The 56268-nt window shown below is 72.1% G+C and carries 50 protein-coding genes and 1 pseudogene (2 of these 51 cut by a window edge); 28 read left to right on the top strand and 23 right to left on the bottom strand.

Annotated elements, in window-relative coordinates; translation table 11 throughout:
* Window positions 1-81 carry the 3' end of a phosphodiesterase gene (locus tag ACZ9QC_RS08985; RefSeq protein ID WP_472919674.1) on the top strand. 675 nt of this gene lie to the left of the window's left edge, so only the last 81 of its 756 coding nucleotides appear in the window; the start codon falls outside the window, past its left edge; the stop codon is at window positions 79-81.
* 16 nt (window positions 82-97) lie between these two features.
* Here ACZ9QC_RS08985 and ACZ9QC_RS08990 read toward each other — a convergent pair whose 3' ends face one another.
* Entirely contained in the window at window positions 98-787 is a 690-nt protein-coding gene (locus ACZ9QC_RS08990; protein ID WP_472919675.1) for a PDZ domain-containing protein, read from the bottom strand.
* A gap of 90 nt (window positions 788-877) precedes the next feature.
* Window positions 878-1750 (bottom strand): LysR family transcriptional regulator, encoded by an 873-nt coding sequence (locus tag ACZ9QC_RS08995; protein WP_472921642.1) that lies wholly within the window; start codon window positions 1748-1750, stop codon window positions 878-880.
* 148 nt (window positions 1751-1898) lie between these two features.
* Here ACZ9QC_RS08995 and ACZ9QC_RS09000 point away from each other — a divergent pair, with 148 nt between their 5' ends.
* The gene (locus ACZ9QC_RS09000; RefSeq protein ID WP_472919676.1) at window positions 1899-2678 is read left to right on the top strand and encodes a CTP synthase C-terminal region-related (seleno)protein; all 780 of its coding nucleotides are present in this window, start codon (window positions 1899-1901) and stop codon (window positions 2676-2678) included.
* On the opposite strand, the gene cyc2 is transcribed toward ACZ9QC_RS09000, so the two are convergent.
* From cyc2 to ACZ9QC_RS09020, 4 genes are all read right to left on the bottom strand, one after another.
* Window positions 2666-4873, bottom strand: a complete 2208-nt coding sequence (gene cyc2 / locus ACZ9QC_RS09005; RefSeq protein ID WP_472919677.1) for a germacradienol/geosmin synthase Cyc2 — start codon at window positions 4871-4873, stop codon at window positions 2666-2668. The genes ACZ9QC_RS09000 and cyc2 overlap by 13 nt on opposite strands.
* 220 nt (window positions 4874-5093) lie before the next feature.
* Window positions 5094-6248, bottom strand: coding sequence for a damage-control phosphatase ARMT1 family protein (locus ACZ9QC_RS09010; protein ID WP_472919678.1), 1155 nt, complete (start codon window positions 6246-6248; stop codon window positions 5094-5096).
* Window positions 6241-6867, bottom strand: a complete 627-nt coding sequence (locus ACZ9QC_RS09015; protein WP_472919679.1) for a hypothetical protein — start codon at window positions 6865-6867, stop codon at window positions 6241-6243. The genes ACZ9QC_RS09010 and ACZ9QC_RS09015 overlap by 8 nt, the downstream gene beginning before the upstream one ends.
* Window positions 6868-7006: 139 nt before the next feature.
* The gene (locus ACZ9QC_RS09020; protein ID WP_472919680.1) at window positions 7007-8821 is read right to left on the bottom strand and encodes a S8 family peptidase; all 1815 of its coding nucleotides are present in this window, start codon (window positions 8819-8821) and stop codon (window positions 7007-7009) included.
* A gap of 407 nt (window positions 8822-9228) precedes the next feature.
* Here ACZ9QC_RS09020 and ACZ9QC_RS09025 point away from each other — a divergent pair, with 407 nt between their 5' ends.
* The gene (locus ACZ9QC_RS09025) at window positions 9229-10248 is read left to right on the top strand and encodes a lytic polysaccharide monooxygenase auxiliary activity family 9 protein (protein ID WP_472919681.1); all 1020 of its coding nucleotides are present in this window, start codon (window positions 9229-9231) and stop codon (window positions 10246-10248) included.
* Window positions 10249-10352: 104 nt separating this feature from the next.
* Here the strand turns inward: ACZ9QC_RS09025 and ACZ9QC_RS09030 are convergent, their stop codons facing one another.
* A complete protein-coding gene (locus ACZ9QC_RS09030; RefSeq protein ID WP_472919682.1) occupies window positions 10353-11006 on the bottom strand; it encodes a Tat pathway signal sequence domain protein in 654 nt (217 codons plus the stop codon).
* A gap of 733 nt (window positions 11007-11739) precedes the next feature.
* Between ACZ9QC_RS09030 and ACZ9QC_RS09035 the strand changes: the two genes are divergently transcribed.
* A complete protein-coding gene (locus ACZ9QC_RS09035) occupies window positions 11740-12399 on the top strand; it encodes a DUF6230 family protein (protein ID WP_316725141.1) in 660 nt (219 codons plus the stop codon).
* Window positions 12399-12848 carry a DUF6114 domain-containing protein gene (locus ACZ9QC_RS09040; protein WP_472919683.1) on the top strand — a complete coding sequence of 150 codons (450 nt, stop codon included), beginning with the start codon at window positions 12399-12401 and terminating at the stop codon, window positions 12846-12848. Before ACZ9QC_RS09035 ends, ACZ9QC_RS09040 begins: the two co-directional genes overlap by 1 nt.
* A gap of 107 nt (window positions 12849-12955) precedes the next feature.
* Here the strand turns inward: ACZ9QC_RS09040 and ACZ9QC_RS09045 are convergent, their stop codons facing one another.
* Window positions 12956-13339 carry a hypothetical protein gene (locus tag ACZ9QC_RS09045; RefSeq protein WP_472919684.1) on the bottom strand — a complete coding sequence of 128 codons (384 nt, stop codon included), beginning with the start codon at window positions 13337-13339 and terminating at the stop codon, window positions 12956-12958.
* A gap of 198 nt (window positions 13340-13537) precedes the next feature.
* Here ACZ9QC_RS09045 and ACZ9QC_RS09050 point away from each other — a divergent pair, with 198 nt between their 5' ends.
* Entirely contained in the window at window positions 13538-14785 is a 1248-nt protein-coding gene (locus tag ACZ9QC_RS09050) for a cytochrome P450 family protein (RefSeq protein ID WP_472919685.1), read from the top strand.
* A 67-nt stretch (window positions 14786-14852) separates the two neighbouring features.
* Here ACZ9QC_RS09050 and ACZ9QC_RS09055 read toward each other — a convergent pair whose 3' ends face one another.
* From ACZ9QC_RS09055 to ACZ9QC_RS09075, 5 genes are all read right to left on the bottom strand, one after another.
* Window positions 14853-16154 (bottom strand): cytochrome P450, encoded by a 1302-nt coding sequence (locus ACZ9QC_RS09055; protein ID WP_472919686.1) that lies wholly within the window; start codon window positions 16152-16154, stop codon window positions 14853-14855.
* Window positions 16155-16249: 95 nt separating this feature from the next.
* Window positions 16250-16852: a GTP-binding protein gene (locus ACZ9QC_RS09060; RefSeq protein WP_472919687.1), complete on the bottom strand. Its 603-nt coding sequence runs from the start codon at window positions 16850-16852 to the stop codon at window positions 16250-16252.
* Window positions 16830-17222, bottom strand: a complete 393-nt coding sequence (locus ACZ9QC_RS09065) for a DUF742 domain-containing protein (RefSeq protein WP_472919688.1) — start codon at window positions 17220-17222, stop codon at window positions 16830-16832. The genes ACZ9QC_RS09060 and ACZ9QC_RS09065 overlap by 23 nt, the downstream gene beginning before the upstream one ends.
* Complete coding sequence (locus tag ACZ9QC_RS09070) at window positions 17219-17632, bottom strand: roadblock/LC7 domain-containing protein (protein ID WP_472919689.1); 414 nt, start codon at window positions 17630-17632, stop codon at window positions 17219-17221. The genes ACZ9QC_RS09065 and ACZ9QC_RS09070 overlap by 4 nt, the downstream gene beginning before the upstream one ends.
* The gene (locus tag ACZ9QC_RS09075) at window positions 17629-19014 is read right to left on the bottom strand and encodes an ATP-binding protein (RefSeq protein WP_472919690.1); all 1386 of its coding nucleotides are present in this window, start codon (window positions 19012-19014) and stop codon (window positions 17629-17631) included. The genes ACZ9QC_RS09070 and ACZ9QC_RS09075 overlap by 4 nt, the downstream gene beginning before the upstream one ends.
* Before the next feature lie 362 nt (window positions 19015-19376).
* On the opposite strand from ACZ9QC_RS09075, the gene ACZ9QC_RS09080 reads away from it, so the two are divergent.
* From ACZ9QC_RS09080 to ACZ9QC_RS09105, 6 genes are all read left to right on the top strand, one after another.
* Window positions 19377-20333 (top strand): helix-turn-helix domain-containing protein, encoded by a 957-nt coding sequence (locus tag ACZ9QC_RS09080; RefSeq protein WP_472919691.1) that lies wholly within the window; start codon window positions 19377-19379, stop codon window positions 20331-20333.
* 561 nt (window positions 20334-20894) lie between these two features.
* Window positions 20895-22691, top strand: a complete 1797-nt coding sequence (locus ACZ9QC_RS09085; protein WP_472919692.1) for a sensor histidine kinase — start codon at window positions 20895-20897, stop codon at window positions 22689-22691.
* Entirely contained in the window at window positions 22678-23115 is a 438-nt protein-coding gene (locus ACZ9QC_RS09090) for a roadblock/LC7 domain-containing protein (protein WP_184900610.1), read from the top strand. Before ACZ9QC_RS09085 ends, ACZ9QC_RS09090 begins: the two co-directional genes overlap by 14 nt.
* Before the next feature lie 4 nt (window positions 23116-23119).
* Window positions 23120-23488 (top strand): DUF742 domain-containing protein, encoded by a 369-nt coding sequence (locus ACZ9QC_RS09095; protein WP_472919693.1) that lies wholly within the window; start codon window positions 23120-23122, stop codon window positions 23486-23488.
* A complete protein-coding gene (locus ACZ9QC_RS09100) occupies window positions 23466-24068 on the top strand; it encodes a GTP-binding protein (protein ID WP_472919694.1) in 603 nt (200 codons plus the stop codon). Before ACZ9QC_RS09095 ends, ACZ9QC_RS09100 begins: the two co-directional genes overlap by 23 nt.
* Window positions 24069-24105: 37 nt before the next feature.
* A complete protein-coding gene (locus tag ACZ9QC_RS09105) occupies window positions 24106-24690 on the top strand; it encodes a GAF domain-containing protein (protein ID WP_472919695.1) in 585 nt (194 codons plus the stop codon).
* A gap of 243 nt (window positions 24691-24933) precedes the next feature.
* Here the strand turns inward: ACZ9QC_RS09105 and ACZ9QC_RS09110 are convergent, their stop codons facing one another.
* Window positions 24934-26169 (bottom strand): acyl-CoA dehydrogenase family protein, encoded by a 1236-nt coding sequence (locus ACZ9QC_RS09110; RefSeq protein WP_391448503.1) that lies wholly within the window; start codon window positions 26167-26169, stop codon window positions 24934-24936.
* Between the two features lie 817 nt (window positions 26170-26986).
* On the opposite strand from ACZ9QC_RS09110, the gene ACZ9QC_RS09115 reads away from it, so the two are divergent.
* The 3 genes from ACZ9QC_RS09115 (at window position 26987) to ACZ9QC_RS09125 (ending at window position 28442) form a co-directional block, all read left to right on the top strand.
* Window positions 26987-27292 carry a hypothetical protein gene (locus ACZ9QC_RS09115; protein ID WP_472919696.1) on the top strand — a complete coding sequence of 102 codons (306 nt, stop codon included), beginning with the start codon at window positions 26987-26989 and terminating at the stop codon, window positions 27290-27292.
* Between the two features lie 74 nt (window positions 27293-27366).
* Window positions 27367-27795: a roadblock/LC7 domain-containing protein gene (locus ACZ9QC_RS09120; protein ID WP_033529372.1), complete on the top strand. Its 429-nt coding sequence runs from the start codon at window positions 27367-27369 to the stop codon at window positions 27793-27795.
* 44 nt (window positions 27796-27839) lie between these two features.
* Window positions 27840-28442 (top strand): GTP-binding protein, encoded by a 603-nt coding sequence (locus ACZ9QC_RS09125; protein WP_472919697.1) that lies wholly within the window; start codon window positions 27840-27842, stop codon window positions 28440-28442.
* Window positions 28443-28458: 16 nt separating this feature from the next.
* On the opposite strand, the gene ACZ9QC_RS09130 is transcribed toward ACZ9QC_RS09125, so the two are convergent.
* Complete coding sequence (locus ACZ9QC_RS09130; protein WP_472919698.1) at window positions 28459-29370, bottom strand: adenosine kinase; 912 nt, start codon at window positions 29368-29370, stop codon at window positions 28459-28461.
* A 210-nt stretch (window positions 29371-29580) separates the two neighbouring features.
* Complete coding sequence (locus ACZ9QC_RS09135) at window positions 29581-30039, bottom strand: ATP-binding protein (RefSeq protein WP_472919699.1); 459 nt, start codon at window positions 30037-30039, stop codon at window positions 29581-29583.
* Window positions 30040-30515: 476 nt separating this feature from the next.
* On the opposite strand from ACZ9QC_RS09135, the gene ACZ9QC_RS09140 reads away from it, so the two are divergent.
* The 3 genes from ACZ9QC_RS09140 (at window position 30516) to ACZ9QC_RS09150 (ending at window position 32616) form a co-directional block, all read left to right on the top strand.
* The gene (locus ACZ9QC_RS09140; RefSeq protein WP_472919700.1) at window positions 30516-31391 is read left to right on the top strand and encodes a helix-turn-helix domain-containing protein; all 876 of its coding nucleotides are present in this window, start codon (window positions 30516-30518) and stop codon (window positions 31389-31391) included.
* Window positions 31392-31452: 61 nt separating this feature from the next.
* A complete protein-coding gene (locus tag ACZ9QC_RS09145; protein ID WP_045559951.1) occupies window positions 31453-31665 on the top strand; it encodes a DUF397 domain-containing protein in 213 nt (70 codons plus the stop codon).
* 135 nt (window positions 31666-31800) lie between these two features.
* Window positions 31801-32616 carry an SAM-dependent methyltransferase gene (locus tag ACZ9QC_RS09150; protein WP_472919701.1) on the top strand — a complete coding sequence of 272 codons (816 nt, stop codon included), beginning with the start codon at window positions 31801-31803 and terminating at the stop codon, window positions 32614-32616.
* A 207-nt stretch (window positions 32617-32823) separates the two neighbouring features.
* Here ACZ9QC_RS09150 and ACZ9QC_RS09155 read toward each other — a convergent pair whose 3' ends face one another.
* The 4 genes from ACZ9QC_RS09155 to ACZ9QC_RS09170 all read right to left on the bottom strand — a co-directional run bounded on the left by ACZ9QC_RS09155 (window position 32824) and on the right by ACZ9QC_RS09170 (window position 39773).
* The gene (locus tag ACZ9QC_RS09155; RefSeq protein WP_472919702.1) at window positions 32824-33909 is read right to left on the bottom strand and encodes a LacI family DNA-binding transcriptional regulator; all 1086 of its coding nucleotides are present in this window, start codon (window positions 33907-33909) and stop codon (window positions 32824-32826) included.
* Between the two features lie 354 nt (window positions 33910-34263).
* Entirely contained in the window at window positions 34264-36678 is a 2415-nt protein-coding gene (locus ACZ9QC_RS09160) for a beta-galactosidase (RefSeq protein WP_472919703.1), read from the bottom strand.
* Window positions 36678-38456: a glycoside hydrolase family 35 protein gene (locus ACZ9QC_RS09165; protein WP_472919704.1), complete on the bottom strand. Its 1779-nt coding sequence runs from the start codon at window positions 38454-38456 to the stop codon at window positions 36678-36680. Before ACZ9QC_RS09165 ends, ACZ9QC_RS09160 begins: the two co-directional genes overlap by 1 nt.
* Window positions 38457-38510: 54 nt before the next feature.
* Window positions 38511-39773 (bottom strand): MFS transporter, encoded by a 1263-nt coding sequence (locus tag ACZ9QC_RS09170; protein ID WP_472919705.1) that lies wholly within the window; start codon window positions 39771-39773, stop codon window positions 38511-38513.
* Window positions 39774-40065: 292 nt separating this feature from the next.
* Between ACZ9QC_RS09170 and ACZ9QC_RS09175 the strand changes: the two genes are divergently transcribed.
* Window positions 40066-40308 carry a GNAT family N-acetyltransferase gene (locus ACZ9QC_RS09175; RefSeq protein ID WP_472919706.1) on the top strand — a complete coding sequence of 81 codons (243 nt, stop codon included), beginning with the start codon at window positions 40066-40068 and terminating at the stop codon, window positions 40306-40308.
* 100 nt (window positions 40309-40408) lie between these two features.
* Here the strand turns inward: ACZ9QC_RS09175 and ACZ9QC_RS09180 are convergent, their stop codons facing one another.
* On the bottom strand, window positions 40409-41713 hold the full coding sequence (locus ACZ9QC_RS09180; RefSeq protein ID WP_472919707.1) for a hypothetical protein: 1305 nt from the start codon (window positions 41711-41713) through the stop codon (window positions 40409-40411).
* 253 nt (window positions 41714-41966) lie between these two features.
* Here ACZ9QC_RS09180 and ACZ9QC_RS09185 point away from each other — a divergent pair, with 253 nt between their 5' ends.
* From ACZ9QC_RS09185 to ACZ9QC_RS09225, 9 genes and pseudogenes are all read left to right on the top strand, one after another.
* The gene (locus ACZ9QC_RS09185; protein ID WP_472921643.1) at window positions 41967-45440 is read left to right on the top strand and encodes an AfsR/SARP family transcriptional regulator; all 3474 of its coding nucleotides are present in this window, start codon (window positions 41967-41969) and stop codon (window positions 45438-45440) included.
* Window positions 45437-47560: an AfsR/SARP family transcriptional regulator gene (locus ACZ9QC_RS09190; RefSeq protein ID WP_472919708.1), complete on the top strand. Its 2124-nt coding sequence runs from the start codon at window positions 45437-45439 to the stop codon at window positions 47558-47560. Before ACZ9QC_RS09185 ends, ACZ9QC_RS09190 begins: the two co-directional genes overlap by 4 nt.
* 128 nt (window positions 47561-47688) lie before the next feature.
* Complete coding sequence (locus ACZ9QC_RS09195; RefSeq protein WP_472919709.1) at window positions 47689-48198, top strand: helix-turn-helix domain-containing protein; 510 nt, start codon at window positions 47689-47691, stop codon at window positions 48196-48198.
* Between the two features lie 217 nt (window positions 48199-48415).
* Window positions 48416-49351: a GNAT family N-acetyltransferase gene (locus ACZ9QC_RS09200; RefSeq protein ID WP_472919710.1), complete on the top strand. Its 936-nt coding sequence runs from the start codon at window positions 48416-48418 to the stop codon at window positions 49349-49351.
* Window positions 49352-49534: 183 nt separating this feature from the next.
* Window positions 49535-49630 (top strand): annotated as a pseudogene (locus tag ACZ9QC_RS09205) (IS982 family transposase); the annotation flags it as partial.
* A 139-nt stretch (window positions 49631-49769) separates the two neighbouring features.
* Window positions 49770-50756 (top strand): helix-turn-helix domain-containing protein, encoded by a 987-nt coding sequence (locus ACZ9QC_RS09210; protein WP_472919711.1) that lies wholly within the window; start codon window positions 49770-49772, stop codon window positions 50754-50756.
* Window positions 50757-51067: 311 nt separating this feature from the next.
* Window positions 51068-52039 (top strand): alpha/beta hydrolase, encoded by a 972-nt coding sequence (locus ACZ9QC_RS09215; protein ID WP_472919712.1) that lies wholly within the window; start codon window positions 51068-51070, stop codon window positions 52037-52039.
* Between the two features lie 130 nt (window positions 52040-52169).
* Window positions 52170-52886, top strand: coding sequence for an alpha/beta fold hydrolase (locus ACZ9QC_RS09220; protein WP_472919713.1), 717 nt, complete (start codon window positions 52170-52172; stop codon window positions 52884-52886).
* Window positions 52887-53074: 188 nt separating this feature from the next.
* Window positions 53075-54508: an FAD-dependent monooxygenase family protein gene (locus tag ACZ9QC_RS09225; protein WP_472919714.1), complete on the top strand. Its 1434-nt coding sequence runs from the start codon at window positions 53075-53077 to the stop codon at window positions 54506-54508.
* A gap of 96 nt (window positions 54509-54604) precedes the next feature.
* On the opposite strand, the gene ACZ9QC_RS09230 is transcribed toward ACZ9QC_RS09225, so the two are convergent.
* Window positions 54605-55864: an MAB_1171c family putative transporter gene (locus ACZ9QC_RS09230; protein WP_472919715.1), complete on the bottom strand. Its 1260-nt coding sequence runs from the start codon at window positions 55862-55864 to the stop codon at window positions 54605-54607.
* A gap of 88 nt (window positions 55865-55952) precedes the next feature.
* Window positions 55953-56268, bottom strand: partial view of a peptide-methionine (R)-S-oxide reductase MsrB gene (gene msrB / locus ACZ9QC_RS09235; RefSeq protein WP_184900575.1) — the 3' portion only. It continues 92 nt past the right edge of the window; only the last 316 of its 408 coding nucleotides appear in the window; its start codon lies beyond the right edge, outside the window; the stop codon is at window positions 55953-55955.

A 56268-nucleotide genomic window follows, 5' to 3' on the forward strand; every position in this document is an offset into this window, starting at 1 on the left:
CGGGAGGCCCCGCCCGGGTTCGCCTTCCATGTCCTGGACGACGAGGGGCGGCTGACCAGTCATTTCAGGGTGGCCGTGTAGGCGGTGGCGAGGGCGCTCAGGTCACGACGCCCGGGACGGCGACCAGGTACTGCCGGGTGCCGTTCGCGTGGCGCACGAGGAGTTTCAGGGCCACCCCCGGGCGCGCGGCGGCGACGGCCCGCGCGAGGTCGGAGGCCGAGCCGGTCCGGGTGCCGCCGAGGGCGAGGACGGTGTCCCCGCGGACCAGGCCGGCCGTGTGGCCGGGGCCGGGGACGTGGACACCGACGACGAGCGCGCCGCCACCCGCCGCACCCGCGGGCGTGGGAGCGGTGGAGGGTGCGACTGCGGGCGCGGGCGCGGATGCGGGCGCGGGCACGGGCGCGTCGACGGCTTCGACGCCGAGCGTGGGGCGGGTGGGCGCTCCGGTGCCCGGCGGCATCGAACTCCCCTGCCCCGGAGCTGACTTGGGCACGCCGCCCCGCGCCCGGTCGTCGGCGTCGGGGCGGGTGCCGGCTCCCCGCTCGTCCGCCGCCCGCTCCCGCAGCTCCGCGAGTCTGCTCATGCCGATCACCGTGGCGCCCATCGTGCCCAGCCCGACGCCCGACAGGACGAGGGCGACGCAGGTGGCCAGGGCGAGCAGCAGGGTGACGACTCGCTGCCGGGCGCGGCGGGGCGCGGCGTGCGGGCGCCGGGTCGGGCCGGACGGGCGGTCGCCGCAGGGCTCCCCGCCCGGCATGGGTTTGGGCCGCAACGCTGTCTGTTCCATGGTGGCCACCTCCGGCCGGAGACCTACCCGGGGCACCACGGCACGACGAGCCACGAAAGAGTGAGACTGACGCCCCGTCACATGAGGGCTCTAGAGCTGCTTGGCGCCGGTCAGCTCCCGCACCAGGGCCACCGCCGCCCCGCCGGGCGTTCCGCCGTGGACGATCTCCGTACGGTGCACGAGACGTGGTGCGACGAGGGGCACGGCGACCGCGTCGGGGACGTCGGCGGCGAAGCCTCGCGGCAGGACGGTCAGTCCGTGTCCGGCGGCGGCGAGTGTGGTGAGGGTGCGCAGGTCGGTCCCTTCGTAGCGGAGGGCGGTGCGGACGCCGCCGGTGCCGCTCGCGGTGCGGAGCCGGTCCAGCGGGAGGCCGGCGCCGGGGGCGTCGAGCCAGCGGGCGTCGACGAGGTCGGTGAGGCGGAGGCCGGGGCGGCGTGCGAAGGGGTGGTCGGCGGGCAGCAGGACGCAGACGGGTTCCTCGCCGACTCCCCGGGTGGTCAGGGGCGCCACGTCGGGGAGTCGGAGGGGGTCGCTGGGGGCGGCGAGCCCGTCGACCAGACCGAGGTCGGCGGCACCGGTGGCGACGGCCGCCGGGATCTCGTCGCGGGCGAGGGTCCGCAGGGTCACACCGGCGGCGGGCAGCGCGGCGAGGACACGGGGGCCGAGGGCCGTCGGGGTGACCGCGAGGGTGAGCCCGTGCTCGGGCGCGGACGCGATCCGGACGACGTCGGCGCGGGCCGCCTCCAGACGCAGCAGCAGGGGGCCGGCGTGTTCGAGGAGCCGCTCGCCCGCCGCCGTGGGCAGCACGGGGCGCCGGGTCAGCAGCGGCGCACCGAGGTCCTGCTCCAGCGCGGCGATGTGCTGGGACACCGCGGACTGGGTGTAGCCCCGCTCACGCGCGGCCTCGGAGAAGGAGGCGAGCCGGGCCACGGTGACGTACGTGCGCAGCAGATGCGGGTCCATGGCGGACAGGATCGCGCACCGGCCGACCGCCGGTTCGCCGGCGGCCCTCATCAGGACTGCTTATCTGGACTGCTTATCAGGACTGCTTATCGAGGATGCAGAAATCATCGTTGGACGTGAAGTCGGGGCCGCGCCCAGGATGACGTGCATGACGAACAACGCGGCGCAGCCCGCCCCTTCCCGGCCCGCCTCTTCCCGCACGGCCCCGACCGCCCGGCTGGCCGTCGTCGGCGACCGGTCCCCCGACGTCGTCTCGCACAGCCGGATCCCGCTCCTCCTCGACGCCCTCACCGGCCAGGACCGGCTGGTCCTCGACGCGTACTGGATCCCCTCCGAGGACGCCGCCGCCGACGCGGCGGCCGTACGGGGGTTCGACGCGGTGTGGGTGGTGCCGGGCAGCCCCTACCGCAGCGAGGCCGGGGTGCTCTCCGCCGTCCGTACCGCGCGGGAGGAGGGCATCCCGTTCCTCGGCACGTGCGGTGGCTTCCAGCACGCGCTGCTGGAGTACGCCCGGCACGTGTGCGGGCTCACCCGGGTCGCGCACGCCGAGAACGACCCGGGCGCCGAGGACTTCCTGATCGAGCCGCTCGCCTGTTCCCTGGTCGGGCACGAGGGGACGGTCGTCATCGAACCCGGCTCGCTCGCGCAGTCCGTGATGAACGCCGAGCGGTCGGTCGAGCGGTACTTCTGCGCGTACGGCCCGACCCGCCACCTGGACACACTGCGCGCCCACGGTCTGCGGTTCTCCGGGCACGACGAGGACGGGCACGTCCGGATCGCCGAACTCCCCGGCCACCCCTTCTTCCTGGCGACGCTCTTCCAGCCGGAGCTGGCCGGCGACGGCAGCCGCCCGCACCCGATCGTGCGCGCGTTCGCCCGGGCCGCGGTCGACCACGCGACCCGGGCGGCGGCGCGTCAGCCCGCGTGAGCCGGGGTGAAGGAGAGAACCGGTGGCCGGTCCGGGACGAAGCCGTGGGCCCGGCGGGCGAGGAACTCGGGCTTGTAGCGGTCCACCTGACGGTGCCAGTTGAGGATGCCGGCCAGCCAGTTCCGCAGGTCGGCCACATAGCCGTCCATGATGGCGCGCGCTTCCCGCGACAGCGCGAAGTCGTCGTAGACGACCGGAAGTTCATGGGCGACGACATGCTGGAACTGCCGCATCCGCTGGGTCATCAGGTCGTGGATCACACCGAGCGCGGTCGGGTAGTCGCAGCCGAAGAAGTTCTGCACGACGAGGATCGCGTTGTGGACCTCGCCCTCGTACTCGATCTCCTTCTGGTAGGAGAAGACGTCGTTGATGAGGCAGCCGTAGTCGATGGCCGCGTTCTCCAGGGAACGGACGGGGCCGCTGCGGTACACCTCGGGCGGGATCTGCGGGCCGTGGCCCATCCGGCACATGCTGAGGGTCAGGTCGGAGCCGAAGGTGGCGCGCCGCATCTCCAGGTAGTCGACGGGGTCGGGGACGCGGTTCTGGATCTGGTTGAACACCTCCCACACCCAGCTCTCCGTCATCTTGTCGACGGACTCCTTCAGGCCGCGCCGCTCGTCGGGGGTCATCGCCGCCGTCGTACGGGCCCAGAGGTCGATGAGGCCCCGTTCCATGCCGTTGACCGGGACGGGGACCGGCTCCCCGTCGACGGGCATGCAGTCGGAGAGCCGGGCCGTGGTCAGACGGGCGGCGGCGAGGTCGCGGCGGTGGCCGAAGACGAGGGGGTAGTAGTCGTCGCCGTAGGTGCCCCAGGCCAGCCAGGCGGAGCTGAGGTCGAGTTGCTCGGGGGTGGCGTCCGGGTCGAGGCCGGCCGAGCAGAGCGGCAGGTCGGCCGCGGCGAGCCGCTCCTCGTCCCAGACGCCCTCGCTCAGCATGCCCATCGCGTGCGTCCACGCGATGAGGCGGGGGCGGGCGCCGTCCAGGTGCGGGCAGAGCTCGACCTGGAACGGCATCTGGAAGTCGGGCAGTAGTGAGGGCCCGACCTTCTGGTACGGCACATGGGTGTGGGCGCGCAGCCGTTCCGCAGCTGCGGTCGCCAGCAGGGCGCCGACGTCGGCGGCGGACGTACCGAAGCCCGACTGGGCGAGGAGGGCGGGGCCGGAGAGGACCGCGCCGCCGAGGTCCAGCGGACCGCGCGCGGATTCGGCGCCCTGGTTCATGTACCGGCTGGACCGCATGTGCCATTCGTGGCCGCCGGACTGCCAGTCCTGGAGCCCCTTCGTGTACGCCGCGACGGCGGCGACCTCGGCCGGGGTGAGGCCCTTCTCCAGGGCCAGGGCGGGGACTTCGGTGAGCGCGGTGTTCTCGAACTGGTGGAGCCGGGAGGTCAGGATGTCGTTGACGGTCTCGGCGGCCTGCTGGGTGTCGCAGCCGAAGAAGGTCTCCAGGACGAGGACACCGTTGCTGTTCTCGCCCTCGTCCTCGACCTCGCGCTGGTACGAGAACAGGTCGTTGCGCAGGTGGACGGCGTCGGAGAACGTCTCCATCAGGACCCTGAGCGGCCTCGATCCCGCGACCGACGCCGGGACCTCGGCGGTCGCGTACTCGACGAGACCGGCCGACCAGGGCGCGCCGCCGACCTTGCGGCGCATCTCGATGTACTCGACCGGGTTCGCGATCCGGCCCTCGTTGATGTTGGACAGCTCCCACAGCGACTCGTTGAGCAGATGCTCGGTGGCGACGGCGAAACGGCGGCGCCAGTCCATCGACATCGACGGCACCGTCCGCGCCCAGAGGTCGGCGAGGCCGGCCTCCACCGGGTTCCGCGGCTCCGGTACGGGAGTCGCGAGGTCCAGCGGCATGAAGAGCGGGAGGCGGTCGAGATGGGCCTTGCCGCCGGGGCGGTCCTGGGTCCGTTTGAACAGCTCCAGGAAGTGGTCGTCGAAGAAGAAGACCCACACGTACCAGTCGGTGATGAGCGAGAGTGCCGGACCGTCGCAGTCGGGGTGGGTGTACGCGCACAGCAGACCGTAGTCGTGCGCGTCGAGGTCCGCCTGGCACCAGACGCCGGAGCCCTCCAGCATGCCCATCTGCCGGGCCCACGCGGAGGAATGTGTGCGGGCCTCTTCGAGGTGGGGGTTGAGTCGCGCGGGATACGGCAGGTAGAAGTGCGGGAGTTCGAACGGCTGCGTCATGGCCGGGCCCTACCCGTGGCCTCCGGTCGGCATCCGGATGGGGGCACATGATCACACCATCGCGTGAACCTGGGGGTTTCTCGCCCCCGCCGCCCCTACCCGTCCCATCCTCGCAAGGGGCTGCGCCCCTTCGGCCCCCAGACGTCCGTCCGGTGGGGGCTGGTCGCGCAGTTTCCCGCGCTCCTTGAGGAGCTGGGGCTGCGCCCCAGCTCCTCCTGGTTCAGGTGCTCAGCTGGATCACAGCCCTCGTGCCGCTCGTGCGCCAGCGTCGGCCCTCGGCTGTCGTGAGGGTGGTTTCCGTTTCTGGGGTCAGGCCTGTGATGACGTCCGACTTGAGGGTGCGCAGGGCCGCCACGGGGGCCGGGAAGTAGGACGTGACCTCCGCGAAGGGGGTGGTGGGGGGCCAGAGGCGGTCGCCCACCAGGCGGCGGTAGTTGAGGTCGCCCTTCATCAGGGTCAGGTCGGCGGAGGCGAAGTCCGCGTGCAGGTCGGCGGGCATGTCCGCGTAGGGCAGCGGTGCGCAGGAGAAGGGGTGGGTGCGCAGGATCAGGCGGCCTTCGCGGAGCGCGGCGTGCAGTCGCTGCCCGGCGTCGGTCTTCGCCGCGACCAGGTGGCGCACCGCGTCCAGGGTGTCGGCGGTGGTGGCGTCCGAGACGAAGTACGGGTACGGCTTCAGGTGCAGCAGGGCGCGGTCGAAGTGGCCGTGGGTGAGGAGGTGGTCGACGAGCAGCAGGTCGGGGATGAGTTCGCGGCCCGCGTTGTCGGCGACCAGGCAGAGTGTGCGGCCGGCGGAGCCGGTCAGCAGGGAGAGGAGCGCGTCGCTGTCGTCCGCGACCAACGGGGAGTCGGTCGCCTTCTCCTCGGTGCTCTGGAGACGGAAGCCGAGGTCCGCCCGGTTGCCCCAGAGGGAGCCGTGGAGGAGGGCTTCGAGCTGGTCGGGCAGGGGGCGTTCCGCCAGGGGGCCGAGGGCGGTGAGTTCGGCGGCGGCCTCGGGGGTCTCCAGTTCGGCCAGTTTGAAGGGGCGGAACGGGTCGACCCCCTGCCAGGGACCGGGGTCGAAGTAGCCGACGGCGCGCAGGAGTTGGCGGTAGAAGCAGCTCTCGGCGACCAGGAACGGGAGGGAGAACCAGGAGCGGCCGGCGTAGTGGCGGGCCCCCCAGGTGTCCCACCAGTCGTCGTCGGCCGGTGGCGCGACGGTGCCGTGGAGCGTGTCGTGCAGCAACTCGTCCAGCGCGCGGCGCTGTTCGGGACCGTAGGGCGTGGCGTCCTGGACCTTGCGGATGAGGGCGGGGTGCCGTTCGGCGAGGACGCTGTGCGGGAAGGAGGCCGGGTCGTCGCCGCGGACGACCGGCGCGGGGGCGGGCGTGTCAGGCATGGCCGTGGGCTCCTCCGGGGGCGGTGGGGCCGGCGGGTGTGCGGGGCGGGAGTTCCACCTGCTTCAGCTTCTCGTCGAGTTGCCTGGTGAAGCCGGCCTCGGTCCAGACGTACTTGCGGAACTGGTCCGTGGTCAGAGGGCCCGGCCACGGGCTGCCGGTGGGGTAGAAGACGGACTCGCAGGACGCGCAGTGGCAGGCGGTGGTCCAGAGCTCCTCGGCGCGCGGCCTGCCCGCGGCGACGGTGGCGCGTTCGCGGGCCTCGCCGCGGACCACCCAGAGGGTGCCGACGAAGAGGAGGACGGCGAGGGTGGCGCCGCCGATCGTGAAGAGGGGTTTGTCGTTCTGGACTCCGTGCCGGGCGAGGCCCGCGCAGACGAAGGCCAGGACCATGCCTTCCAGGAAGTGCGTGAAGCTGTCGAACCTCGACTCCACGCCCGGGGCCTTCGCCAGCCGGTCGGAGAGGCCGGAGCCCGGGGAGTCGGGGGCGGCGCAGGCATCGGGAACCGTGCGCACCGACGGCCCCGAGGCGCCGCAGCGGGGGCACGCCGTCATGACCGGGGCCGCACCGAACCCCCCGGCCGCCGTCTGCTTCGCTTCCTCGAACTTCTCTGTCGCCATGCGCATACGCTAACGCCCGGCGTACATGCGCCGACGGCCGACCGATGCCCGCTCGCATCGGTCGGCCGCCGGCAGTGGGGGGTGGCGGTCCATCGGGTCCGGCCGTTCGGCCGGGGTCATGGGCCTGACGGCCCGGGACTCAGAAGGTCAGCTGCCAGCTGTTCAGCCGGCCGGTGTCCGCGGCGGCGACGTCCTGGACGCGGAGCTTCCAGGTGCCGTTGGCGACCTCGCTGGAGGCGTTCACCGAGTAGGTGGTGACCAGGTTGTCCGCGGAGTCCGAGCTGGAGCTCTTCAGGCGGTAGGTCGAGCCGTCGGGGGCCACCAGGTCCAGGACCAGGTCACCGCGGTAGGTGTGGGTGATGTCCACGCCGACCTGGAGGGCCGAGGGGGCGTTGCCCGTGCGGCCGGTGACGGAGATCGAGGACTCGACCGCCGCGCCGTTGTCCGGGATGGACAGGGCCGTGGTGTTGGTGAAGGTGGTGCCCCCCGTGGAACCTCCACCGGTCACCGCCTGCACCGTCTTGGCCGCGTCGGCGAGGCCGGCGCCGCAACCGCCCGAGCAGGTGCCCGGCAGAGCACGCGAGTTGGTCTTGATCGCGGACTCGATCTGGGCCGGGGTCAGCGCCGAGTTCGCCGACTTCACCAGCGCGGCGAGGCCCGCGATGTGCGGGGCGGCCATGCTGGTGCCCTGGTAGTAGTCGTACGACTCGCTGCCGGGGGTCGAGGCGCCCGCGTTCAGCGTGGACAGGATGCCGCCGGTCTCGACGGTGCGGGTCTCGCCGCCGGGGGCCGCTATGTCGACGACCGAGCCGAAGTTCGAGTAGTACGAGCGGGAGCCGGCGCGGTTGGTGGCCGCCACCGAGATCACGTTGTTGCAGCTGGCCGGCGAGTAGTTGGCCGCGTTGGCGTTGCTGTTGCCGGCCGCGACGACGACCGTGGTGCCGCGGTTGACGGCGGCGTTGATCGCGGTCTGGGTCGCGGAGGTGCAGGCGCCGCCCCCGCCGAGGCTCATGTTGATGACCTTGGCGACGTTGGTGTTGGCGGGCACGCCGGAGACGGTGCCGCCGGACGCCCAGGTGATGGCGTCGATGATGTCGGAGTCGTAGCCGCCGCACTTGCCGAGGACCCGCAGCGGGGAGACCTTGGCGCCGTAGGCGATACCGGCGACACCCTTGCTGTTGTTGGTGACGGCGGCGATGGTGCCGGCGACGTGGGTGCCGTGCCAGGAGGAGGTGCTGGCCGGGTCGCCCGAGGCGCACTCGTTGGCCGCCGTCCAGTCGCCGGGGTCGGCCGGGTTGCTGTCACGGCCGTTGCCGTCGTTGGCGACGGTGGTGTCGGCGATGAAGTCGTAGCCGCCGACGATGTTCGCGGCGAGGTCCGAGTGGGCGACGTAACCGGTGTCGATGACGGCGACCGTCACACCGGAACCGGTGGTCTTGTCCCAGGCTTCTGGCAGGTTCATGCCAGCCGTGGACTCGTAGAGGTCCCACTGCTTGGTGTACTCGGTGTCGTTCGGGGTGGCCAGCGCCTTGTTCAGGCGGTCCGGGACGACATAGGCGACCTGCGGGTCGGCCTGGTACTCGGAGATGACGTCGGCGACGTCCGTCTTGGTGAGGTCGTCGCCCAGGTCGACCAGGGCGGCACCGCTGCCGAGCCGGCGCTGGAAGTCGAGGCTCTCGCCGGCCTCCTTGCCCTTGGCGGCGGCGTCGGCGTCGGCGGCCTTGTTCGAGGTGGCCTCGGCGGCACCGGACTTGTAGCCGACGATCAGGCGCTCGGCGACGGTGCCGGGCGCGGCCTCGGTGGCGCCGGCCACGGCGGGGGCGGCGGCGTCTGCCTTCGCGGACGGGGCCTGGGCGACGGCGACCGAGGAGGTCATGCCCGCCACCAGGGCGACGGAGACCGCGGCGACGGAGATGAGCTTCCGTCCTGCGGTACGAGAGGGAGAAGTACGCAAGGGCTTCGCCTTTCGTGGCCTGCTCATGTCAGGGGAGGAGCGGCGGTGAAGCGCTTCTTCATCGAAGCGGCGGGGGGTCCGGAAAGGGTTGGCGCAGAAACCGGCCAAGCGCGGGCCGTCCCACCAGGGGTTACCTATGGTTCGGCTGTGCGATGACATTAGGCAAAGCCCAGGTCATGGGGATACGGGGAAAACCCTCGACCGCCGGGGAACTCCCCTACGCCGCCCGGGAGTCGTGGCTCGATGTGCCGCTTCGCCGGTTTTGCCGACGCGTCGTGGCCGCACGGCCCGGTGGCCGGATCCGACCGGTCGAACAGGCTCGGGGCGTTGAACGCGGCGCTCATGGGTCCCGTACGACACGGTGCACCGACCGTCAGCCCTCGACCTCCATGGATCGGACGTACCGGATGTACCGCTTGTCCGCCCACCGCGCGACCGCTCGTCGTGGCACCGGCCGCCGCGCCGTCGTCATGGCCGCCGCGGCCACCGCGGTGGCCCCCCTGCTTCTCACCGTGGGCGCCGCCGGACCGGCCCGGGCGCACGGTGCGCCGACGGATCCGGTGAGCCGGGTCTCGGCGTGCTCGCCGGAGGGGGACAGTCAGGGCACGGCGGCGTGCGAGGCCGCCGTCGCCGCGAACGGGGCGCCCTTCACCGCGTGGGACAACATGCGGATCGCCGGGGTGAACGGGCGGGACCGGGAGGTCGTCCCCGACGGGCGGCTGTGCAGCGGAGGGCTCGCGGCCTACCAGGGGCTCGACCTGGCCCGCGCCGACTGGCCCTCGACCCGTCTCTCCCCCGGGGCCACGCTGGATCTGACGTACCGGTCGACGATCCCGCACACCGGGACCTTCAAGCTGTTCCTGACGAAACCGGGGTACGACCCCACGAAGCCGCTGAAGTGGTCCGATCTGCCCGAGGAGCCGTTCGCCTCGGTCACCGACCCCCCGCTGCGGAACGGCTCGTACCGATTCTCGGCGAAGCTGCCGGCCGATCGGGCCGGGCACCATGTGCTCTACACGATCTGGCAGAACACGAGCACGGTCGACACCTACTACTCCTGCTCGGACGTGGTGTTCCCGAAGGCGAAATCGGCCGACTCCGGTGCGGGCGGCGGGAGTTCGGACGGGACGCCGACCGGGGGCGAGGCAACCGCGGCCGGGAAGCCGGCCACCGGGAAGGCGGGCGAGGAGAAGCCCCGGCCCGCGACGACGGCGCCGACGACGTCCATCGAGGCGCCGGCCGCAGGCCCCGCCGACGCCGGGGGCGAGGCGCGGGCGGCCGACGCCGGCAGCCCCGTCGCCTCCACGACCGACGAGAGCGGCACCTCCGTACCGCTGCTGGCGGGCGGCGCCACGGTCCTGGTGCTCACCGTGGGCGCCGCCCTCCATCTCCGCGGACGAGGGCGCCGCTCTCGCGTCGACGGCTGATCGGGCAAGCGACCGGGCCGCCGATCGAGGCGCCGGCCGGACGACCGGTCAGCGCCTCGGGTCGGTCACCGACCGCCGGACCGGTGACCGACCTGCTGGTGCGGTCAGTTGGTGAAGACCGTCGCGCCGCCCTGGGTGGTGTCCGTGACGGGCGCGTACTTCGCCGTGAAGTAGCCGTTGGCGAAGCACAGCGAGGAGCCCGAGGTCTTGGTGAAGGCCTGGGCGGTGAAGTTGATGCTGTTGTCGGTGTTGTTGGAGGTGCCGGTGATGCTGGGCGCCTGGTAGACGCAGTTGATGGTGCCCAGCAGCGTGCGCAGGACGACGGTGGTCTGGAGGGCCGAGCCCGCGGCCGGGCTGACCGTGACGACGCCGTCGGAGGTCACGGAGGTGGTGTAGGGCAGGTTGTTGACGGTGACGCTGTTGACGCCGGTCACACCGAAGACGTTGCTGGTGCAGCTGCCGAAGGTGTGGGCGTTCACGGTCTCGGTGGCCGTGCCGGGCGCCGCCGGGTTGTCGGTGACCGTGGCGGTGAAGGTCGACGCGGCACAGGAGACGCCGCTCGTCCCGGTCGCGCTGGAGTAGAACGTGGCGGCCGTGCCGGAGGCCAGCGAGGCGCTGAGAACGTCGCCGACCGCGACCGCGTCACCGGCGGGGCCGCCGGTGGTGAGCACGGTGTCCGCGGCGGAGGCGGGGCTGACGGCGGACACCAGCAGGGCGGCGGTGCCGGCGGCGAGGGCAAGGAGGGATCGCGTACGCATGGGGGTGCCTCTTCTCGGGAAGCGAGGGCCGTCAGGCCCCCGGCAAGTGCGGGTGACAGCCCTCGACGGTGCGTGGACTGCGGTGATCGCGCGCGAGTGGTCACCGTTCGCGCGGGGGAACGCGGCGATGCCGCACGGCGCCGTACGGTCGCCGCCGATCCGTGGCACGCCTTCTCCGTACGTGACGGACCGGCAGCGACAGCCGGGGACCGGGACACGGCCCAGTGGAGGGGAAGGCGACCGTGCCCGGCACCGCGGCGAGGGGTGGTGCTGCGTGGGCCGCGCAGCGCGTTCAGGTGGGTCACCCACGCCCCGTCGGCAACGGGGAGTTCGGGACGGTGACAGGCGCTGCGCGTCGGATCCGGCGCCACGGATCCGTGGGGGAAACCCGGGAGAGTTGTAGACCTGAAGAAGAGTCAACGTCAAGGCATCGCAAGCAAGTTGATGGCCAAGCAGCGGTTCGGAGTTGGCCGAGATCAGTGGCTTCCGGAGACAAAACCAAAGGTGAGAGATGCTCAGCTTTCACAGGGACGGCACAACCAACATCCTTTTGCCACAAGCACCTTGACCCTTGAAAGTAACCACCGGTAACTTCCCGAATGGCTACTGCGGCGTAGCAAGTAAGCCCTTGCACCACGGGAGGTGCTCTCAGGCGTGCGCCGCAACCGCTGTCCGCGCCAGGACAACGTGCCGTTGCCCCAACTGCAATGACTTGGAAGTCCAGGGAGCACACATGGCCTCGTCCTCGGACGTCACGGCGTCCACCAACGAAAGACCCGAGGGTCCCGAAGCGTCCGGAAGACGCGGGCGGGTCCGTCTGAAGCGCGCCGCGGTGATGGCGGTGCCGGCCACGGCGGTCGCCGCCGGCCTGATGATCATGACCGCGCAGGGTGCTCTGGGTGTCCAGTTCGCCATCTCGGGCATGCCGTTCGTCGTCACCGCCGACAAGCTCGACGGCGAGGGCTTCGCCCAGTTCGGCGCGTTGGACCACATGATCGAGAACAGCCCGAACGAGGGTGACACCGGCGGTCAGGTGCTGGTCGTGACCTCGGTCGTGAAGAACGGCAAGCTGACGAACCTCTGCCAGAGCGTGGACCTCGGCGGCATCCAGCTGGTCCTCACCGCCGGCAACAAGGGCACGCCGGTGAGCGTGAAGAACCTGGCGATCGACTCCGACGACATCTCGGGCGACGCCTCGTTCAACAACATCGAGATCGGCCGTGACTCCAGCACGTTCGACAAGGTGGACCAGAAGGGTCAGCCCGGTGTCTACGGCCAGCAGGCCGACACGGTCACGATCACCGACCTGTACCAGCACAACTACGCCGCCACGGCGGCCGTCTTCAAGCTCCCCGACCTGCACATGAACTTCCGGAGCGAGGGCTGCGACTAGTGAGCGACTTCCGGGAATGGAGAGGTCACCGGCCGTTCGCCGGTGGTCTGCTGCTGGCGCTGGGCGGCGCCGAGATCCTGCTGACGATGAAGGCGCCGCTCCCGGTCATCCTGAAGATCGGAATGCAGGGGCTGGCGGGCTATCTTCTGCCCTCGCTGATGATCGTGTGCGGGTTGCTGATCATCTTCAACCCCGCTCAGCGCCTGTTCTACTCCATCCTCGGGATCATGCTCTCGCTGGGCACATGGCTCACGTCCAACATCGGCGGGTTCGTCGTCGGACTGCTGTTGGGCGCGGTGGGCAGCACGCTGGCCTTCGGCTGGCTGCCCGACCAGGAACCCCGGCAGAAGCGGTCGGCGAAGCGGGCGGAGAAGGCGGCGCGGGCTTCGGCGCAGGCGCAGGCGCCGGCTTCGGCTTCGGCTTCGGCTTCGGCTTCGGAGAAGTCGTAGAAGCACGCCGCGCGGAGCTCGGATGGTCGCGGTTGTTCGGCGGCTACCGGTTCGTCGTGGTTGTTCGCGCGGTTCCCCGCGCCCCTGGGGGGTGCGGGGTTCGGCGTTTACAGGGGAGCCGACGCTGTCGTCAGCGCCGAGTGCAGCCGGGCCGTGTTCGTCCAGTACGTGTCGTGGGTGAGCGGGACGCGCCAGTAGAGGCCGGGGCCCGCGGTACGGCGCAGGGGCGGGACGGCCACGTGACTGCCCCGGCCGAGGACCTGGACGTCGGGCAGGTGCCAGGCGGACGCGTCACCCGGCAGGACCAGCCAGTACATGATGCCGCCGTAGCCGTCCTTGATGACGGCGCCGCTCTCGTCCCCGAGGGACGCGAGGGCCGGTGCGCCGAGGGCCACCGGCACCCGTACGGCGTTCCACCACCGCCCGGCGGGCACGGTGCGTACTTCGGGACTGTAGGAACACATCCAGCGCGGGGCCCTGCTGACCATCATGGAACTCACCGGCTCTTCGAGGGGGGGTGGGCCCGATCCTAGGAGCGGTCTCCACAGCCGACTTGCGAGTACGCGCAGGGAAGTTGCCGTCGTACGCAGCGCGCGGGACACGATCTCGCCCGGCCGTGCCGTCGAGCCGTAGCGTGACCGGGCTTGCACGTTGCGCTGTTGGACCGTCTTCGACCCAGGAGGACCCCCATGGGCCACCCCAGCCCCTTAGTGATCGACCCGACCGGCCGTGACATCCACGGCGAGGCCGCCCGTATCCGCGAGACGGGTCCGGCGACCCGGGTCGTGCTGCCGGGGCCGCCGGCCGTCGAGGCCTGGGCCGTCAGCAGCCCCGAGCTGCTCAAGCGGCTGCTCACCGACCCCCGGGTGTCGAAGGACGCGCGGCAGCACTGGCCGAGGTTCGCCGCCGGTGAGATCACGCCGGAGTGGCCGCTGTTCACCTGGGTGGCCGTGCAGAACATGTTCACCGCGTACGGCGGGGACCACAAGCGGCTGCGCACACTGGTCGCCAAGGCGTTCACCGCGCGCCGCACCAACGCCCTCCAGCCGCGTATCGAGGAGATCACCAAGGGGCTGCTGGACCGGATCGAGGAGGGCTTCCGGCGCACCGGGACCGTCGATCTGCGGGAGGAGTTCTGCTATCCGCTGCCGATCCAGGTGATCACCGAACTCTTCGGGCTGCCCGAGGAACGGGGCCTGGAACTGCGGGAGTTGGTGGACAGGATCTTCGACACCTCCGCCGATCCCGGTGAGATGACCGCCGCGTTCGGGCGGTTGCAGGCCGTACTGGCCGAACTCGTCGCCGCCAAGCGGGAGTCACCCGGCGACGACCTCACCTCCGGGCTGATCTCCGCCCGCGACGAGGACGAGACCCGGCTCAGCGAACAGGAACTCATCGACACGCTGGTGCTGATGATCAGCGCCGGGCACGAGACCACCGTCAACCTCCTCGACCAGGCCGTCCACGCCCTGCTCGCCCACCCCGAGCAGCTCGCCCATGTCCGGGAGGGCCGGGCGACCTGGGACGACGTGATCGAGGAGACGCTGCGGGCGCAGGCGCCGGTGGCGAGCCTGCCGCTGCGCTACGCCGTGGAGGACCTCGCCCTCGCCGAGCTCGGCGGGCCCGAGGGGGTGGTGATCGCCAAGGGTGAGCCGATCCTGGCCGCGTACGCGGCCGCCGGGCGCGACCCCGAGCGGCACGGGAAGGAGGCCGACGCCTTCGACGTCACCCGGGCCGACAAGGAACACCTCGCCTTCGGCCACGGGGTCCACCACTGCCTGGGCGCGCCCCTCGGTCGCCTGGAGGCCCGCATCGCACTCCCGGCACTGTTCGCCCGCTTCCCGGCACTCGAACTGGCGGCCACGGAAGAGCAGTTGGGTCACGTGGAGTCCTTCATCTCCAACGGCCACCGCCACCTCCCGGTCCGCCGCACCTGACGAAGCCCGGCGCCGGCACTGCCGCCTCTTCCCGGCTCGGGTCGCCACCGCCGGGGGCGCGGTCCCCCTACTCCCCGCGCCACCAGGCCAGTAGGCGGGACCAGCCGTTTCTCGGGTGGGTGGGGGCCGGGGGCCGGGGGGTGTCGTTCGGGTCCTGGGGGCGGTCGGGGGTGGCCGGCCCTGGGCGCGGGGGCTGCGTGACCACCGTCGTCGTCGGCGGGAAGGTCACCGGCAGTGCCGCCAGCGCCCGGTGGAAGGGGCCCGGTCGCCATTCCAACGCCCCCACGGGCACGGCGAGATCGACGTCGGGCAGCCGGTCCAGGAGTTTCTCCACCGCCACCGACGCGATCAGCCGGGCCTCGCTCTGCGCGGGGCAGTTGTGCGGGCCCGCGCTCCACGCCAAGTGGGCGCGGTTGCCCGTCCGCTGATCACTCGTCAGGGCCGGGTCGGTGTTGGCCGCCGCCAACGAGACGACCAGCGGATCGCCGGCCCTCAGCATCGCGCCCTCGTACACCACGTCCCGCTTCGGGTAGTGCACGGCGTAGTTGGCCATCGGCGGATCGGTCCACAGCACCTCGTCGAGCGCGTCCTCCACGGGGAGGCTGCCCCCGGACAGATCACCGGCGAACCGGTCGTCGGAGAGCAGCAGCCGCAGCGCGTTGGCGATGAGGTTCTGCTGCGGCTCGGTGCCCGCGCCCATGAGCACGACGAGGGTGTGGATCATCTCCTCGTCGGTGAGTTCCGCCGGGTGCAGGGTGAGCCAGGACGTCACGTCGGCCCCGGGCTGCTTCCGCTTGAGCGTGACCAGTTCGAGGAGAGTGGTGGTGAGCAGCTCGTTCGCGCGCTCGGCGTCCACTCCGTCGAAGATGCCGGACATGCCCTCGACCAGCTTCAGCCCCAGCTCGGCCGGACAGCCGAAGAGGTGGTTGAAGACCAGCAGGGGCAGCACCTGGGCGTACTCGCCGAGGAGGTCCGCCTTGCCCGTGGGCGCGAACCGGTCGATGAGGGTGTCGGCGCTGCGTTCGACATAGCCGCGCAGGGTGTTGGGCTCGACGCGGGCGAGGCTGTCGGTGATGGCACCGCGCAGCCGCCGGTGGTCCTCCCCGTCGGAGAACAGGGCGTTGGGCCGGTACATCATCATCGGGACGACGGGGCTGTCCGGGGGGACGGTGCCGTCCGCGAGGTCGTTCCAGCGGCGTGGGTCCTTGGAGAAGGTCTCCGTGCTGCGCAGCACGTGCAGGGCGGCGTCGTAGGAGGTGACGAGCGTGGCCCGTACGCCGGGGGCCAGCTCGACGGGTGCGGTCGGGCCGGTCGCGCGCACCCGTCGGTAGAACGCGGCCGGGTCGGCGGCGAACTCAGGCCCGTACATGGGCTGGTGGGCCGGACAGCCCGGCGGCGGGCCGGACGGGACGGATGACTCGGATGGACCGAGGGGGCCGGAGGGACCGGACTGCGGTGCGGGGGTCACGCGGGCTCCAGTTCGGTCTTGTGGTCCAGGAGGTATTCGACGAGGGCGATCAGCGCCCGGGTGGAGGAGTCCGGGTCACGGGCGTCGCAGCGCACCAGCGGCGTCTCGTCCAGCAGGTCGAGCGCTTCGCGCACCTCGTCCAGATCGTGCACGGGCGCGCCGTCGAAGTCGTTGACGGCGACGGCGTACGGCAGGTCGAGCTCCTCCAGGAGGCCCATCACCTCGAAGGAGTGGGACAGCCGGCGGGTGTCGGCGAGGACCAGCGCGCCGAGGGCGCCGCGGGTCATGTCCTGCCAGAGCCTGGTGAAGCGCTGTTGTCCGGGGGCGCCGAACAGGTAGAGCACCAGGGAGTCGTCGAGGGTGAGCCGGCCGAAGTCCATGGCGACCGTGGTGGTGGTCTTGTCACGGGTGCCGGCGAGGTCGTCGACGAGCGCGCCGGCCTCGGTCATGACCTCCTCGGTGCGCAGCGGCCGGATCTCGGAGAGCGTGCCGACGAACGTGGTCTTGCCGACCGCGAAGTGACCGACGACCAGCAGCTTGGCCGCCGTTCGCACCGTGGGCCGCAGGTAGACGTCGTCAGAGGCGGGCGCGGAGCCCATCGAGGACCTCCTGGAGGATTTTCGCGTCGGACGGCCGGGCGGCCGGGAGGGAGGCCCCCGCGCGAGCCTGTTCGAGCGCGGGGGACGATGCGCGGGTGACGATGTGGCCGCTGTCCATGAGGTCGGCGACCAGCACCTTGGTCACGCTGACCGGCAGTTCCAGATGGCTCGCCACCTCGGCCAGGGAGAGCGAGCCGGGCCGGCACAGGTCCATCACCCGGCGCTTCTCCGGACTGAGCCCGGTCAGCGGCAGATCGGTCGCGGCGACCAGCAGCGTGACCAGGTCCAGGGTGTTGCGGGTCGGGTGGGCGCGGCCGTCGGTGACGACGTACGACCGCACCAGCCGCCCCCGTGGCCGGCGGGGGGTCATGCCCTGCTGCCCGTGTCCAGCCGTGCCGGGCTGGTCAGTTCCTTGCCGAGGCGGTCGACGAGCTTGTGCATGCGGTAGGTCACCGCCTCCATGTCGACCTCGTCGCCGGTGGAGACCGCGAGATAGGCGCCCTCGCCGGCCGCGACGAGGAAGACGAAGCCGTGTCCGAACTCGATCAGGGTCTGTCGCCACGCGCGGTCGGCGGGGCCGCAGAACTCCGAGGTGCTGCGGCTGATGGACTGCAGCCCCGAGAGCCCGGCGGCGAGGCGCTCGGCGTCGTCACGGTCGATGTCGGCGGAGTGGGCGCGGAGCATGCCGTCGGCGGAGAGCAGGATGGCGTGCCGCGCCTCGGGAACCTTCAGCACGTCGTCGAGCATCCAGCCCAGCTCGTTCTTCGTGGGCTCGATCATGCGTGGGTGGTCCCTTCGTTCTGGTGGGGGGTGGGCGCCGCGCGGTCACCGTCACGGTCGTGGTCACCGTCACGGTCGCGGTCGCGGTCCGGGATGTACTCCTCCTCGTCGAGGATGCGTCCCGCCGCGCGGCCGAACCGGGTGCCGCGGGCGAAGGCGCCCATGAGGCGGGCGTTCTCCTCGGGCGAGCGGCCGGGGGGCTCCTCGGCCCGTGCCACGGGCTCCGGCTCCGGGGCGGCGGTCCGCCTGGGGGTGCGTCGGCGGCGCTTGGGCAGTCCGCCCTCGGTGGTGTCGGCGGGAGCGGTCCCGACGGTCGCCGGGCGGGGGCCGGGGGCGGCCTCGGCCACGGGCGTACGGTCGAGCCGCGGCTCCGGGGCGGCGGGCTCCACGTGGGTGAGCAGCGCGGTGGGCAGGAAGGCGACGGCGCGGACACCGCCGTACGGGGAGCGTGTGTCCACGGAGACGGTGAATCCGTAGCGCCGGGCGAGCATCCCGATGACGGCGAAGCCGAACTGGGGCGGGTCGTCGAGGCGGGTGACGTCCACCTCGGCGTCGCCGGAGAGCAGCAGGGTGGCGCGCCGCACGCCGTGGGCGTCCATACCGACACCGGCGTCGTCGACGATCACGCAGGCGCCGTTGTGCACGGTCTGGACGTTGACCTCGACGGTGGTGTTGGGCTGGGAGTGCCGGGCGGCGTTGTCGAGGAGCTCGGCGATCGCGAGGACGACCGGTTCCACGGCGCGGCTCTCCACCGCGAGGTCGACCTGGCCGTGGACGCGGACGCGCCGGTAGTCGCGGATGCGCGAGGTGGCGCCCCGGACGACCTCGACGAGCGGGGAGGTGGCCCGCTGCCGACCCGGCCAGGAGCCGCAGAGGACGGCGATGGCCTGGGCGCGCCGCCCGAACTGGGCGTTGGTGTGGTCGACTTCGAGGAGGTCGCGCAGCACGTCGGGGTCGTCGTGCCGCTCCTGCATCTCGGAGATGGACATCTGCTGCTCGTTGGCGAGGGCCTGGATGGAGCGCATGGACGCCTTGAGCGCGGCCTTCGCGGACTGGTCGGCCCGGTGCTGCGCGTGTTCGACGGCGCCGGAGAAGCGGGCGAGCACCTCGTCGAGGCCCTTGCCGAAGTCCGTGGCGGCGAGACGGCCGTCGAGCGGTCCGACGCCGGGCACGGTCTGGCCGGGGTGGTCGGCGAGGGCCGGCAGGCGGACCGTGACCAGATGGCGCAGCTCCTCGTCCCGGGCCCGCACGTCATCGGCCAGAACGGCGTTTCTTCCGCGCTGTCGCCTGGTGATCCCGTGCTGGCGCAGCAGGAGTACGGCGGTGGCGAACAGGGCCGCCGCGAGGGCCCAGATCACCGCCTGCGATATCGGTTCGGTCATGAAGTACGCGTCCTAACGTCCTCAAGTCCCCAGGCGTCGGGGGGTCCCGGGACGCCGGCGGGAGTTGACGGAGCGCACGACGCTAGCGGCGCGACCGCGCGGGTACTTTCCGTGACGCGCAGGGAAGTTGTCACAGGGCGCAGGAGTGGCGCAAGGGGCGGGAAGCGAGGGGAGAGGTTTCCCAAGGCATATTCAGCCAATCGGCCGGGCGGCACGGCAACCGCTTGCCACGCTAGGGTGCCCTCCGTGTCCGACCGGACGGTAACTGTCTTTGATCAAGCAGAAGTTGAAGATTTCCGTACGGGGGACCGTAAGAGACAACGAGGACGTCTTCGGGGGCCCGGCACCAGGGAGGGAGAGCGTTGCCCGCGGGAAGTTACAGCGTCGAGGCGCTGACCACCGAGGAGCTGGCCCCACGCGAGCGTGCCGACTTCTGGACCGAGCAGATCGGCTCGTACCAGTCCCGGATGGGCTTCAGATACGCGCGGGCGGAGAACTTCCGCGGCGAGACGCTCCGGCAGCGCACCGACACGTACCAGTTGGTGAAGTACCGGTCCGACGAGATCGAGTACACCCGCACGCTGCGTCAGGTACGCCAGGACCCCGACGAGGACTACCGGCTGCTGCTGCCGGTGAGCGGCGAGATCGTGCTGCGGCAGGAGGGCGAGGAGGCCCGGCTGACCCCGGGCACGGCGGCGCTGGTCACCTTCGGCTCACCGTTCCAGTGCCTGCAGAGCGACGCCGTCGACGCGTTCATCTTCACCATCCCGGCCCGCGAGGTGGACGGCCGGCTCAACACCCGGTCACCGGTGGCCACCGGACTGAACCTCGCCACAGGTCTGGGCCGTATCGTCGGCTCGATGCTGACGGGGATGCACGAGGAGCGCGAGCAGCTCACCGACCCGGAGTTCAACGCCGTCTCCGACCGGGTGGTGGAGCTGGTGTGCATGCTGGCCGCCGGCGACGACCGCCCCGATGCCCCCGGGCAGCTGGGCGAGGTGGAGGCGATGGTCCGCCGCTATGTGCGCGACCACGCGGCGGATCCGAATCTCACGGGTACGGCGGTGGCGCGCGCCCTCGGCTGGTCGCTGCGCCAGATCCAACTGGCCCTGCAGCAGGCGGGCACCACGCCCCGCGAGCTGATCCGGGAGGAGCGGCTGCGCCTGGTCCGGGACCGCCTGCTGTGCGCGGAGTGCGAGCACCTGACGATCACCGACCTCGCCTACGCCGCGGGATTCTCGTCCGCGAGCGCCTTGAGCACGGCCTTCCGGCGACGCTACGGCGTCAGCCCCCGGGAGATGCGGCAGAGCATACGCTGACTCAACTCCTCGTGATGACAAGGCAGTTCGGACGAGATCGGGACAACTGGAGCCACCTGTGTGTAGGTTCTCACATCGGACTGCCGTATCGTTCCGTTGAAGTCCAAAGCTTGGTCAAAGCGTGGCCGACGGTCGATCCTGGCCGCTTTCCGGCCCTCGTGGTGTGAATGTTCCGGGAGCGCGTCGTACCCAACGTGTGCGACCTCGCCCCGTTCGCACCCGAGTCCTTTCGTCCGGCCGGGCGTTGACACGAGGCAACGCACCGCGCCATGGCGTGAATCATGCGTTCGCCACGGCCGGGGACGCCTCCCGGAACGGCCGAATCCGCAGGTGACCCCCCTCCTGGCAGCCCCTCTTTCACAGCTGGCTCGGCGCCGTGACGGAGGTGTGAAGAACTGCACCGGCGCCGCCTTGCACGGAGACGGTAGAAAGGCGTCGCAGACCCTTGCCGCGCTGACGGCACCTCAGGTGACAGACCTCCCCTGAGCGTCTAGGACCGCTGGTCAGATAGTTGACGTTCTTCGCTACTCTGTCGCGTACTGGCTGATCGAGAGGACTCCGATGCCTGAACCCCCACCCTTCGCAACGACCCCGGATCACGGTCGGCGGGACACCACCACTCCCCCGCCCCGTCACCGGCACGGAAAGCCCGGGGTGTCGGATTCCGCGAACTCCTCCGCAGCACAGTCCCGGCTGACACGGCTCGCCGTTCTCCCGGCCGCTTTCATGGCCGGAATATCCACCGCCGTCACGGGCACGGTCCTGCGGCTCCAGGAGGGCACGGCCGACCCCGCCACCTGGGGAGTGCTGGCGGGCGGCGCGGTCCTGGGCTGCGGCTGTCTGGCCGGAGCCGTGCTGTCGGCCAGGAAGCGGGCGAGGTCGGACGCGCGGCGTGCCGAGTCGCTGCGCCAGGCCATCACCAACGGCAACTGGGCGCTCGACGAGGACCTGACCCGCCTCAAGCGCGGCGAACAGCTGCTCTCGCGCGGCTTCGCCTACCAGGCCCCGCACGGCGAGGACCCGTACCAGAAGCTGGAGTACGACGTCACCGAGGCCCAGCACCGGGCCCGGGAGGCCCTCGTCTGGGCGGCGAGCTACTTCCAGGCGGCCTCCGACGACAACAGCGACAAGGTCGAGGTCTTCGTCAACCTGGCCCGCCGGCTCCAGTCGCTGGTGCACCGCACCATCCGTGAACTGGACGACCTGGAGAACCAGGTCGAGGACCCGGACCTGCTCCGCCGGATCTTCGGCATCGACCACCTGGCCACCCGAATACGCCGGCACGCCGAGAACCTCGCGGTGCTCGGCGGGGCGGTCTCCCGGCGCCAGTGGACGAACCCGGTGACCCTGACCGAGGTGTTGCGTTCCTCCATCGCCGAGGTCGAGCAGTACTCCCGCGTCAAACTCGTGCCGCCCATCGAGGGCACGCTGCGCGGCCACGCGGTCGCCGACGTGATCCACCTGCTGGCCGAGCTGGTCGAGAACGCCACGATGTTCTCCCACCCCGACACCCAGATCCTCCTGCGCTCCCGCCGGGTGACCGCCGGCATCGCCATCGAGGTGGAGGACCGCGGCCTGGGCATACCCCAGGAGGACCAGGACCGGATCAACACCCTGCTCGCCGACCCGGCCCGCATCGACGTCGCCAAGCTGCTCGCCGACGGCCGGATCGGTCTGTTCGTGGTCTCCTCGCTGGCCCGCCGGCACGGCATCGCGGTCCAGCTGCAGGGCAACATCTACGGCGGTGTGCAGGCGATCCTGGTGCTCCCGCAGGGTCTGCTGGGCGACGAGGAGGGGCAGGCACCCGTCCAGGTCCCGGTCCAGGCACGGCCGCCCGCCGCCCCCCGGCCGGCGCAGTCGCCCCCGCCCGCCTGGCAGCCCTCGCCGCACGCGGTTCCCCCGGCCGCCGCACCGTCGCACGCGCACGCGGCTCCCCCGGCCCACACCGCCTCCCAGGCCGGTCCCCCGCCGGGCATGCCGCAGCGCTCCGCCGCGCCCGCACCGCCCCCGGCGGCCGCCCGGCACGAGCGGGCTCAGCCCGTCTCCGACATACGGTCGGAGTACCGCCCCTCCGGGTACGACCGCCCGGCGGCCGCACCGCGCGGATCCGGCGGGTCCGGCAGGCCGAACCTGCCCAAGCGGCGTGCGATGGAGCATCTGGCGCCCGAACTCCGCCAGGGCCCCGTGCCCCGTCCCGACACCACCGAGCAGGAACTGAACTTCAGCCCCGGCCTCCTGGCCGGAATCAATCGAGGCTTCGGCCTCGCCGGCGCGACCTCCGACGCGATCCCCGTCGACGACGCGCGCTGGGCCCCGCCCCAACCGCAAGGAGAAGAACCCCACCATGGTGAGCGATAGCCACCCCACCGGGCAGAACATCGACTGGCTGCTGGACAACCTCAAGAAGACCGTTCCCGGTACCCGGCAGGTCCTGTTGCTGTCGTCCGACGGCTTGAGCAAGGCACATGTGGATCTGAGCACCGACGACGCCGACCGGCTGGCCGCGATAGCCTCCGGGCTCAACTCCCTGGGCCGTTCCTTCGGTCACGACAGGGTGCTGGGCAACGGCGGCACCGTGCGCCAGGTCATCGTGGAGCTGCACAACGGCATCCTCATCGTGGCCTCCGCGGGCCACGGCGCGGTGCTGGCGGTCACCGCGGACGCGTCCACACACACCGAGACGCTCGGCTACGAGATGGGCATGCTCATCCGGGCCGTGCAGCCGTTCCTCGCCACGCCTGCCCGCCGCTCGACCATCGCGCCGTCCGGCGCGGGGATGTGACGCGATGACGGACGAGCTGTTCCTGGACGAGGAAGCCGGACGCTTAGTCCGGCCGTTCACCGTCAGCAACGGGCGCACTCGACCCTCGACATCCTTCGACCTGCTCACTCTGGTGATGGCCACCGGTGTACGGCCGCTCGCGGACCTCGGCCCCGATCACGACATGGTGCTCGGGCTGTGCGTCCGGCCGGTGCCGGTGGTCGAGGTGGCCGCGCGGGTGAACCTGCCGATCGCGGTCACCAAAGTCCTGTTGTCCGACCTGGTGCAGCACGAGGCGCTCACCGCACGGGCGCCCCGTGCCGTAGAGGCGGCCTCCGCCGCCAACCGAGAAGTTCTGGAGGCGGTGCTTGATGGCCTACGCGCACGACTCTGACCCGTTCCCGACCGCCCTGAAGATCCTCGTGGCGGGCGGATTCGGGGTGGGCAAGACCACCTTCGTGGGGGCGGTCAGCGAGATCGCGCCGCTGAGCACCGAGGAGGTCATCACCACGGCCAGCGCCGGCACGGACAGCCTCGCCGGGGTCGAGGAGAAGTCCACCACCACGGTGGCCCTCGACTTCGGCCGGATCACCCTCGGCTCGGACCATGTTCTGTACCTGTTCGGCACGCCGGGGCAGGAACGATTCTGGTTCATGTGGGACGAACTCTCCGACGGGGCGCTGGGCGCGGTGGTGCTCGCCGACACCCGTCGGCTCGACGCGTGCTTCCCCGCGGTGGACTTCTTCGAGGTGCGCGGCATCCCGTTCGTCGTAGGGGTGAACGAGTTCGACGGCGCCTACCAGTACTCCGTCGAGGAGGTCCGGGACGCCATCGGCCTGAAGTCCGACGCACCGATCGTGTTCTGCGACGCCCGGCACTGCAGTTCCGGTACGGGCGTGCTCGTCGAACTCGTGCAGCATCTGCTCGGCATGACCCCACCCGTGGCTTCGCACCAGCCGCCCGCGCTGCGTTGACACTGAGTCAACTCAGCCGACCTCGAACGGAGTTCTGATGAACAGCCCCTATTCCGCCTATGAGCCACCGCTCGACCGTCTGCTCCTCACCCCGGAGGATCCGGCGGCGCCGCAGCGTGCCGCGAGGCTCGCCCAGCTGGGGCTCGCCGACACCCCCCGGGCCGAGTTCGACGCGTTCGCGCGCCGGCTGGCCCTGGAGCTGGACGCGCCGTACGCGATGGTCAACTTCGTCGACGACAGGCGTCAGTTCTTCGCCGGGCTCTACACGCCGGACGCCGGCCCCGTGAACATCGCGCAGGGGCAGGCGGCCGAGACCTCGATGAGCCGGGAGATGCGCCTGGACCACGGTTTCTGCCCGCACACCGTCAAGCGGACGGCGGCCCTGGTGCTCGACGACGTCTGCGACTACCCGCGGTTCGCGGGCAACCCGGTCGTCGACGAGATCGGCATCCGCTCCTACATGGGGGCGCCGCTGGTCGACACCCTGGGCGGCATGAACCTCGGCACGATCTGCGTCGTCGACACCGACTCCCGTACGTGGGGGCGGCAGCGGCTGGAGATCATCAAGCACATGGCCCAGGAGATGTCCGACCGGATCCAGGCCATCGCCGGCGGCCACTGAGGCCGATCCGGCGCCGCCGGTCCGTCACGGTCGAGGGGAGACGGGCCGGGGGTGTTCCGGCCCCCGGGAGACGAAAGCCGCGGACACATCGTCGTGTCCGCGGTTCTCTGCGTTTCCCGGGCCGTGTGATCCGCGGGCCGGCGGGGCGCGTGATCCGCGGGCCGGCGGGGGCTGGTCGCGCCCACGCGGCGGAGCCGCGCGTCGAGACGGACCCGCGCCCCTCGCGGGGCGCGGTGCCTGGCCTCAGACCAGTTCTCCGACCGGGACCGGTTCCGGTTGCCGCTGCTCGACCTGCGGCGTGCGGACCAGCTCGGCGAGCCGTTCGGACCACTCGCCCTTGTTCTCGCCGAGCGCGAACTCACCCAGCCTCAGGCCCTGGATCTCGGAGGTGCCGGCGGGCGCGTAGATGTGGAAGGCGTCGCGCAGATAGCGCTCCACCGGGCGGTCGGTGAACAGGCCGCACGCGGCGTGCATCTTGACGGACTCCTGGGCCGACTCGATGGACGCCTCGACGTTGTAGAGCTTCGCGGACATCAACTCGACGTCGCAGGGCCGCCCGTTGTCCAGCAGGTGCGCGGCGAGATAGGCGCTCTGCCGGGCGAGGGTGAGGCGTTGCAGCATCCGCCCCAGCTCGATCTTGATGTTGGGCAGGTGGCCGAGCGGCTTGCCGTAGCGCTGGGTCTCCCCGCAGTACCGGGCGGTCTCCTCGAACACGGCCTGGTGGATGCCCAGGGACACCGCGGTCAGGTTGAGGCGGCCGTAGAGCACCGACGAGGAGTAGGCGACGGCCAGCCCCTCGCCCTCCTCGCCGAGCCGGTTGGCGGCCGGCACCCGGCAGTTGTCGAAGATGAGCTCCCCGAAGCTGAACCCGTGCAGGCCCATGGAGGGCACCTGGGGGGCCAGGGAGAAGCCGGGACGGTCGGACTCCACGAGGAAGGCCGTCATGCCCTTCGAGCCCGGCCCGGTGCGCACCACGACCCCGTGCACGTCGCCCACATGACTGTTGCCGACGAAGACCTTGCGGCCGTTCAGGATGTAGTCGTCGCCGTCCCGTACCGCGCTGCTCTCCATACCGGCCACATGGCCCCCCGACCCCGGCTCGGTGACGGCGATGGTGGGCAGCACCTCTCCCGCGGCGATCTTCGGCAGCCAGTGCCGTTTCTGGCTGTCGTCGCCGAAGTGGATGATCTTGGCGACGCCCAGCTGGGAGGCCTGGACCATGGCCCCCATCGCGCCGCTCACCCGGGACAGTTCCTCGATGATGATGGTCTTGGCGAGGTGGCCCGCGCCCATGCCGCCGTGGACCGGGTCGATCGTGGCACCGATCCAGCCCTGTTGGGCGATCAGACGGGAGAGCCCCACCAGTGCGGTGCGGGAGGCCTCCATCTCGGGTATCAGGGGGCGTACCACCCGCTCGGCGAACTCGCGTACGCGCTGCCGCAGATCTTCGTGATCCTGGGTTGTGAAGACGTGTTCCACGCCAAGCCCTTCTAGGCGTTTGCCCGCGCCCGGGGGAGACGCGGTGGCTGTGCGCCGATCATGGTTCCGGTTGGGAGTCTGACCGACTGGAACATGGTCTACAAATCAACCTCTTACGCCAAGATCGTTTAGAGGGTTTGGCCGAAACATTGACAGTTGAATTATGAGCCCAAATGTGAGATACGAGTACGGCGATGTCCACATTTTGATACTTTCCGAGTCGAACTTGCACGACTGCCTCAACTCGGGACCAGGCGACGGCGGACGTGACGACCAGCCAAGCGCCGTACGGCACAAGGCGTGTTCGCGCTGCGCACCGCCAAATATCAAACCGTGGCGCCCCGCGTGGGGGTTTGAGCAGGTCGCCATAGATTTCAAGCCACGCCTCGAGAGGGCGGTTGTGGCCACGAAGTGCCGATCCTGCGGAGCCACTGTGTCGACAAGTCTGTTTTCCACGAACCCCCGGAATCTACCGCTCCGTCAGTCCCCTCCCGGCACCCCCCGCCGCATCGCGACCGGCCACAAGTGCGCACACGCGGCGACGAGTTACGGTCGCGCCGTCGAGCGGGCCGGGACCGGACAAGTGCTGACGACGGGCCCCGGGTCCTGATACCGTTCCGTCGCCCGCCGACTTCCGCCGACGGCGTGTCAAGCCGGGCACAGGGGATGCCGGGCGGCTCGCGGGCACACCCCCACCGCCGTCGGACGTTCACTGTCGTACGAGGAATCAGATGCCAGGCACCCTCCCCCGCGCTCGCACCGAGTCGCGCGGTGGGACCCCCACCGGCACCACACGCGCTGCGAGCCGGCGGCCCCGATGAGCGGTGACACGCCCCGCGGCGGTACCGGCGCCGCGCCGCTCCCGCAGGGCCTGCCCCGGCGGGCCCGGAACGCCCCGTCCGCGCCACGGCCCCGCGAGAACGCGCCCGAGGCCCCCTCCGCGGCCGACGGCGACGACGCCGAGGACACGCTCAGCCCCGAGGACCTGGCCCGCGTCATGGTGGCGATCCAGCGGGGCTCGGCGCGGGCCCGGCTCACCGAACCGCGCGACGACCACGGCGCCGACGGCAGCCACAGCACCGACGGCCGACCGGCACCCCGACCAGGTCCCGACGCCGCCTGACGGGCGCTGCCCCCGGCGCCCCGACGACCCGGCGCCGCCCCTGGCGCCGACCGACCGTGAGGAACAGGCACGACATGACTGAGCAGGAACGACCCGGTCCCCAACTGGACTGGCTGCTGGACGGACTCGTGGAACGCATACCCGAGATCCACTGTGCCATCGTGCTCTCCGGGGACGGCCTTCTCATCGGCAAGTCGAAGGACATCCGGTTCGACGACGCGGAGCACCTGTCGGCCGTCGGCTCGGGCATGCACAGTCTGGCCAGGGGCGTGGCCCGTCACTTCCAGGGCGGCGAGGTCCAGCAGACCGTCATCCAGATGGAGCGGGCGTTCCTCTTCGTCACCGCCGCCGGGCGGGGTGCGCGGCTCGCCGCGATCGCCTCGGAGGAGGTGGACGTCGGCATGATGGCCTTCGAGATGGGCACCTTGGTCAAGCAGGTCGGCAAGTACCTGAGCGCGGCGCCCCGTTCGGAGACCCCCTCCGGTTACGTGCAGGACGCGTGAGCCGCGCGAGCGGCCGGGCCTGGAACTCGTCGAAAGGGTGATGGATGGTGTCCGTCAGCTCCGGGCCGGTCGTACCCACCGCCCTGAAGATCCTCATCGCGGGCGGTTTCGGCGTCGGCAAGACCACGATGGTCGGCTCGGTGAGCGAGGTGACCCCGCTGGCGACCGAGGAGCACATCACCGCGGCGGGCAGACGCGTGGACGACATGAGGGGGGTCGAGAAGAAGGTCTCGACCACCGTCGCACTGGACTTCGGCCGGATCACGTTCTCCCCCGAGCTGGTGCTGTATCTCTTCGGCACGCCGGGACAGGACCGTTTCTGGTTCATGTGGGACGACCTGTGCAGCGGTGCCCTCGGGGCCGTCGTCCTCGCCGACACCCGTAAGCTCGACGCCTGTTTCCCCGCGGTCGACTTCTTCGAGTCCCGCGACATCCCCTTCGCGGTCGGCGTCAACTGCTTCGACGGGAAGCGTGAGGTGGACGTCGAACAGGTCCGCCAGGCGCTCGACCTGTCGCCCGACGTCCCGGTCCTCCTCTGCGACGTACGGCAGCGCCACTCCAGCAAGGAACTCCTGCTCGCGGTGCTCGGCGCGGCCCGCCGCAGGATGGAGGCCCGCCTGGTGGCGGCGGGGCTCCGCCCGGGCTGATCCCCCGCACGGCGGGTCAGGCGGTCGACTCGGCCGCCCTGGCCAGGAGTTCGGACCGCCGGATCGCGTCGGTGCGGGTCGAGGGGACGGTGCAGGCGTACGCGCCCGCGATCGCGCCGAAGAGGGCGCACCGACTCGGTGGTTCGCCGGTGAGCCGGCCGAAGAGGTAGCCCGCCGCGAAGGCGTCGCCCGCCCCGTTGGAGTCCACGACCGGGGTCGGCGGGGCCACCGGCGGAACATGGCTCAGCTCGCCGTCGACGAGGTGGTACGCGCCCCGCGCCCCGTCCGTGGCGACGACGGTCCGGGCCCGGCCCCGCTCGCTGACGCGGCGCATGGTCTTCTCCGGGTCGGGGAGCGCGGCCGCCGACAGGAAGACGAGGTCGGCGGCGAGGGCGAACGGCTCGTGGTACGGATTGACGCCGTCCCAGTCGTGCAGATCGGTCGAGACGGGGACCCCCAGCTCGCGCAGGACCGGCAGCGAGGCCGCGCACGGCCGGCTGATGGAGACGTGGACGTGGTGGCTGGCCCCGGCCAGTGCGCGGACCGTGTCCGGGGGCAGCTCGTCCACCTCCTGGCTGCGGCTGCCGTCGTAGAGCGAGCAGCGGCGTCCGTCCGGGCCGACCAGGTTCACCGCGCGCCGGGTGCCGCCGGGCAGGGGCGCCTCGGTGAACGGAATGCCCCGGTCGCGGTGGAGCGCTCGCACCAGGTCGCCTTCGGGGTCGTCGCCGAGCAGGTCGAAGTGGTGCGTGCGCAGCCCGAGCGCGTGCGTGGCCACCGCCATGAAGTCGCCGGTCTGTCCGGCCCGGGTCTCGATGGCCGGCACCAGATGGCTGTCGGCGAACGGGAGCGGCAGCTCGGGCACGTAGACGATGGTGTCCACGCCCGCCCCGCCCAGCACGAGGACATCGATCTCGGACTCACTGCGCACGGCGCCTCCAGCGGTGACGGCCTGACTCGAAGGCAGCGTACGTCCGGCGGACCCCCGCGCCCCGGAAGAGGGCGCGGGGAACTGCCCGACCAGCCACGGCACCGCCGCAGCCGAACGCCGACACAGCACACCTCGGTTGGACGCCGGGCAGCGAGCCCGGGCGGCACGGCGGGGCTCCGGGCGCCGTATCCGGCTCTCCCAGCGGAGCGTCTACGTCCAGGACGGGTCGGCCAACGGAAACCCTCCGCTCTCGTGCGAGGCCGTCGGAGGGGCGGGCTCGGCGGTTTCCCGGCCCTCCGACGGCAGTTCCGCCCAGACGACACGACCGGTCCGTTGTGGGGTGTCACGCACCCCCCAGTCGCTGCTGAGCGTGCAGACCAGCATGAGTCCACGCCCATTCTGGTCGTCGGGGCCCGGACGACACCGGGCAGGCTGTGCGTGACCGCTGTTCTGGTCCTCCACCTCGATCCGCAGCCGGCGACCGGTGAAGTGCAGCCGGCACACGATCCACTCGCTGTCCGTGTGTGTCAACGCGTTGGTGACCAGCTCGGAGGTGATCAGGAGCGCGTCCTCACGGGTCTCCGGACGCACCTCCCACTCGTCGAGCAGCTCACGCACGGTTCTGCGCGCCTCGCCCGCCGAGGCGGGCACCGCGGGCAGTCCGAACACACCCGCGCGGTGGGGTTCGTACACGTCTGTGCCAAGGGGTGGGTACATGGTCGGGGCTAACCGGTCCGGGGACTGGGGGAGGGTGGGCGGAGCCATCGCCGTATGCCTTTCGTTGGCCCTTCACACCGGTGGGGCGCCGGTGCCACGGCCGTCCCGCCACTCGGCACGAGCTGTGGCAACTCGCGTCGAACAGCGCTGAGTTGCGGCCACATCTCCCCCAACCTGGCCGCGCGGCCCGAGTGTTCACCAAGGCCGTGACGGTACGTCCACTGTGGCATCCGCGAACAACACCCCGCAACCAGCAAGTTGAAATTTGCAACTTGTGGGCCACGTCCTGCCACCGATCGAGCCAAGATCGTGTCAGACTGCGCTCTCGAAGCGACTCGCACAACAACGCGCATTCTTTGAACGAAAGCGCGCAGGACGCGTAATCGAGTTCGACATGACCTCTGTGACACGGTGTGAGGGGTGGTGGCGTGACCGCGGAAACGGACTGGGGCGGCGCCCCCTCCGTCCTGCGCATGATCCTCGGCAGACAGCTGGAGGAGCTGCGCACGCGCGCCGGCTTGACCTTCGAGCAGGCGGGTGAGGCGATCGGTGTCAGCCATTCCACGATCCGCCGGCTGGAGTCCGCGAAGGTCGCCCGGTTACGCCTGCCGGATGTCGAAAAGCTGCTCCAGGTCTACGGGGTACGGGACCAGCAGGAGATCGAGACCTTCCTGAAGTCGGTCCGCGAGGCCAACAAACGCGGCTGGTGGCACACCTACCGCGACGTCCTGCCCGACTGGTTCGCCGCCTACCTCAGCCTGGAGCAGGCCGCGCTCCAGATCCGCGCGTACGAGGCACAGTTCGTGCACGGCCTGCTCCAGACCGAGGAGTACGCCCGTGCCCTGCTCGGCGCCGGCAATCCGCACGCCGCGGCGGAGGACACCGAACGGCGGGTGGCGCTGCGGATGCGCCGACAGGAGCTGCTCACCCGAGCACAACCGCCGCGGCTGTGGGTGGTGATGGACGAGACGGTGCTCAGATGGCCGGTCGGCGGACCGGACGTGATGCGCGCCCAGATCGACCATCTGATCGAACTGAACCGGCTGCCGCATGTCACGGTCCAGCTCATGCCGTTCCACCACGGCCCGCACCCGGCGATGCGGGCCGGTGCGTTCCATCTCTTCCGGTTCAGGGCTCCCGAGCTGCCCGACATCGTCTACCTCAGCGGTCTGGTGGGCGCGGTGTATCTCGACAAGGGGGACGACGTCGTCGTCTACCGCGAGGCCATGGACCGGCTGGGCGCCCAGTCGGCGCCCGCCCGCAAGACCGAGGCCCTCCTCGGCGCGCTACGCAAGGAGCTCTGACGTGCACCACCGCATATCCCAGGCAACGACCCCCGGAGTACACAACGACGTCCGCAACGGCATGCCCGCCCGCGACCTCGGCGCCCAGGACTGGCACCGGCCGTGGAGCGACGACGCGGGCGGCGCCTGCGTCGAGGTGAAGAAGCTCGCCGACGGCCGGGTCGCCGTACGCCAGTCGACCGACCCGGACGGCCCCGCGCTGCTCTTCACCCCCCGCGAGATGACCACCTTCCTGGCCGGCGTGAAGGCGGGCGAGGCCGACTTCCTGCTCTGAACCGCTCAACCTGCTTGCTTTCAGGACTCGTTGACGCACCACCTGTTTATGGATCCGGGAGTTCCGGCACTTGCCGAACCCCCGGGCCTGCCCGATCGTGCACCTGGACAGAACGACTTGATGGGAGGGACGGCGTTGCCCGACAACGGATGGCCGGCCGACCGGATCGACACCCAGCACGCGCACTCCGCGCGTATCTACGACTACATCCTCGGCGGCAAGGACTACTACCCGGCCGACAAGGAGGCCGGTGACGCGATGGCGCACGAGTGGCCGGCGCTGCCGGTCCACATGCGCGCCAACCGCGACTGGATGAACCGCGCGGTGCGCTGGCTCGCCGAGAAGGCGGGCATGCGCCAGTTCCTCGACATCGGAACCGGCATCCCCACCTCCCCCAACCTCCACGAGATAGCCCAGTCGGTGGCCCCGGAGTCCCGGGTCGTCTACGTGGACAACGACCCGATCGTCCTCACCCTGTCCCAGGGGTTACTGGCCAGCACCCCCGAGGGCAGGACCGCGTACATCGAGGCGGACTTCCAGGACCCGGAGACCGTCCTCGGTTCGCCCGAGTTCCTGGAGACCCTCGACCTGAACGAGCCGGTCGCGCTCACCGTGATCGCGATCGTCCACTTCGTGCTGGACGAGGACGACGCGGTCGGCATCGTCCGCCGGCTCCTCGAACCCCTCCCCTCGGGCAGCTACCTGGCGATGACCATCGGCACCGCCGAGTTCGCCCCCGAGGAGGTGGGCCGGGTCGCCCGCGAGTACGCGGCCCGCGACATGCCGATGCGGCTGCGCACCATCGACGAGGCCCACGAGTTCTTCGAGGGCCTGGAACTCGTCGAGCCGGGCATCGTCCAGGTCCACAAGTGGCACCCGGACGGCACGGGCGAGCAGAACATCCGCGACGAGGACATCGCGATGTACGGCGCGATCGCGAGAAAGCCGTGAGGTAAGGGCGGCGTGCCCCTGGCCCTGCTCCCGACGCCGGGCCGGGGGCGCGACCCGTCCGGCGCGGCCCGTCCAGCGCGCGACCCGTCCGGCGCGGCCCGTCACGGTCGCGGCCCGTCAGGGGCGAGGGGAACTGCGCGACCATCCCCCACCGGACTCGCGGCCGCCCGAGATACCCACCAGGGCAACCCGGTAGGCGCCCGGAACCTACCCCGCCTTCCCCGTGCTCTCACGAACGATCAGCTCGACCGGGATGACCGGCTCCCTCTCCAGCCCCTCCCCCACGTCCTCCGGATCGTCCAACTGCGCCAGCAGCAACCGCAGCGCCCGCCTGCCGATCTCGGAGAAGTCCGTACGGATCGTCGTCAGCGGTGGCAGCAGGTGCGCCGCCTCCGGGATGTCGTCGTAGCCGACCACGCTCACGTCGTCCGGCACCCGGCGTCCCGCCTCGTGCAGGGCGCGCAGCAGACCCAGCGCCATCTGGTCGTTGGAGACGAACACGGCCGTGACGTCCGGGCGGGCCGCGAGGCTCCGGCCCAGCGCGTAGCCGGAGTCGGCGCTCCAGTCCCCGACCAGGGGCTCGTGGACGGGTGCGCCGGCGTTCCGCAGGGTCTCGCGCCAGCTCGCGGCGCGCCGGTCGGCGGACGTCCAGCCGGTGGGGCCCGCGATGTGCCAGACGGTGCGGTGGCCGAGGTCCAGCAGATGCCTGGTCGCCAGCCGGGCGCCCGCTGTGAAGTCCGAGGAGACCACGGGGGTGCCGTCGCCGAGGCCGTTGTCCAGCATCACCAGCGGGGTGTCCGGGCGGGCCCGCGCGAGCGCGGTGGCGACGGGCCGCTGGGGGGCGATGACGATGATCCCGTCCGCGCCCTCGGCCGACAGCCGGTCCACCGCCTGCACGACGGTGTCCCGGTCGGCCGTGTCGAGGGCGATGGAACTGACGAGGTACCCCGCCGTCTGGGCCGCCGTGTTGATCGCGGTCAGGGTGGAGGCGGGGCCGAAGCGGGCCGCGTCGAAGGAGATCACGCCGAGCATCCGGGTGCGGCCGCTGGCCAGGGAGCGGGCACTGCGGCTGGGGCGGTAGCCGAGCGTCCGCATGGCCTCCAGCACGGCCTCGCGGGTCTCCGCCCGCACCGCCGGGTTGTCGTTGAGGACGCGGGAGACGGTCTGTTTGGAGACACCGGCGAGACGGGCGACGTCGTCCATCACCGGGCGGGTGCCGGCGAAGTTGCGCCGGCTGCGGCGGGCTCCGCCGGGGGTTTCGGCCGCGTCGCCGTCCGTGGTGCCTCGTGGCATGCGGCTGCTTCCTTTTCGACGGGGGGGTGGTGTGGTGTGTGGTGGTGGTCCGTCCCGGGGCCACAGGATAGGTCCGAGGATTCCCGCCCCCGCCGCCCCTACCCGTCCCATCCCCAGGGGCTGCGCCCCTTCGACCCCCAGACGTCCGCCCGGTGGGGCTTCTCGCGCAGTTCCCCGCGCCCCTAAGAACTCCAGGCCCTGCGGGCCTGGAGAAGCCGGGGCGCAGCCCCGCTTTTCCAGGGGCGCGGGGAACTGCGCGACCAGCCCCCACCGGACCCGCAGATGGGGGTCATAGGGGCGCAGCCCCTGGGGATGGGACGGGTAGGGGCGGCGGGGGCGAGGGAATCCCGGGGGTCAGCCCGGGCCGAGGGGCCAGGTTCGCGGCGTGGCGCATTCCGCCCCCACCACCTCCGCCGGAACCAGCGAACCACCCACCCGGCCCGGCACATACACCGGCGCCCCCTCCCCCAGCGGCAACACCCGCACCCGCAGCACCTCCGCACCCACCCGACCGAGCCCGATCTCCCAGACCCGCCCGGAGAAGAACTGGTCGGCGACAAGACGCTCCCCCACGTACGCCCGCGCCACATCACCGGTCCAGTGCAGACGAAGGAGGGCGCCGGGCGGCGGATCGTCCGGCAGGACGATCTCGTACTCGGCGGCCACCGTGTCGAAGTACGCGTCGGCCGGCACACTCGCCCGCCCCAGCACCCCCGTCGTGACCGGAGGTGCCTCACCGGGAGCGCGGACCAGCGTGACCGGCAGCGTGCCATCCGTCCCGCCGGTTCCGCGTCGCCCGTCCTCCTCCTCCGCCGCCACCGCCACCAGCGTGTAGCGGACGAACACCCCGTCCGCCGCCTCCTTCACCGTCGCCCCGGTCACCACCGGAGCCCGCTCCGGTGCGGGCAGGACGGCGAACGACGGCTCCCGGGCCGCGGAGTGGAGGCGTACCTCGTCCGCGTGGGCGTCGAAGACCACACCGCCGTCGGCCGACAGGACCAGCCGCTCGGCACCCCAGGCGGGCCCCCGGTAGGCGGTGCGGGCCGTCGCCGCGTCCAGGACCAGCAGGCCGACCCGGCGGCCGTCGGCCGTGTCGATCTCCACCAGGGCGTCCGTGCCGGGGCGCAGCGCCGTCACCAGGGCCCGGTCGCCCGCGGTCGTGACCTCGGCGCCCGACGGCGCGGACACGGTCGTCACGGTGCGCAGGTCCAGGGCGAGTTCGGGGGCGATGCCGTCGGTCGCGGCCAGGACCAGGATCGTACGGCCGCGGCCGTCGTCGACGGTGCAGACGGGTTGCGCGGTGGCCCAGTCGAGCCGCAGCCCGGCCACGTCCAGCCGCAACGGCCAGCAGAAATAGGCCCCTTGGGGAACGGTGACGGGTGCGCTCGGCAGCGACAGCATCCCGCCGCCCCCGGGGAACTCCACCTCGAAGGACGTGTCCGGGCGGTCCGGCAGCGGCTCGTGCGGCTGGTGGTTGTTGACGAAGAGGAAGCCGGAGCGGTCGTCGGCGCGGACCGCCCAGCGCAGTGTCTCCCGGTCGTCCTGGCCCACGGGGAGCGACTCGGGCAGGACGGACTCCATCGGGGCGATCAGTTCGCCGAAGTCGGCCAGCATCAGGTGCTGGAGGCGGAGTTCGTCGTAGGAGGGGCGGTACTGGCCGTACTCGCCGAGGGGGGCCTGGAAGTCGTAGCTGAGGCGGGGGAGGTCGTTGGGATAGCCGGTGGCGTGGGATTCCTGGAGGGGGGTGAGGTCGCCCGGCGGGTTGGTGCCGCCGTGGAACATGTAGTAGCCCTGCCAGACCGAGCCGCAGCCGATCTTGGTGAGGCCGAGGGCGCCGACGTCGGCGGCCTCGACACGCGGACGACGGTGGTACGCCACCGCCATGCCGCCGCCCAACTCGCAGGTGGCCCAGGGGAATCGGTCCGCCGACGCCTCCGGGTCGCCGCCCCGCACCGCCGTCGGGCGCAGGTCCGCGCCGATGCCCTCGTCGTCCCGCTGGTGGGTGAAGAAGAAGTGCTTGCGGCAGGAGTCGGGCCAGCCGCCGTCCGCCTCGGTCCAGAAGGCCTCGGGGTAGCCGCCGTAGAGGGGGACGAGTTCGTCCGGCGGCAGCCGCACCCCGCCCCAGGCGGTCGACGTCCACAGGGGTGCCGCCAGACCGGCCTCCTGGGCCATACGTTTCAGGGTGAGCAGATGGTCCGGCTGGTCGTACAGCTCGTTCTCGATCTGGATGGCGACGATCGGGCCGCCGTCGGCCCGGCCCAGGCCCCGGAGCTGCTCGGCGACGGCCGTGTACCAGGTGCGGACGGGGGCGAGGTAGGCCGGGTCGTCGGTGCGCGGGGCGTCCGTGCGGGCCAGCACCCAGTCGGGCAGGCCTCCGTTGCGTACCTCGGCGTGCACCCAGGGGCCGATGCGGGGCACGAAGTCCAGGCCGTGGCGGGCGCAGAGTTCGGCGAAGCGGCGCAGGTCGCGGTCGCCGTCGAACCGGACGCGGCCCTCGCGCTCCTCGTGGTGGATCCAGATGACGTACGCGGCGACGACCGTCACCCCGCCCGCCTTCATCTTCAGCAGTTCCTCCTCCCACTCCCCCGCCGGGTAGCGGGAGTAGTGGAACTCGCCGGAGACGGGGAACCAGGGGCGGCCGCCCCGCGTGAGCAGCCGGCTGCCGACCTCGATGGGGTCGGGCACGCCGGGCGCGTCGGCGAAGGGCAGGTGGCCCCGCCTCGACGGGGCGCCGGTCCCTCGGAGGCGCACGCGGTGCGGCCGCGTCATCAGGGCTTCACCGGCCCCAGGTCGGGCGTGTCCGTGAACTCCGCGCGCGTACTGGTCGTGGCGTTGAGCTCCAGCAGGACCAGGTCGTTGGCGCCGGGGCGCAGGACGGGGCCGGGGACGTACAGGGTGCGCTGGGGGCCCCGGTTCCAGTAGCGGCCGAGGTGGAAGCCGTTGATCCAGGCCTGGCCCTTGGTCCAGCCGGGCAGCGACAGGAAGGTGTCGGCGGGGGTGCCGACGTCGAAGGTGCCGTGGTGGAAGGCGGGGACGGTGACCGGGGTCGCGTCGGCGGCCGCGAAGGGGACCGTGGACAGGTCGGCCAGCGGGAGGCGGTGGGTGTCCCAGCCGAGCAGGGCGGTGCCGTTGAAGGTGACCGGGCCGAGGAGTCCCTTGGCGGCGCCGATGCGGGGGCCGTAGTTGACGCCGCCCATGTTCTCGACCAGCACGTCGAGCGTGGCACCGGGGCGCGGCACGCGCAGCGGCAGCGTCTCGTCGTGGCGTTCGCGTTCCAGTACGCCGACGGGGGCGCCGTCCACGAAGACCTGGGCACGGTCGCCGACCCCGCCGCTGAAGTGCAGCAGGCCGTCGCCCGCCTCGGGAAGGGTGGTGCGGTACAGGGCGTAACCGGAGCGCTGGCCGAACTCCTCCATGGTGAGCGGGTGTTCGCTGCGTCCCACGGCGGCGCCCGCGAGCGTGGTCGCGTACGGCAGCAGGGGTGCCCGGCGGTCCAGCTCCACGGTGATGCCGGAGAGTCTGGGCGCGGGTGCCGGGACCGGCTCGTCCGGGACCGGGGCGTGGCGGGCGATCACCTCGCGGAAGGCGTGGTACTTGGGGCCCGGGTCGCCGGACTCGGTGAGGGCGGCGTCGTAGTCGTAGGAGGTGACGATCGGGGCGTAGCACTGGTCGTGGTTGGCGCCGTTGGTGAAGCCGAAGTTGGTGCCGCCGTGGAACATGTAGATGTTGACGGAGGCCCCGGCGGCCAGCAGTTTGTCGAGGTCGGCGGCGGCGCTCTCCGCGTCCCGCACGTGGTGCTCCTCGCCCCAGTGGTCGAACCAGCCGATCCAGAACTCCGAGCACATCAGCGGCCCTTCGGGCATGTGGGCCCGCAGCGCCGTCAGGTTCTCGTCGATCCTGCCGCCGAAGGTGGCGGTGGACAGGACGCCGGGCAGGCTCCCGGCGGCCAGGTGGTGGGCGGAGCCCGCCTGGTCACACGTGAACAGCAGTTCCTCGACCCCGCGCGACCGCAGCGCCTGGTGCACGTGCTTGAGGTAGGCGGTGTCGTCGCCGTACGCCCCGTACTCGTTCTCGACCTGGACGGCGATGACCGGGCCGCCGTTCGCGGCCATGTACGGCAGCAGCGGGGGCAGCAGGATGTCGAGGTAGCGGTCGAGGGCGTCGGTGAAGCGGGGGTCGCTGGAGCGCAGCCGGATGTCGGTGTCCGAGGTGAGCCACGAGGGCAGACCGCCGCCGTCCCACTCGGCGCAGATGTACGGGCCGGGGCGCAGCAGGACGTGCAGGCCCTCCTCGCGGGCGAGCCGCAGATAGCGGGGCAGGTCCAGCAGGCCGTCCAGGACGAGGTCGCTGTCGGGGTCGGGCTGGTGGAGGTTCCAGGGGACGTACGTCTCCACGGTGTTGAGGCCCATCAGCCGGGCCTTGCGCAGCCGGTCGGCCCACAGGTCGGGGTGGATGCGGAAGTAGTGCATCGCGCCGGAGATGATCCGGAACGGTTCACCGTCGAGGAGGAAACCGTCGGACGACGTGGTCAGAGCGGGCGAGCGCAAGGCTGTTTCCCTTCGGCTGGGACGTGCGGGGAGGGTGGTGGGAAGCGACTGGGGCTACGGCGAACCGGAGCCGGAGCGGGTGGCCCGGATGAGCCAGAGGGTGGCCGCCAGGCACACGGCCGAGACCGCGCCGAGCAGCAGGGGGACCGCGCGGACGCCGGACCACTCGATGGCCTTGCCGAGTGCCGGGCCCGCCGCCACTCCGCCGACCATGGAGGCGGCGATGACGAGTGCTCCGGCCCGGCGGGCGCGCGGTGCGGCCGCGTTCAGCCAGGGCAGGCCGGTGGGGAAGATCGGCGCGATGAACAGGCCGACGCCGGCGTAGGCGTAGGGGGCGAGTGAGGGCACCGAGGCCAGCAGCAGGCAGATCGTCATACCGGCGCAGGAGACGGTGATGATCGTCTGGGGGGAGTGGCGCAGGGCGATGGGGGCGACCAGGAAACGGCCGACCGTCATCATCAGCCAGTACACGGCGGTGGCGGTCGCGGCGGCCCCGGCGCCGTATCCGACCGTCTCCAGGTGGGTGGGTTCCCAGCCGCCGACGCCCGCCTCGATGCCGACGTGCAGGACGTAGAGGGTGACGAACACCGCGAGCACCGAGCCCAGGCTGCGGCCGAGCACCGAGCCGCCCGCCGTCGCGTCCGCCCCCGCGCCGGGAGCGCGGGCCGCGTCCGGTGCGATGGTCGTGGCGGGTGCGGCGGAGACCGGCGGGGGCACCTGGTCGCGTACGCCCCGCAGGCAGAGCAGGAGGGGCAGGTTGGCGGCGGCGAAGGCGAGGAAGAGCGCCGGGTAGTGCTCGGCGCCGACGGCGGCGATCAGGGCGGGGCCGAGGATCGCGCCGACGCCGAAGTGGGCGTTGAGGATGTTCAGCATCGCGGTCGAGCGGTGGCCGAAGCCGACGGCGAAGAGCTGGTTGAGGCCGTAGTCGATGCCGCCGAACCCGAGACCGGCGAGCAGGGCGGCCACCAGTCCGGCGGGCCAGTTCGGGGCGAGCGCGAAGCCCGCCGCGCCGAGGGCCATCAGCAGGTAGGAGGCACCCAGGATCCGCCGGTTGCCCATGCGGCCGAAGAGCCGGTCGAAGAGCAGCACGCCGACGACACCGCCGATGAAGTGGGCGCTCAGCCCCAGCCCGGCGGCCGACGGCGACAGGTCATGGGCGTCACGGAAGGCGGGGATGGCGGGGCCGTACAGCGCCTGCAGCGCGCCGATGAGGACGAAGCCGACACAGGAAGCGACCACGGCGGCAGGGCTGAACACCCTCGTCTCCAGGGCCGGTCGGATGTGCTTCACCTCTTGCGCGGTCGGTGTGTCGGGCACGCGGGACTCCGCCTCTCCGTGTGGGCCCTCGCAGTGTTACCGGTAACATCACCGACGTCAAGATTGCCCGCGAGCCTGGATGACCGAGCGGTGCGGGCGCGTCGGGCGGGGCCTGTGGGGCGCTGGTGGGGGGCGAGGCGGGCGGAGCCCAGGGGACGCCGGTGGGGGCGCGCGCGTTCCGCCGGGGCCCGAGGGAAAGCGGGTGGTCGCCGGAGTCGGCCACGTGCTTCCATGCCGCGGTGAAGAGCGAGAAGGCAGTCGGGGAGAAGGGACGGCAACCGACCGGATCGCCGTGATCAGCCGCCTCTTCGTCGCCCCGTCGGCCCGTGGCCGGGGAATCGGGGCGACGCTCCTCACCCGGGCGGCTTCCGAGGCACGGGAGCGCGGACTGCACCCGGTGCTCGACGTGGTGGCGTCCGACACCGCGGCGGCGGCCCTGTACGAACGGCTCGGCCGGCGCCTGCCGGCCACGGTCGAGCAACGGTGTGGCCCGGACCGGACGGTGGCCGTTCGCTGTTACGCGGCGGCACCCTGATCGCGCCCTCGTCCCGCCCGCTCCCGTCGACCCGGAGCGGAGGGGCGGGGCGGGCGCGCCCGGGGGCGGGTGCCGGGCGCGCCCTGCGGGAGGGAGCCGGTCAGCAGATGGTCTGGGCGCTGTTGACCAGGCGGTTGTTGCGGAAGGTGGTGTTCTCGCCGCAGGGGCTCTCCCTGATGGACGAGTTGGTGACCGTCAGGTTCTGCACGGTGATGTCACGGTTGTTGGCGAACTCCGACCGTGCAGCGAGCCGGATCTCGCCCCCGCCGGAGACCGTGCCGCTCTGGGCTGCCAAATTCACGTTGTAGCAGTTCTCGATCAGGATCGCGTTGTTGCCGGTGTTGGTGAGGTTGATCCGGTCGATGACCGCGCCACCGCTCTCGGAGACACAGAAGACACCGCGTCCGCCGCCGCGCGCGATCACCTCGCCGACCCGGATGTTGGTCGGATACGCGCTGCCCACCCGGCCGTTGCGGTTGGCCATACGGAACGCCGCGTACCCGGTGCCGGCGCCCGCGCCGTCCGCGTCGACCTTGGTGACCGTGGCGTTGATCGTCTGGTTGAGGAGCAGCCCCGACTCGCCCACGTTCCGGGCGGTCACCGTCCCGACGGTGAGCCCGTCGACGCCGTACGTCTCGACCGCGTGGCTGCTCGCGCCCGACACGTACACGTTGTCGATCCTGACGTTGCGCGTCCACTGGCTGGTGTCGCCACGGTTGTCGATCCGTACGCCGAGGCCGCGCGAGAGGCGCATGTCGAGCTGGCCGAGGACGACGTTCTGGACGTTGCGCAGGAAGATCCCGTACAGCGGCGTGCCGGTGAGGTTGAGGTGCTGGACCTCGATGTCACGGGTGCCCCGGGAGTGGACCGGCGCCTGGTCGCCCGAGCCCGTGCCGGTGACGTTGATCGTGCCGCACACGTCGAGCACGGTGTAGCTCGGCAGCGAGACCCGGGAGCCCGCCCCGATGGACCCGGAGCCGCGCACGACGACCCGTTCCTTCGAAGTGCGCCCGGAGGTGAGGCTGTTGACGGCGGCCTGCATCGCCGCGCGCATGTCGGTTCCGGTGTACGTGACCGTGCTGCCGCGCCGGGCGGTCCAGGTACTGCCGCTGAGCACGGCCTCGGCCTGGTACGAGCCCTCGCCGCACGCCGCCGCCACGCGCGCCTCGGCGACCGGGGCCGCGTCCAGTTCCGGAGCCGGACTCGTGGGCCCGGTCAGCGCGGCGGCACCGGTGAGCAGGGCGGTCGCACAGGCGGCGGTGAGGAGGGCGCGGGATCGGGTGTGGGTGCGGGATCGGGTGCGGGTGTGGCGGGGGGTCGGACGTACGGCGTCGCCGAGGGCGTCGGCGGGTGTGGGGGCTGTGGGCGTGGTCATGGTCGTGGGGGCTGCGGCTCTGCGTCCCATCTCGGCTTCTCCTGTGGGGGGTTCGGCCCGCCTGCCGCGCGGTCACCGTCCGTCGCGTCCTTCTCGTCGAACTCGTCGAACTCGTTTCGGCAGGCGATTCCCAGGGCGGGCCGCGAGTGTGGCAAGCGCTTTCCACGGGAGTCAAGGGGTCGAGCCGAAGCCGGAGCTCCCGTGTGACTCTAGGTAACTCGCGGCCTCACGTATGGTCATGAGCACGAGAAAGATACGAGATACGAGATATCAGGAGGGGCAGTTGGCGCTGGAGCCGGTCCGGTTCGCGGTGCTGGGGTCGGTCCGCGTGGAGCGGGCGGGGGTGGAACCGGCACCGGGTCCTCCTCAAGAGCGGGCGTTGCTGGGGCTGTTGCTCGTGCGGGCAGGACAGCCTGTGACGGTGAGTGAGATCGTCGAGGTGCTGTGGGGCGGGCGACCGCCGGCCAGCGCGGTGAACGTGGTCCGCCGTCATGTGGGGTCGCTGCGGCGGCTGCTGGAGCCGGGGCTGCCCAACCGTGCCGCCGGACAGTGGCTGATACGGGACGCCGGCGGATACCGGCTCCTGGTCGACGCCGACTCCCTCGATCTGCTGCGGTTCCGCGAGCTGCGGGACGAGGCGCGTCGGATCGCCGCCGACCCGCGCGGGTCGGCGGCACGGGTCGTGGAACTGCTCACCGAGGCCCTGGCACTCTGGCGGGGACCGGCCGGAGCCGGGCTGCCCGCCGAGGTGCGGGAGCGCGCCGGTTTCGCGGCGGTCGACCGTGAACGGGCGGCGGCCGTGCGGGAGGCGGCCGACGCGGCGCTGCGGGCCGGCACCCCGGCCGTCGTACTGCCCCTGCTCCAGGAGGCCGTGAGCGACGACCCGCTGGACGAACCCCTGCTGGCCCGGCTCGTCCGCACGCTGGCCGCCACCGGGTACGAGGAGCGGGCGCTGAGCACCTACCGGTCCGCCCGCGCGAGGCTCGCCGAGGAGTTGGGCATCGACCCGGGGCCCGAACTCCGCGACGCGCACCGGGCGGTCCTGCACGGCGCCGGGCTGGTCGAGGGCACGTCGTACGGGGGGCCTCGGCGGGAGGAGGCGTCGTACGGCGGCCGTCGGCGCGGCGGGGGCGGTGGCGGAGGCACGGACGGTCCGCACGCCGGCGCGTGGCCGGAGGGCGAGCCCGCCGAGGAGGTGCCACGCGAAGGCGGCGGTCCGGACGACTCCGGTGCGTACGACGGTGGTTCGCCGAAGCCCGCTCCCTCCGGTGCGGAGGACGCCGCCGCCCGCATCGACCCACGGCCGTCGGCTTCCGCCGCACCCATGACCAAGGCCCCCGCCCCGGCCCCAGCCGCGCCCCCGCCCTCGACCCCGACCCCGACCCCGGCCCCGGCCCCGGCCCCGGCCCCGGCCCCACAGACTGCCCCGACCACCGTCCCCGCCCAACTCCCGCACGACCTGCCGACGTTCACCGGCCGTCGCGCCGAGCTGGACCAGGTCCTGGCGCTCCTCACCGGGGACGGCGACAGCGGTGCCGACAGTGACAGCGGTGGCGACGGCGGCACCGGTGGCACCGGTGGCACCGGCGGTGATCACGCCCACCCCGCCGGCACCGTCGTGATCAGCGCCATCGGCGGGATGGCCGGCATCGGGAAGACCACGCTCGCCGTGCACTGGGCCCATCGGGTCGCGGACCGTTTCCCGGACGGCCAGCTCTACGTCAACCTCAGGGGGTTCGCTCCCTCGGGCGGGGTGATGAGCGCCGGAGAAGCCGTACGGATCTTCCTCGACGCGCTGGGCGTACCCCCGGAACGCGTGCCGCACGGTGTCGACGCCCAGTCGGCGCTGTACCGCGGCCTGTTGGCGGGCCGGCGGTTCCTGGTACTGCTGGACAACGCCCGGGACACCGAGCAGGTGCGGCCGTTGCTGCCCGGGACGCCCGGCTGCCTGACCATCGTGACCAGCCGCAACCAGCTCACGGGCCTGGTCTCCGCGCACGGCGCGCACACGCTGGCGTTGCGTCCGCTGGACGCCACGCAGGCCCGGTCGTTCCTCGAACGCAGACTGGGGGCCGGGCGGCTCGCGGGCCAGGAACGGGCGGCGGCGGAGATCGCGGCACTGTGCGGGGGACTGCCGCTGGCGCTGGCCTGTGTCGCGGCACGGGCCGCCACGCACCCGGACTTCCCGCTGTCGGCGATCGCGGCGGAGCTGCGCGCGGCGCACGGCAGTCTGGACGCGTTCAGCCGGACGGACGCGGCCGCGAACGTCGGGGCGGTGTTCTCGTGGTCGCTGGGGGCCGTGTCGGCCGAGGCGGCGCTCCTCTTCCCGCTGCTCGCGCTGCATCCCGGCCCGGACTTCTCGGCGGCGGCGACGGCGTCGCTCGCCCGGCTGTCCGTGCGCCGCGCACGGTCACTCCTGGCCGAGCTGGCCGACGTCCACCTCGTGGGCGAGCCCGCGCCCGGCCGTTACGCCCTGCACGACCTGCTGCGCGCCCACGCGACCGAACTCCTGGAGGAGCAGCACCCGACCGAACTCTCGGAGGTACCTCACCCGGCCGAACGCCCCAAGGAACAGCCCCCGACCGAACGCCCGGAGGATCAACACCCGACCGAACGCCCGGAGGATCAACACCCGACCGAACGCCCGGAGGATCAGCACCCGGCCGGACACCCGGAGGATCAGCACCCGGCCGAACGCCCCAAGGAGCAGCACCCGGCCGTACAGCCGGAGGGAAACGCGCAGGCAGGACACCCGGAGGTCGCGCGGGAGGCGGCCACCGAGCGGCTGTACGCGTACTACCTGCACACCGCGCACTCCGCCGAGCCACTGCTCGCCCCGCACGCGGATCCCATGCCGCCGGGGCCGCCGCCGCCCGGCGTCCACGCCGAACCGCTGGCCGACCATCCGCGGGCGCTGGCCTGGCTGACGGCCGAGTACCCGACGCTGCTGGCCGTCGTCGGGGCGGCGGCCAGGTCCGGCCGCGACCGGGTGGCGTGCCTGCTCGCCTGGTCGCTGGAGCCGTACTTCGACCGGCGAGGGCACTGGCACGACTGGACGACCGTCCAACGGATCGCGCTCGACGCGGCGCTGCGGACGGCGGACCCCGTGTGGGAGGCCAGGGGTCTGCGCGCGCTGGCCCGGGCGGAGAGCCGGCTCGGTCTGCACGGGTCGGCCCGGCTCCGTCTGGACCGCGCGCTGGCGCTCTTCACCGACGCTGGCGACACCGTCGGGCGGGCCGACACCCATCGCAGCCTCGGCTGGACCCACGACCAGGAGGGGGACCTGCCCGGCGCCCTCCGTCACAACCGGCTGGCCATGGAGCTCTTCCGGGACAGCGGCCGCCGCGCCGCGTACGCGAGTGTCCTCAACTCCGTCGGCTGGTACCACGCGCTGCTCGGCGAGCACCAGGAGGCGCTGAGCCACTGCCATCGAGCCCTGACCCTGCTCCAGGAACTCGGCGACCGCTACGGCGAGGCCGCGACCTGGCACACCATCGCGTACGTCCACCACCACCTGGGGCGCCACCCGAACGCCCTCCTCGGCTACGGCCACGCGCTCGCCCTCTACCGGGAGTTGGGCGTTCCCTACCTGGAGGCCTGCACGCTCGTCCACATCGGGGACACCCATGCCGCGATGAGCGACCACGCCGGCGCCGACGAGGCACGGCAGCAGGCCCTCACCCTCCTCATCACCCTCGGCCACCCGGACGCCGACCAGGTGCGGGCCCTGCTCACCACGAGCGAGCGCACCACGTGACCGACGCCGTACGGCACCGCCCCCTCGGCCCACAGGCGGAGTCGCTGAGGTTCGACGTGCTGGGGCCGCTCCGGGTGCGTCGGGGTGAGGAGGAACTCGACCTCGGGTTCCCCCAACAGCGCGCGTTGCTGGGCCTGTTGGTCGTACGCGTGGGCCAGGTGGTGCCTTTGCATGACGCCGTCGACGTACTGTGGCCGCGACGGGCGCCCGCGAGTGCGCGGAACGTGGTGCGCCGGTACGCCGGTTCGCTGCGGCGCCTGCTCGAACCCGGGCTACCGCCCCGGGCACCCGGACGACGGCTGCTGCGCCGCCCCGGGGGCTATCTGCTGGAGGCCGACGAGGACGACGTCGACCTGCTGCGCTTCCGCGCGCTCACCAAGCGGGGCAAACGAGCCGCGGCCACCGGGCGGTCGGAGGCGGCGGCGGGGTACTTCCTGGACGCGCTGCGCGAGTGGCGGGGGCCGGTGGCGAGGGGGATCCCCGCCGTCGTCCGGGAGCACGCCGTGTTCGGCGAAGTGGAACGCGAGTTGCTCCGCACGACCAGGATGGCCGCCGACGCGGCGCTCCTGTGCGGGAGGAGCGAGCAGGTGCTGCCCCGGCTGCGCCAGGCCCTCGAACTGGACCCGCTGGACGAGTCGTTGCACGCCGCGCTCGTCATGGCCCTGGCGGCGTCGGGTCTCCAGGCAGAGGCGCTGACCGCGTACGAGCGCGTACGACGCCTGCTGGCCGACGAGTTGGGCGTGACGCCGGGCACGCACCTGACCTCGGCCCACACGAGGGTGCTCCGCCAGGAGTGGACCACGCCCGACGTGACTCCACCTCACACCCCCGCACCGCCACCACCTACGACGCAGCCTCGACCGGCCACGCCGCCACGGTCGGCAGACGGATCGCCGCGAGCCGTTCCGGACGTACCACTCACGCGGCTGCCGCCCCCTCCCCCCGTCTTCGTCGGCAGACGGGCCGAACTCCGTCGTCTGGCGGAACTCACGGACGGCGAGAGGACCGACGAGGAGACCGAAAAGGAGACCAAGGAGGAGACCAAGGAGGAAATCACACGACCGGCCGGCCTTTCCGGAAGGGCGCCGACCACCGTGCTGATCAGCGGGATGCCCGGGATCGGCAAGACGGCACTCGCGGTGCGCTGGGCGCACACGGTGGCCGAGCGCTTCCCCGACGGCCGACTCCACCTCGGGCTGCGGGGGTTCCACCCGGTGGAGCCCCCGCTGGAGCCGGCCGCGGCGCTGCGCGCGCTCCTCACCGCGCTCGGGGTGCCGCCCGCGCGCCTGCCGAGCGGCACGGACTCGCTCGCCGGGCTGTACCGGAGCCTGCTGGCCGGCCGGCGCCTGCTGGTGGTGCTGGACGACGCGGCCGACACCGAGCAGGTACGGCCGCTACTGCCCGCGTCGCCCGGCTCGCTGACCCTGGTCACCAGCCGCAACGGCCTCTCCGGCCTCATCGCCTCGGGCGCCCACCCCCTCCGCCTGGACCTGCCGTCGACGGCGGACGCCCGAACCACACTGACGGCCCACCTCGGCCACGCCGGCCCACCGCCCGGGCCGGAACCGGAGACGAAGACGGAGGCGGAGAGGGGGACGGAGGCCGAGGCGGAGGCGGTCGACGAGATCGTGAGCCGGAGCGGCCGACTGCCACTCGCCCTGGCAATCATCGCGGCCCGCGCCACCCACCGGCCGTTCCCTTCCCCCGAACCCGAACCCGAACCCGAACCCGTCCTCCCCCTCGCGAACCTCGCGCCCCTCGGACCCCTCGCGAACCTCGTCGCCGAACTACAACAAACCCCGCGCGTACTCGACGCGTTCATCGCGCCCGGCGGCGCACCCGACCTCCGCGCCGTCCTCACCCGCTCCTACCGTCGCCTTCCGCCGGAGCAGGCCCGGCTGTTCCGTCTGCTGTCCCTGCACCCGGGCCCCGACCTGGACGCCGAGACGGCGGCGGCCCTGGCCGGACTCCCGATCCGGCGGGCCCGGCAGGTCCTTGACGGCCTGGCCGACGCGCACCTCGTCGTAGAACGCTCGCCCGGCCGCTACACCCAGCACGAGCTGCTGCGCATCCTCGCCGCCGATCTGACCGACGCGTACGACAGCCCTTTGGACGAGTAAGTCCGAACCCACGCCTGCGCGCCGTGCGGGTGCATCACCGCGATCGTTCCGTTTACAGAACGTTCCGTTTGTGGAACGCTAGTCGCGTCACGGGCAACGCATCACCGGCGCGGTAGGGGCGGAAAGCCATGGAACTGGCCCAGGAGGTGGGCGAGCGGCTGCGCCGTCTGCGCCAGGACAGCGGCCTGTCGCTGTCGGAACTGGCCCGCCGCTCCGGCGTCGGCAAGGGCACGCTCTCGGAACTGGAGACGGGCCGACGCAATCCGACCCTGGAGACGCTGTACGCGCTGACCACGGCCCTCGATGCGCCGCTGAGCACGGTCGTCGGCCCCGCCCCGGTGCAGGGCGCGGCGGTGCATGCGGTGCTGACGGACCGCGTGCAGGACACGGCTGCGGTGTCGGAGGTGTATCGCATCCGCATTCAGAGCGGCGCGGTGCAGCGCTCGGCCGCTCATGTGCCGGGCACGGAGGAGCACTTGCTGGTCCTCAGCGGCACGGCCCGGGTTGGCCCCGCCTCCGCCCCGCTCGAGGTCGGCCCGGGCGGCCACGCCCGGTGGGCGGCGGATGTACCGCATCTGTACGAGGCGGTGGGGAGGGATGTGGAGGGGGTGTTGGTGGTGCGCCACCCGGCGGAATGAGACGCCCGCACCGTACCGTCCTGCGCGGCATCGACCACCGCTGATCGGTTGCGGGATCCACCGCTGCCGCAGGAGGCCGACATTGTCCAGTCCCATGAGCCCGGGTCTGATGGTCGGTCCGACAAGGGCAGGAACAGTCAGACCTGCCGGCCGCCACTGGGTGGCGGCCGCATGCAAAGTCCAGCTACATCATCGCGAGACAGGATGATCCCGGTACATGCCTATACGAGTCGCACGCCCAGACGAACTACCTGCCCTCGTCCACCACTCCGACCAGCCCGAGCGCAATGCCGGGACGGCCGCCTACCTCACCGACCTGCTTGCCAAGAAGTGCACCCGGCCGGAGTGGTGCCTGGTCGCGGAGGACGAGGCCGGTCGGCTCACCGCGGCCACCGCGCTGTGGACCCTCCCCGGGAACGACGTCCCGATGGCCCTCGTGCTCCTTGAAACACCGTGGGACGAACCCGGCCTGGCCACCGGCCGGGCACTGCTGGCCGAGGCCGTCGCCCTGGCCGACTCGCTCGGCGCCACGGAGTTGGAGCACGTCATCGACTCGCCGACGCAGCCGCCGCAGTACCAGGCGGAGCCGGAACGGCGCGCCGAGCTTCTCCGTGTGGCGGGCTTCGAGCGGGCCCGTGACGGTCGCCGCTTCCGCCTCCGCTCCGGGGCAGAACTCACTTCGCATGATGACCGATTGACCTGGCGTTCCCTGCCCAGTCTGGGCCGTGAGCCGTTCATCGCTCTCCTCGCCGAGGCGCTGCCGACCAGCGCCGACGCCCAACTCGCTGCCGAGGTCGCCCGGCATGGCGCCCGGCGTGCGGCGGAGGGCCTCCTCGCGGACATGGAGGAGTTCTCGTACGAGCCCTCGTGGTGGGAACTCGGCTACGCTCCGGACGGCACGCCGGCTGCCGTCAGCCTCCCCGCCCGAAACGCCTCGACCGCGGTGATCGGCCTGGTGGCCGTGTCTCCCGCCTGCCGCGGCAACGGCTACGCGACGGCGGTGGTGGCCCGCGGCACGCGGCTGCTGGTCGAAGCGGGCGCCGAGGAGATCCGCGGCGACTGCGACGCGGCCAACACCGCCATGATCATGGCTTTCGAGCGGGCAGGCTACGAGAACTTCGCCGACCGCCAGGAGTTCACCCGCCGGTTGTGAGCGGGGGCCGCGACCGCGCCGTAACGAATGCTGAGCGGCCCCTTCCCACATCGAGACCCTTCCGACCGCCCTGCACGTGAAGATCGACGACGAGACGAGCTGACGGGACCACGACGGCTGGACAGGCCCTGACGTCCGAGACGCACCGGCTGCGCTACGCCGGCAAGCACCTCACCGAGATGCGTCGCTCAGCGCATCCTCGCGATGGCCGCCGCGATGTGGCACGACAACGCAACCAAAGCCCCGATCACCCGGTCACCGATCGCCTATGACCACTGACCGGAGATCGGACTTACGCGTCCGGAAACCGGTGCCGGCCACCGTCACTTCACGGTCACTCTTTTTTCACATCTCCCTTCCTAGGCTCCGGGTGAATCCACTGCACGGTGTGCCCGAACGGCCTGGGAGGTAGGCACAGATGACGAGGTCCGACATCGGCACCATCGCCCCGACGGGTCTCCGCACCATCACCCCGGCGGGTCTCCGCATCACCGTCCTCGGCGGGGACGCCGCCGTGCTGCCCGGGGAGGGACGGCCGGGAGTCGGGGCGTACCGGCTGACCGCGCGGGCCGGGGGCGCGTACCTGTTCGTGGGGCTGCGTGGGACCCGGGTGCCGTCGGCCGCACGGATCCCGGATCTCTCGCTCCACCCGGGCGACATCTGCTTCTACGACGCGAACCACCCGCCGCTACTGGACTTCCCCGAGCACTGCCGCCTCAAGGTCTTCCTGGTCGCGCGCGAGGAACTCGGGCTGGAGGACGGCGGCGACGACCTGCGGCGCGTCGTCGCGCACCCGGTGGCCCGGTCCTCCCGGCTGGGAACCCTGCTGTCGCCGTTCCTGTCCGAGCTGGCCGACACGGCGATCCCGGCGATCCCGGCGGTCTCGGCGGTCTCGGCGGTCTCGGCGGAGCCACCGGTCGGCGAGATGCTCGCCCGGAACGCCGTGAACCTGCTGGCCACGCTGGCCGCGGAGCAGTTGGGCCGAGCCCGCACCGGTGCGCAAGGCGCCGACCGGGGGGACACGCCGGTCGGCCGTTCGCCGCTGATGGCGCGGGTCCTGCGGTACATCGACGCGCATCTGGCCGACGCGGACCTGTCGCCCGAGGTGATCGCGGGGGCCCATCACATCTCGGTGCGCTATCTGCACCGGCTCTTCCAGGACGAGGGGACGTCCGTGGGCCGCTGGGTGCAGCGCCGCCGCCTGGAGGAGTGCCGGCGCGACCTCGTGCTCGGCGTCCGCAACCGCCGGACCATCGCCTCGGTCGCCGGCCGCTGGGGCTTCCTCAGCGCGACCCACTTCAGCCGGGTCTTCCGGGCGGCTTACGGCATGTCGCCGAGCGAGTGGCGGGACTCGGCGGGGCAGGCCCCGCCGAACGGCCGGGTCACACGGCTCCACAACCGTTAGCCCCGCCCGCGCCGACGGGACCGGCCCTCGCTCAGCGCGTCGGACGTCCCCCCTGGTCCGGCGGCGCGCCTCGTTCGTCCGCACAGCGCACGGGGCCCCGAGGCCGCCCATGTCGTGCGCTCCCGGACCGGCTTCGGTGCGCTGGTGGGCCATTCGGCGGCCGCTACCCGGCCTAGCGTGCTGGCCGTGGCGCCGCCCGTGCGACCCACGACCGCGCGCCGCCCGCGTGCGCCACCGAACCGAGCGCGGCCCGTTACGACACCTCGAAGCGAGCGCGCCCGCACGTCATCACGACCCATCGGGAGAACCACATGTCCGACACCCCCGAACCGACCCGCCCGGTCCTGGAACCGGCGGCCGCCGCCTTCGCCGAGGCCACCGCCAACCCGCCCTTCCTCTTCGAACTGCCGCCCGCCGAAGGCCGGAAGGCGGTCGACGAGGTGCAGTCGGGCGCGATCGCGAAGCCGGAGATCGACGAGGAGTGGATCACCGTCTCCGGCGGCCCCACGGGCAGTGTCCGGGCCCGGATCGTCCGGCCCGCCGGGGCCGAGGGCGTGCTGCCCGTGATCCTCTACATCCACGGCGCGGGCTGGGTGTTCGGCAACGCCCACACCCACGACCGGCTGGTGCGCGAGCTGGCCGTGGGCGCGGGGGCCGCGGTCGTCTTCCCCGAGTACGACCTCTCCCCCGAGGCCCGCTACCCGGTCGCCATCGAGCAGAACTACGCGGTCGCGAAGTGGGTCGTCGAGCAGGGCTCCTCCAAGGACCTGGACGGGGCCCGGCTGGCGGTGGCCGGTGACTCGGTCGGCGGCAACATGACCGCCGCGCTGACCCTGATGGCCAAGCAGCGCGGTGACGTCCCGCTGGTCCAGCAGGTGCTGTTCTACCCGGTGACGGACGCGGCCTTCGACACCGGCTCCTACCACCAGTTCGCCACGGGCTACTTCCTGCGCCGCGACGGCATGCAGTGGTTCTGGGACCAGTACACGACCGACGAGGCCGAGCGCGCCCAGATCACCGCGTCCCCGCTGCGGGCGAGCGTCGACCAGCTCACGGACCTGCCCCCGGCCCTCGTGATCACCGGTGAGGCCGACGTCCTGCGCGACGAGGGCGAGGCGTACGCGAACAAGCTGCGCGAGGCCGGTGTGGCGGTGACCGCCGTGCGCTTCCAGGGGATCATCCACGACTTCGTCATGCTGAACGCCCTGCGCGAGACCCACGCGGCCGAGGCCGCGATCACCCTGGCCACGACGACCCTGCGCACCGCCCTGCACGCCAAGTAGCCACGCGGACAGCACAGACCACGGACACCGCAGACCAACCGCCCCACAGCCCCACAGCCCCCGGTCGCCCGACACACAGCCGACGTCACGCGGTCGACCGGCGGGCCCACAGAACGGAAGGACCCGCACCATGTCTCCCACCCCCACCGTCCTCCTCGTGCACGGCGCCTTCGCCGACGCGTCCAGCTGGGCCGGCGTCGTCGAGGAGCTGCGCGGCCAGGACATCCCGGTCCGCGCGCTGGCGAACCCGCTGCGCGGTCTGGCCTCGGACGCCGCGTACGTCGCGTCGGCGGCGGCCCAGGTCGACGGCCCCGTGATCCTCGTCGGCCACTCCTACGGCGGTGCGATCATCACCGTGGCGGGCGCGGCCGAGAACGTCGTCGGCCTGGTCTACGTCGCCGCGTACGTCCCCGAACAGGGCGAGAGCCTGGGCGAGTTGCAGGACCGCTTCCCGCTGTCCCCGCTGGTCGCCAACCTCGACGAACGGACCTACCCCGTCGAGGGCGCGGACCCCGCCGTGGAGGTCACCATCAAGCCCGAGGCCTTCCCCGGCATCTTCGCCGCCGACGTCCCGGCCGAGGTCACCGAGATCCTCGCCGTCTCCCAACGCCCCCTCTCGACCTCGGTGTTCACGGAGAAGGCCGCCACCGCCGCCTGGCGGACCAAGCCGTCCTGGGCCGTCGTCGCCGACGCGGACGAGGCCATCAACCCCGACGTGCAGCGCTTCGGCGCCAAGCGCGCCGGCGCCACCGTCACCGAGCTGGAGGGCGCCTCGCACGCCGTGGCGGTCTCCCGCCCCAAGGAGGTCGCGGCGGTGATCCGCGAGGCGGTACGCGCCACCGCCTGACGGGCAGGAGAGCCAGGCCGGGAGGCGCAGGGCCCGCCCACGGACACCCGTGGGCGGGCCCCGACACACATCAACTCCCCTTGTGCGGAGCATGGTTGGGCTGATCTTCTAGGGTCCGCAGCGACACGGACGCCCGGTGCGGGCTTCCGTCGAGCGCGGGCAGGCACAGTCGAGCACAGGGGGACCCCATGCCGCGTACCGCGGTCGTCATCGGGGCGAGCATGGGCGGCATGCTCGCCGCCGCGGCTCTGGCCCGGTCCGTCGACGAGGTGATCGTGCTGGAGCGCGACGAGCTTCCGGACGAACCCCGACCGCGCCGAGGGCTTCCGCAGGGCCGCCACGCCCACATCCTCCTGCCCAGCGGCCGTGACGCCATCGACGAACTCGTGCCCGGCGGCAAGGTCCGCGAACGGCTGCTGGCAGCCGGCGCCCGGGAGCGCGGTCTCACCTCCGGCCTGGTCACCCTGGGCCCGCAGGGCTGGTACCGCCGCTCCCGCCACCACGACACCCACCCCCTGCTCATCGCCGGCCGCGACCTGATCGACCGGACCGTACGGGAGGCCGTTCTCGCGAGCACCACCCGCGTCACCGTGCGGCGCGCCTCGGCCACCGGGCTCCTCGGCACCGCCGAGCGCGTCACCGGCGTCCGGTTCACAGCCGGGGGAGAGCGGGGCGGGGGCACGGGGGCAGGCGCGCCCGAGGAGCATCTGCCCGCGGACCTGGTCGTCGACGCGAGCGGACGCGGCACCCGTGTCGAGCACTGGCTCGCGGACCTCGGCATCACGGGCATCCGCAAGGATGTGGTCGACTCCGGACTCGTCTACGCGACCCGCCTCTACCGCACCCCCGTCGGCGCGGCGGACTTCCCCCCGGCGCAGGTGACGGCGGACCCGACGGGCGGCCGGCCCGGCCGGTCGGGCCTCCTCCTCCCGATCGAGGGCGACCGCTGGCTGGTCAGTCTCGCCGGCACGCGGGGCGGCGAACCCACCGCCTCACCGGAGGACTTCGTCCCCTTCGCGCTCGGCCTGCGCCACCCCCTCGTGGGCCGGCTGATCGCCGGCGCCGAACCCCTGACCGACGTGACCCTCAGCCGCAGCACCCGCAACGAACGCCGCTACTTCGAGAAGTCCGAGCGGTGGCCCGAGGGGCTGGTGGCACTCGGGGACGCCGTCGCCACCTACAACCCGGTCTACGGGCAGGGCATGTCGGTGGCCGCGTCAGGCGCGCGCGAGCTGCGCCGGGAACTGGACCGGACCGGCATCGGCGCGCCCGGTCTGGCCCGGCGGGTGCAGCGGGCCGCCGCGAAGACGGTGAACGCGGCGTGGACCATGTCGGTCGGGCAGGACCAGTGGTTCCCGGGGGTGCGGGGCAAGTCCCCCACGCTCGCCGACCGTCTGCTGTCCGCCTACACCGGCCGCATGACGCGCGTGGCCACCGGCTCGTACCGGGTCTCGGCGGCGATGTGCAGAGTGACCACCCTCCAGGCGGACGCCCTCCACCTGCTCCACCCCACCCTCCTCCTGTCCACGGCCCTGGGCCCGCTCCTCCCCCCGCTGTCGGGCCCCCCGCTCACCCCAGAAGAACGGAACATCCTGAACAACCTCGACAAACGCGCCCCGTAAGGGGCGCGGGGCCGTATCGACATGCGGCCCCGCCGCGTGGGCGCGAGAAGCCCCACGACCCGCAGCCAAAGAGCCAAAGAACCAAAGAACCAATCCCTACCAGCCCTTCGCCCGCTCCGCGCGTACCGCCCCCTCGACAACCCCCGCCCGCACCGCCCGAGACATCCGGATCAACGCCGACTGCCCCGTGTCCAGCCCCTGCCCCCCGGCCGTCGCACCCGCACCCGCAGGCCCCGCATGCCCCCCAACGATCCCCACGAGCACATCCAGAGCGGCGAAATCCAAACCGCCCTGAAGGCCCCTCTGACGCGGCCCCCCGACCCGCTCCCGCGTACCCGACATCACGGCCACGGCCACCATCGCCGCGTCCCCGATGGCCTCGGCCTCACCCGCACTGGAGCCGAGGGACAGCGCCTGTCGGTACGCCCGCTCACGGACCGCCTCGTCGAAGTGGACGGACACCTCCCGCAGTCCGTCCCGTATGGCCGTCGTCCGGTGCGTCAGCCGCAGTTCGACGTCGCCGAGGGAACGCCAGGACAGCAGAACGTTCCGTCCGATGCGGCCGGCGCTCCCGGAGCCGACGAGCCGGAAGAGCGGCCCGAGCCGCAGGAAGGCGACCAGACTGTCGACGCGCGGTCCGAGCAGCGGCAGGACATAACCGGCGGAGGTGAGGACCGCGCCGACGGTGACCAGCATCGGCGCCAGCCGCGTGCTCAGCGGATCCCAGTGGTGCCCGGTCCAGCGGCCGACGACGGCCACCATCTTCAGCACGCCGTACGCGCTGGTGCACAGCCACCCGACGGCCAGCACGGCCAGAGCCCGCCGTGTCCAGCCGCTGAGCTGGAAGGTCCAGCGCCAGCACAGGAACGTGGTGGTGAGGGCGGCCGCCAGGTGGGCCACCAGATAGAGGACGATCATCTCGCGGATGAACGGCGTGTTCGCGTAGTACGTGTCGAAGTCGGCGAGGCGCTCGACGGGCGCGTCGCCGACGGCGAAGAGAGCCGTCTGCGCCACGATGACGACGTCGTAGGCGAGCAGCCACCGGCGGGAGACCCGTCGCAGCCGGGCGGGGTCGTCGGCACCGCGCCAGTGCACGATCAGTACGAGGGACGCGGCGGAGAAGGCGTTCACCGCGCCGTAGGCGAGGCAGGCGGCGGCGTTGGGGACCCCGACGAGGCGGTTGACGAGGCCGACGGTGGGCGGGGCGCCGAGGGCGAAGCAGAACCCGGCGAGGAAGATCACGGCGCAGAGCGCGCGTTTCATCGGATCACGCCGGTCGCGCCACAGGCTGGGCATCTGGGCGGCGAAGCCGGTCCACAGGATGGCGGCCGCCAGGAAATACACCAGTCCGTTCACGGTAGGCCCCCCGGCTCGGTCCGAGAGACCTCTCGCGTCAACACCCTTCACACAGTAGTCACGTAGTCAACCCCGGTACCGCCTACGATCAGCTCTCGTCGGCGGTCAGCCTCAGCGAGATGCTGTTGATGCAGTACCGCTGGTCGGTGGGGGTGGCGTACCCCTCGCCCTCGAAGACGTGCCCGAGGTGCGACCCGCACCGGGCGCACCGCACCTCCGTGCGGACCATCCCGTGCGACCTGTCCTGCAGCAGCTCCACCGCGTCGCTGTCCTTCGGGTCGTAGAAGGACGGCCAGCCGCAGTGCGACTCGAACTTCGTGTCGGAGGTGAAGAGTTCGGCACCGCAGGCGCGACAGGAGTAGACGCCCTTGGTCTTGGTGTCGGTGTACTCACCGACGAACGCG

This window comes from Streptomyces sp. HUAS MS02, assembly GCF_055702265.1.

Coding starts and splice junctions, on each gene's coding strand:
- cyc2 (WP_472919677.1), bottom strand. CDS start 4,873: ATGACGCAGCCGTTCGAACTCCCGCACTTCTACCTGCCGTATCCCGCG.
- ACZ9QC_RS09225 (WP_472919714.1), top strand. CDS start 53,075: ATGCCGCGTACCGCGGTCGTCATCGGGGCGAGCATGGGCGGCATGCTC.
- ACZ9QC_RS09160 (WP_472919703.1), bottom strand. CDS start 36,678: ATGACGCGGCCGCACCGCGTGCGCCTCCGAGGGACCGGCGCCCCGTCG.
- ACZ9QC_RS09055 (WP_472919686.1), bottom strand. CDS start 16,154: ATGTACGGGCCTGAGTTCGCCGCCGACCCGGCCGCGTTCTACCGACGG.
- ACZ9QC_RS09065 (WP_472919688.1), bottom strand. CDS start 17,222: ATGACCCCCCGCCGGCCACGGGGGCGGCTGGTGCGGTCGTACGTCGTC.
- ACZ9QC_RS08990 (WP_472919675.1), bottom strand. CDS start 787: ATGGAACAGACAGCGTTGCGGCCCAAACCCATGCCGGGCGGGGAGCCC.
- ACZ9QC_RS09215 (WP_472919712.1), top strand. CDS start 51,068: ATGTCCGACACCCCCGAACCGACCCGCCCGGTCCTGGAACCGGCGGCC.
- ACZ9QC_RS09180 (WP_472919707.1), bottom strand. CDS start 41,713: ATGGGACGCAGAGCCGCAGCCCCCACGACCATGACCACGCCCACAGCC.
- ACZ9QC_RS09195 (WP_472919709.1), top strand. CDS start 47,689: ATGGAACTGGCCCAGGAGGTGGGCGAGCGGCTGCGCCGTCTGCGCCAG.
- ACZ9QC_RS09030 (WP_472919682.1), bottom strand. CDS start 11,006: ATGCGTACGCGATCCCTCCTTGCCCTCGCCGCCGGCACCGCCGCCCTG.
- ACZ9QC_RS08995 (WP_472921642.1), bottom strand. CDS start 1,750: ATGGACCCGCATCTGCTGCGCACGTACGTCACCGTGGCCCGGCTCGCC.
- ACZ9QC_RS09025 (WP_472919681.1), top strand. CDS start 9,229: ATGTACCGCTTGTCCGCCCACCGCGCGACCGCTCGTCGTGGCACCGGC.
- ACZ9QC_RS09220 (WP_472919713.1), top strand. CDS start 52,170: ATGTCTCCCACCCCCACCGTCCTCCTCGTGCACGGCGCCTTCGCCGAC.
- ACZ9QC_RS09155 (WP_472919702.1), bottom strand. CDS start 33,909: ATGCCACGAGGCACCACGGACGGCGACGCGGCCGAAACCCCCGGCGGA.
- ACZ9QC_RS09145 (WP_045559951.1), top strand. CDS start 31,453: ATGCCCGCCCGCGACCTCGGCGCCCAGGACTGGCACCGGCCGTGGAGC.
- ACZ9QC_RS09115 (WP_472919696.1), top strand. CDS start 26,987: ATGAGCGGTGACACGCCCCGCGGCGGTACCGGCGCCGCGCCGCTCCCG.
- ACZ9QC_RS09090 (WP_184900610.1), top strand. CDS start 22,678: ATGGTGAGCGATAGCCACCCCACCGGGCAGAACATCGACTGGCTGCTG.
- ACZ9QC_RS09050 (WP_472919685.1), top strand. CDS start 13,538: ATGGGCCACCCCAGCCCCTTAGTGATCGACCCGACCGGCCGTGACATC.
- ACZ9QC_RS09105 (WP_472919695.1), top strand. CDS start 24,106: ATGAACAGCCCCTATTCCGCCTATGAGCCACCGCTCGACCGTCTGCTC.
- ACZ9QC_RS09045 (WP_472919684.1), bottom strand. CDS start 13,339: ATGATGGTCAGCAGGGCCCCGCGCTGGATGTGTTCCTACAGTCCCGAA.
- ACZ9QC_RS09075 (WP_472919690.1), bottom strand. CDS start 19,014: ATGACCGAACCGATATCGCAGGCGGTGATCTGGGCCCTCGCGGCGGCC.
- ACZ9QC_RS09070 (WP_472919689.1), bottom strand. CDS start 17,632: ATGATCGAGCCCACGAAGAACGAGCTGGGCTGGATGCTCGACGACGTG.
- ACZ9QC_RS09200 (WP_472919710.1), top strand. CDS start 48,416: ATGCCTATACGAGTCGCACGCCCAGACGAACTACCTGCCCTCGTCCAC.
- ACZ9QC_RS09085 (WP_472919692.1), top strand. CDS start 20,895: ATGCCTGAACCCCCACCCTTCGCAACGACCCCGGATCACGGTCGGCGG.
- ACZ9QC_RS09100 (WP_472919694.1), top strand. CDS start 23,466: ATGGCCTACGCGCACGACTCTGACCCGTTCCCGACCGCCCTGAAGATC.
- ACZ9QC_RS09060 (WP_472919687.1), bottom strand. CDS start 16,852: ATGGGCTCCGCGCCCGCCTCTGACGACGTCTACCTGCGGCCCACGGTG.
- ACZ9QC_RS09010 (WP_472919678.1), bottom strand. CDS start 6,248: ATGCCTGACACGCCCGCCCCCGCGCCGGTCGTCCGCGGCGACGACCCG.
- ACZ9QC_RS09035 (WP_316725141.1), top strand. CDS start 11,740: ATGGCCTCGTCCTCGGACGTCACGGCGTCCACCAACGAAAGACCCGAG.
- ACZ9QC_RS09000 (WP_472919676.1), top strand. CDS start 1,899: ATGACGAACAACGCGGCGCAGCCCGCCCCTTCCCGGCCCGCCTCTTCC.
- ACZ9QC_RS09210 (WP_472919711.1), top strand. CDS start 49,770: ATGACGAGGTCCGACATCGGCACCATCGCCCCGACGGGTCTCCGCACC.
- ACZ9QC_RS09125 (WP_472919697.1), top strand. CDS start 27,840: ATGGTGTCCGTCAGCTCCGGGCCGGTCGTACCCACCGCCCTGAAGATC.
- ACZ9QC_RS09095 (WP_472919693.1), top strand. CDS start 23,120: ATGACGGACGAGCTGTTCCTGGACGAGGAAGCCGGACGCTTAGTCCGG.
- ACZ9QC_RS09120 (WP_033529372.1), top strand. CDS start 27,367: ATGACTGAGCAGGAACGACCCGGTCCCCAACTGGACTGGCTGCTGGAC.
- ACZ9QC_RS09015 (WP_472919679.1), bottom strand. CDS start 6,867: ATGGCGACAGAGAAGTTCGAGGAAGCGAAGCAGACGGCGGCCGGGGGG.